Source organism: Streptomyces sp. NPDC047974, from assembly GCF_040653375.1.
In the GTDB taxonomy this organism is placed as follows: domain Bacteria; phylum Actinomycetota; class Actinomycetes; order Streptomycetales; family Streptomycetaceae; genus Streptomyces.
Genome location: NZ_JBEZNU010000003.1, coordinates 56586 through 112407, shown reverse-complemented (window position 1 = coordinate 112407; position 55822 = coordinate 56586). Strand labels below are relative to the sequence as shown.

52 protein-coding genes and 1 pseudogene (2 of these 53 only partly in view) are annotated in these 55822 nt (G+C 73.2%); 29 read left to right on the top strand and 24 right to left on the bottom strand.

All coding sequences use genetic code 11. From position 1 onward, the window contains the following. Both ctaD and coxB read right to left on the bottom strand, forming a co-directional pair. Positions 1 to 523: the 5' portion of a cytochrome c oxidase subunit I gene (gene ctaD, locus AB0E19_RS06240; protein WP_360600269.1), read on the bottom strand. The gene continues 1211 nt to the left of window position 1, outside the view; only the first 523 of its 1734 coding nucleotides appear in the window; it begins with the start codon at positions 521 to 523; its stop codon lies off the left edge, out of view. After that, complete coding sequence (gene coxB, locus AB0E19_RS06235) at positions 520 to 1485, bottom strand: cytochrome c oxidase subunit II (RefSeq protein ID WP_360600267.1); 966 nt, start codon at positions 1483 to 1485, stop codon at positions 520 to 522. Before coxB ends, ctaD begins: the two co-directional genes overlap by 4 nt. Before the next feature lie 333 nt (positions 1486 to 1818). Between coxB and AB0E19_RS06230 the strand changes: the two genes are divergently transcribed. Beyond that, positions 1819 to 3201 (top strand): aminotransferase class V-fold PLP-dependent enzyme, encoded by a 1383-nt coding sequence (locus tag AB0E19_RS06230; protein WP_362174102.1) that lies wholly within the window; start codon positions 1819 to 1821, stop codon positions 3199 to 3201. Between the two features lie 160 nt (positions 3202 to 3361). Here AB0E19_RS06230 and AB0E19_RS06225 read toward each other — a convergent pair whose 3' ends face one another. Further along, a complete protein-coding gene (locus AB0E19_RS06225) occupies positions 3362 to 4336 on the bottom strand; it encodes a carbohydrate kinase family protein (protein WP_362174099.1) in 975 nt (324 codons plus the stop codon). A 133-nt stretch (positions 4337 to 4469) separates the two neighbouring features. On the opposite strand from AB0E19_RS06225, the gene AB0E19_RS06220 reads away from it, so the two are divergent. Both AB0E19_RS06220 and AB0E19_RS06215 read left to right on the top strand, forming a co-directional pair. Beyond that, a complete protein-coding gene (locus AB0E19_RS06220) occupies positions 4470 to 4676 on the top strand; it encodes a hypothetical protein (RefSeq protein WP_360313659.1) in 207 nt (68 codons plus the stop codon). A gap of 67 nt (positions 4677 to 4743) precedes the next feature. Continuing rightward, positions 4744 to 6210, top strand: coding sequence for a hypothetical protein (locus tag AB0E19_RS06215; protein WP_362174095.1), 1467 nt, complete (start codon positions 4744 to 4746; stop codon positions 6208 to 6210). 87 nt (positions 6211 to 6297) lie between these two features. Here the strand turns inward: AB0E19_RS06215 and erpA are convergent, their stop codons facing one another. Further along, complete coding sequence (gene erpA / locus AB0E19_RS06210) at positions 6298 to 6654, bottom strand: iron-sulfur cluster insertion protein ErpA (RefSeq protein WP_169085577.1); 357 nt, start codon at positions 6652 to 6654, stop codon at positions 6298 to 6300. Between the two features lie 237 nt (positions 6655 to 6891). On the opposite strand from erpA, the gene nadA reads away from it, so the two are divergent. Then, the gene (gene nadA, locus AB0E19_RS06205) at positions 6892 to 8085 is read left to right on the top strand and encodes a quinolinate synthase NadA (protein ID WP_362174091.1); all 1194 of its coding nucleotides are present in this window, start codon (positions 6892 to 6894) and stop codon (positions 8083 to 8085) included. Between the two features lie 78 nt (positions 8086 to 8163). On the opposite strand, the gene AB0E19_RS06200 is transcribed toward nadA, so the two are convergent. The 5 genes from AB0E19_RS06200 to AB0E19_RS06180 form a co-directional block, all read right to left on the bottom strand. After that, positions 8164 to 11328, bottom strand: a complete 3165-nt coding sequence (locus AB0E19_RS06200) for an efflux RND transporter permease subunit (RefSeq protein ID WP_362174088.1) — start codon at positions 11326 to 11328, stop codon at positions 8164 to 8166. A gap of 157 nt (positions 11329 to 11485) precedes the next feature. Beyond that, complete coding sequence (locus AB0E19_RS06195; RefSeq protein ID WP_362174085.1) at positions 11486 to 12169, bottom strand: response regulator transcription factor; 684 nt, start codon at positions 12167 to 12169, stop codon at positions 11486 to 11488. Beyond that, entirely contained in the window at positions 12166 to 13407 is a 1242-nt protein-coding gene (locus AB0E19_RS06190) for a histidine kinase (RefSeq protein WP_362174082.1), read from the bottom strand. Before AB0E19_RS06190 ends, AB0E19_RS06195 begins: the two co-directional genes overlap by 4 nt. 133 nt (positions 13408 to 13540) lie before the next feature. Next, complete coding sequence (locus AB0E19_RS06185; protein WP_362174079.1) at positions 13541 to 13819, bottom strand: hypothetical protein; 279 nt, start codon at positions 13817 to 13819, stop codon at positions 13541 to 13543. 30 nt (positions 13820 to 13849) lie between these two features. Then, positions 13850 to 14647 carry a PspA/IM30 family protein gene (locus AB0E19_RS06180; protein WP_362174076.1) on the bottom strand — a complete coding sequence of 266 codons (798 nt, stop codon included), beginning with the start codon at positions 14645 to 14647 and terminating at the stop codon, positions 13850 to 13852. A 282-nt stretch (positions 14648 to 14929) separates the two neighbouring features. On the opposite strand from AB0E19_RS06180, the gene AB0E19_RS06175 reads away from it, so the two are divergent. From AB0E19_RS06175 to AB0E19_RS06160, 4 genes are all read left to right on the top strand, one after another. Beyond that, positions 14930 to 15532: a DUF3043 domain-containing protein gene (locus tag AB0E19_RS06175; protein WP_362174073.1), complete on the top strand. Its 603-nt coding sequence runs from the start codon at positions 14930 to 14932 to the stop codon at positions 15530 to 15532. Between the two features lie 119 nt (positions 15533 to 15651). After that, complete coding sequence (locus AB0E19_RS06170) at positions 15652 to 16374, top strand: methyltransferase domain-containing protein (RefSeq protein ID WP_362174886.1); 723 nt, start codon at positions 15652 to 15654, stop codon at positions 16372 to 16374. A 189-nt stretch (positions 16375 to 16563) separates the two neighbouring features. Beyond that, on the top strand, positions 16564 to 16731 hold the full coding sequence (locus AB0E19_RS06165; RefSeq protein WP_362174070.1) for a hypothetical protein: 168 nt from the start codon (positions 16564 to 16566) through the stop codon (positions 16729 to 16731). After that, complete coding sequence (locus AB0E19_RS06160; protein WP_362174067.1) at positions 16728 to 16877, top strand: hypothetical protein; 150 nt, start codon at positions 16728 to 16730, stop codon at positions 16875 to 16877. Before AB0E19_RS06165 ends, AB0E19_RS06160 begins: the two co-directional genes overlap by 4 nt. Before the next feature lie 36 nt (positions 16878 to 16913). Here the strand turns inward: AB0E19_RS06160 and AB0E19_RS06155 are convergent, their stop codons facing one another. Then, positions 16914 to 17120: a hypothetical protein gene (locus AB0E19_RS06155; RefSeq protein ID WP_362174064.1), complete on the bottom strand. Its 207-nt coding sequence runs from the start codon at positions 17118 to 17120 to the stop codon at positions 16914 to 16916. A gap of 92 nt (positions 17121 to 17212) precedes the next feature. On the opposite strand from AB0E19_RS06155, the gene AB0E19_RS06150 reads away from it, so the two are divergent. From AB0E19_RS06150 to AB0E19_RS06135, 4 genes are all read left to right on the top strand, one after another. Beyond that, the gene (locus AB0E19_RS06150) at positions 17213 to 18415 is read left to right on the top strand and encodes a bifunctional adenosylcobinamide kinase/adenosylcobinamide-phosphate guanylyltransferase (protein WP_362174061.1); all 1203 of its coding nucleotides are present in this window, start codon (positions 17213 to 17215) and stop codon (positions 18413 to 18415) included. Between the two features lie 146 nt (positions 18416 to 18561). Further along, positions 18562 to 19641: a nicotinate-nucleotide--dimethylbenzimidazole phosphoribosyltransferase gene (gene cobT / locus AB0E19_RS06145; RefSeq protein WP_362174883.1), complete on the top strand. Its 1080-nt coding sequence runs from the start codon at positions 18562 to 18564 to the stop codon at positions 19639 to 19641. A gap of 112 nt (positions 19642 to 19753) precedes the next feature. Further along, positions 19754 to 21514: a phosphatidylglycerol lysyltransferase domain-containing protein gene (locus AB0E19_RS06140; protein ID WP_362174058.1), complete on the top strand. Its 1761-nt coding sequence runs from the start codon at positions 19754 to 19756 to the stop codon at positions 21512 to 21514. Next, positions 21511 to 22218, top strand: a complete 708-nt coding sequence (locus AB0E19_RS06135; protein WP_362174055.1) for a hypothetical protein — start codon at positions 21511 to 21513, stop codon at positions 22216 to 22218. The genes AB0E19_RS06140 and AB0E19_RS06135 overlap by 4 nt, the downstream gene beginning before the upstream one ends. Here AB0E19_RS06135 and AB0E19_RS06130 read toward each other — a convergent pair. Next, complete coding sequence (locus AB0E19_RS06130; RefSeq protein ID WP_362174052.1) at positions 22158 to 22922, bottom strand: hypothetical protein; 765 nt, start codon at positions 22920 to 22922, stop codon at positions 22158 to 22160. The two genes, AB0E19_RS06135 and AB0E19_RS06130, sit on opposite strands and share 61 nt — an antisense overlap. Positions 22923 to 22998: 76 nt before the next feature. Here AB0E19_RS06130 and cobS point away from each other — a divergent pair, with 76 nt between their 5' ends. Beyond that, a complete protein-coding gene (cobS, locus tag AB0E19_RS06125) occupies positions 22999 to 23763 on the top strand; it encodes an adenosylcobinamide-GDP ribazoletransferase (protein ID WP_362174049.1) in 765 nt (254 codons plus the stop codon). A 3-nt stretch (positions 23764 to 23766) separates the two neighbouring features. On the opposite strand, the gene AB0E19_RS06120 is transcribed toward cobS, so the two are convergent. The 5 genes from AB0E19_RS06120 to AB0E19_RS06100 are packed head-to-tail and all read right to left on the bottom strand — an operon-like array spanning position 23767 to position 30309. Continuing rightward, positions 23767 to 24558, bottom strand: a complete 792-nt coding sequence (locus AB0E19_RS06120) for an endo alpha-1,4 polygalactosaminidase (protein ID WP_362174046.1) — start codon at positions 24556 to 24558, stop codon at positions 23767 to 23769. Then, complete coding sequence (locus AB0E19_RS06115; protein ID WP_362174043.1) at positions 24555 to 25175, bottom strand: spherulation-specific family 4 protein; 621 nt, start codon at positions 25173 to 25175, stop codon at positions 24555 to 24557. Before AB0E19_RS06115 ends, AB0E19_RS06120 begins: the two co-directional genes overlap by 4 nt. Positions 25176 to 25188: 13 nt before the next feature. Further along, positions 25189 to 26652 carry a hypothetical protein gene (locus AB0E19_RS06110; protein WP_362174040.1) on the bottom strand — a complete coding sequence of 488 codons (1464 nt, stop codon included), beginning with the start codon at positions 26650 to 26652 and terminating at the stop codon, positions 25189 to 25191. Next, on the bottom strand, positions 26649 to 28187 hold the full coding sequence (gene pelF, locus AB0E19_RS06105) for a GT4 family glycosyltransferase PelF (protein ID WP_362174037.1): 1539 nt from the start codon (positions 28185 to 28187) through the stop codon (positions 26649 to 26651). The genes AB0E19_RS06110 and pelF overlap by 4 nt, the downstream gene beginning before the upstream one ends. 28 nt (positions 28188 to 28215) lie before the next feature. After that, on the bottom strand, positions 28216 to 30309 hold the full coding sequence (locus tag AB0E19_RS06100; protein WP_362174034.1) for a hypothetical protein: 2094 nt from the start codon (positions 30307 to 30309) through the stop codon (positions 28216 to 28218). A 294-nt stretch (positions 30310 to 30603) separates the two neighbouring features. Between AB0E19_RS06100 and AB0E19_RS06095 the strand changes: the two genes are divergently transcribed. From AB0E19_RS06095 to AB0E19_RS06070, 6 genes and pseudogenes are all read left to right on the top strand, one after another. Continuing rightward, positions 30604 to 32109, top strand: coding sequence for a leucyl aminopeptidase (locus AB0E19_RS06095; protein ID WP_362174031.1), 1506 nt, complete (start codon positions 30604 to 30606; stop codon positions 32107 to 32109). Positions 32110 to 32396: 287 nt separating this feature from the next. Continuing rightward, positions 32397 to 33785, top strand: a complete 1389-nt coding sequence (gene lpdA / locus AB0E19_RS06090) for a dihydrolipoyl dehydrogenase (RefSeq protein ID WP_360600218.1) — start codon at positions 32397 to 32399, stop codon at positions 33783 to 33785. A 62-nt stretch (positions 33786 to 33847) separates the two neighbouring features. Further along, positions 33848 to 35611, top strand: a complete 1764-nt coding sequence (gene sucB / locus AB0E19_RS06085; protein WP_362174026.1) for a 2-oxoglutarate dehydrogenase, E2 component, dihydrolipoamide succinyltransferase — start codon at positions 33848 to 33850, stop codon at positions 35609 to 35611. A gap of 132 nt (positions 35612 to 35743) precedes the next feature. Beyond that, positions 35744 to 36367: a GntR family transcriptional regulator gene (locus AB0E19_RS06080; protein ID WP_362174023.1), complete on the top strand. Its 624-nt coding sequence runs from the start codon at positions 35744 to 35746 to the stop codon at positions 36365 to 36367. Positions 36368 to 36641: 274 nt separating this feature from the next. Continuing rightward, positions 36642 to 39344 carry a pyruvate dehydrogenase (acetyl-transferring), homodimeric type gene (gene aceE / locus AB0E19_RS06075; protein WP_362174021.1) on the top strand — a complete coding sequence of 901 codons (2703 nt, stop codon included), beginning with the start codon at positions 36642 to 36644 and terminating at the stop codon, positions 39342 to 39344. Between the two features lie 61 nt (positions 39345 to 39405). Then, positions 39406 to 40396: pseudogene (locus tag AB0E19_RS06070) on the top strand (WYL domain-containing protein). Here AB0E19_RS06070 and AB0E19_RS06065 read toward each other — a convergent pair. Then, positions 40387 to 41307 carry an SDR family oxidoreductase gene (locus AB0E19_RS06065; RefSeq protein WP_362174018.1) on the bottom strand — a complete coding sequence of 307 codons (921 nt, stop codon included), beginning with the start codon at positions 41305 to 41307 and terminating at the stop codon, positions 40387 to 40389. The pseudogene AB0E19_RS06070 and the gene AB0E19_RS06065 sit on opposite strands and share 10 nt — an antisense overlap. Before the next feature lie 98 nt (positions 41308 to 41405). Between AB0E19_RS06065 and AB0E19_RS06060 the strand changes: the two genes are divergently transcribed. After that, a complete protein-coding gene (locus AB0E19_RS06060) occupies positions 41406 to 41930 on the top strand; it encodes a DUF4240 domain-containing protein (RefSeq protein ID WP_362174879.1) in 525 nt (174 codons plus the stop codon). Between the two features lie 34 nt (positions 41931 to 41964). On the opposite strand, the gene AB0E19_RS06055 is transcribed toward AB0E19_RS06060, so the two are convergent. Continuing rightward, positions 41965 to 42759, bottom strand: coding sequence for an SDR family oxidoreductase (locus tag AB0E19_RS06055; protein WP_362174015.1), 795 nt, complete (start codon positions 42757 to 42759; stop codon positions 41965 to 41967). A gap of 118 nt (positions 42760 to 42877) precedes the next feature. Here AB0E19_RS06055 and AB0E19_RS06050 point away from each other — a divergent pair, with 118 nt between their 5' ends. Further along, positions 42878 to 43519 carry a TetR family transcriptional regulator gene (locus AB0E19_RS06050; RefSeq protein ID WP_362174012.1) on the top strand — a complete coding sequence of 214 codons (642 nt, stop codon included), beginning with the start codon at positions 42878 to 42880 and terminating at the stop codon, positions 43517 to 43519. Positions 43520 to 43523: 4 nt separating this feature from the next. Here the strand turns inward: AB0E19_RS06050 and AB0E19_RS06045 are convergent, their stop codons facing one another. Continuing rightward, the gene (locus tag AB0E19_RS06045; protein WP_362174008.1) at positions 43524 to 44180 is read right to left on the bottom strand and encodes a hypothetical protein; all 657 of its coding nucleotides are present in this window, start codon (positions 44178 to 44180) and stop codon (positions 43524 to 43526) included. Positions 44181 to 44411: 231 nt separating this feature from the next. Next, on the bottom strand, positions 44412 to 44912 hold the full coding sequence (locus tag AB0E19_RS06040; protein WP_362174005.1) for a GNAT family N-acetyltransferase: 501 nt from the start codon (positions 44910 to 44912) through the stop codon (positions 44412 to 44414). A gap of 47 nt (positions 44913 to 44959) precedes the next feature. On the opposite strand from AB0E19_RS06040, the gene AB0E19_RS06035 reads away from it, so the two are divergent. Together AB0E19_RS06035 and AB0E19_RS06030 are read left to right on the top strand one after the other, a co-directional pair. Next, complete coding sequence (locus tag AB0E19_RS06035; RefSeq protein WP_362174002.1) at positions 44960 to 45874, top strand: TIGR01777 family oxidoreductase; 915 nt, start codon at positions 44960 to 44962, stop codon at positions 45872 to 45874. Positions 45875 to 46114: 240 nt separating this feature from the next. Then, complete coding sequence (locus tag AB0E19_RS06030) at positions 46115 to 47407, top strand: NAD(P)/FAD-dependent oxidoreductase (RefSeq protein ID WP_362174876.1); 1293 nt, start codon at positions 46115 to 46117, stop codon at positions 47405 to 47407. A gap of 16 nt (positions 47408 to 47423) precedes the next feature. Here the strand turns inward: AB0E19_RS06030 and AB0E19_RS06025 are convergent, their stop codons facing one another. Further along, a complete protein-coding gene (locus AB0E19_RS06025; protein WP_362173999.1) occupies positions 47424 to 48923 on the bottom strand; it encodes a regulator in 1500 nt (499 codons plus the stop codon). 319 nt (positions 48924 to 49242) lie between these two features. Between AB0E19_RS06025 and lipB the strand changes: the two genes are divergently transcribed. From lipB to AB0E19_RS06005, 4 genes are all read left to right on the top strand, one after another. Beyond that, complete coding sequence (gene lipB, locus AB0E19_RS06020; RefSeq protein WP_362173996.1) at positions 49243 to 50052, top strand: lipoyl(octanoyl) transferase LipB; 810 nt, start codon at positions 49243 to 49245, stop codon at positions 50050 to 50052. A gap of 102 nt (positions 50053 to 50154) precedes the next feature. After that, entirely contained in the window at positions 50155 to 51120 is a 966-nt protein-coding gene (gene lipA, locus AB0E19_RS06015) for a lipoyl synthase (RefSeq protein WP_362173993.1), read from the top strand. Between the two features lie 240 nt (positions 51121 to 51360). Next, a complete protein-coding gene (locus tag AB0E19_RS06010; RefSeq protein WP_362173990.1) occupies positions 51361 to 51576 on the top strand; it encodes a hypothetical protein in 216 nt (71 codons plus the stop codon). A 10-nt stretch (positions 51577 to 51586) separates the two neighbouring features. Further along, positions 51587 to 52297: a DUF4191 domain-containing protein gene (locus AB0E19_RS06005; RefSeq protein ID WP_362173987.1), complete on the top strand. Its 711-nt coding sequence runs from the start codon at positions 51587 to 51589 to the stop codon at positions 52295 to 52297. A gap of 95 nt (positions 52298 to 52392) precedes the next feature. Here the strand turns inward: AB0E19_RS06005 and AB0E19_RS06000 are convergent, their stop codons facing one another. Continuing rightward, positions 52393 to 52860 carry an RDD family protein gene (locus AB0E19_RS06000; protein ID WP_362173984.1) on the bottom strand — a complete coding sequence of 156 codons (468 nt, stop codon included), beginning with the start codon at positions 52858 to 52860 and terminating at the stop codon, positions 52393 to 52395. Positions 52861 to 53081: 221 nt separating this feature from the next. Between AB0E19_RS06000 and glnA the strand changes: the two genes are divergently transcribed. Further along, positions 53082 to 54503, top strand: coding sequence for a type I glutamate--ammonia ligase (gene glnA, locus AB0E19_RS05995; RefSeq protein ID WP_362173981.1), 1422 nt, complete (start codon positions 53082 to 53084; stop codon positions 54501 to 54503). A gap of 77 nt (positions 54504 to 54580) precedes the next feature. Here the strand turns inward: glnA and AB0E19_RS05990 are convergent, their stop codons facing one another. Next, entirely contained in the window at positions 54581 to 54856 is a 276-nt protein-coding gene (locus tag AB0E19_RS05990) for a hypothetical protein (protein WP_362173978.1), read from the bottom strand. A gap of 123 nt (positions 54857 to 54979) precedes the next feature. Between AB0E19_RS05990 and AB0E19_RS05985 the strand changes: the two genes are divergently transcribed. Further along, a complete protein-coding gene (locus AB0E19_RS05985) occupies positions 54980 to 55342 on the top strand; it encodes an arsenate reductase family protein (RefSeq protein ID WP_362173975.1) in 363 nt (120 codons plus the stop codon). Between the two features lie 13 nt (positions 55343 to 55355). On the opposite strand, the gene AB0E19_RS05980 is transcribed toward AB0E19_RS05985, so the two are convergent. Then, on the bottom strand, positions 55356 to 55822 hold the 3' portion of the coding sequence (locus tag AB0E19_RS05980; protein WP_362173972.1) for a Gfo/Idh/MocA family oxidoreductase. Its footprint extends 472 nt past the window's final position; 467 of the gene's 939 nt are visible here — the last part of the coding sequence; its start codon lies off the right edge, out of view — the gene reads right to left on this strand; its stop codon occupies positions 55356 to 55358.

Genomic DNA, 55822 nt, shown 5'->3' with positions numbered 1-55822 from the left:
TCCACATGTCGGCGCCGACGCCCGGCGAGCGGACGGCGTCCGACAGCGGGGAGTAGGCGAACCAGCCGAAGTCGGCCGCACCCTGGGGGGTGAGGAAGCCGGCCACCGCCATGATCGAGCCGAAGAGGTACAGCCAGTAGGCGAACATGTTCAGCCGCGGGAACGCCACGTCGGGCGCGCCGATCTGCAGCGGCATGATCCAGTTCGCGAAGCCGGCGAACAGCGGCGTCGCGAACATCAGCAGCATGATCGTGCCGTGCATCGTGAACGCCTGGTTGAACTGCTCGTTCGACATGATCTGCGTGCCCGGACGGGCCAGCTCGGCGCGCATGAAGAGCGCCATCAGGCCGCCGATGATGAAGAACACGAACGAGGTGACCAGGTACATCGTACCGATGGTCTTGTGGTCGGTGGTGGTCAGCCACTTCACCACCACATTGCCGGGCTGCTTGCGGCGGACGGGCAGCTCGTTCTCGTACGAGTCCTCAGCCGCGGCACCCTTGGTTTCGTTGGGGATGCTCACAGTTGGTTCTTCTCCGCGTTCCTGGCCGGGTCCGTCTGCTCGATGCCGGACGGGATGTAGCCGGTCTGGCCCTTCTCGGCCAGCTCCTTCAGGTGCGCCTGGTAGCGCTCCGGGGAGACGACCTTGACATTGAAGAGCATCCGGGAGTGGTCGACACCGCACAGCTCGGCGCACTTGCCGAGGAAGGTGCCCTCCTGGGTCGGGGTCACCTCGAAGACGTTGGTGTGGCCCGGGATGACGTCCTGCTTGAAGAGGAACGGCACCACCCAGAAGGAGTGGATGACGTCACGCGAGGTGAGGACGAAGCGGACCTTCTCGCCCTTCGGCAGCCACAGGGTCGGGCCCGGGTTGCCGGTCTGCGGGTTGCGGTCGCCGGGGATGCCGGCGGCGTAGACGCCGCCCGCGTTCTCCGGGAACTGCTTGATGTACTTGTCCGGAATGGACGCGAGGTTCTCGTCCGTCTTCGCGTCACCCTCGACGCCCGGCACGTCCTCGATGTAGTTGAAGCCCCAGCTCCACTGGTAGCCGACCACGTTGATCGTGTGGGCCGGCTTGTCCGAGAGGGCAAGGAGCTTCGACTCGTCGCGCGCGGTGAAGTAGAAGAGCACCGAGACGATGATGAGGGGGGTGACCGTGTACAGCGCCTCGATGGGCATGTTGTAGCGGGTCTGCGGAGGTACCTCGACCTTGGTCCGGCTGCGCCGGTGGAAGATGACCGACCACAGGATGAGGCCCCACACCAGGATGCCGGTGAGGAGCGCGGCGGCCCAGGAACCCTGCCACAGGGAGAGGATCCGAGGCGCCTCTTCCGTGACGGGGGTGGGCATGCCCAGGCGGGGGAAGTCTTCCCAGTTGTACGAGCAGCCGGTGGCTGTCGCCAGGATCAGGCCCGCAGTCAGCACCTGCGGCAGCTTCCGCCGCATCGGGCGCCGCGACGAGCGGTCGGAGCCGTTGGGACTCACGTAGCGCCTTCCCGAGAGTCTCGGCCCGCGTTGGTCGGCCACGGCCGTCCGTCTCGCTGGTCGGTCGCCGCCCCGGCCGCGGGCAGGGGTTTGGATGTTTATGCGGACCAAACCCTACTGGACGCTATTTGGGGTCGCGCGGGGAGGGTGCCCAACGCGCCGTCCGAGTCCCCGAAGGGGTGGACGCGAAGGTTCCGGAGAGGGACCGGAAGCGCCCGTTCGGGGGTCTCAGGGCCCACCGGGGCGCACTCCTGACGGGGCCTCACCCGCGGCGCCCCCGGGGATCCGCGGGGCGCGGGCGGGCGGCGCCGGGGCAGGCCCTACGGTGGGCGGATGCCGTACTTCGACGCCGCGTCCGCCGCTCCCCTGCACCCCGTCGCCCGTCAGGCGCTGCTCGCCTCCCTCGACGAGGGGTGGGCCGACCCCGCCCGGCTCTACCGGGAGGGGCGGCGGGCCCGGCTGCTGCTCGACGCGGCGCGGGAGGCGGCGGCGGAGGCGGTGGGCTGTCGCCCCGACGAACTCGTCTTCACTCCTTCGGGAACGCGCGCGGTCCACTCGGGCGTGTCGGGCGCGCTCGCCGGGCGCCGGCGGGTGGGCCGGCGGCTCGTGGTGTCGGCCGTCGAACACTCCTCCGTCCTGCACGCCGGCGAGGCGCACGCGGCGGCCGGCGGCGAGGTGACGGAGGTGCCGGTCGGGCGGACGGGGGCGGTGGACCCGGCGGCCTTCGCGGCGGCGCTGGGCGAGGGGACCGCACTGGCCTGCCTCCAGTCGGCCAACCACGAGGTCGGCACCGAGCAGCCGGTGGCCGAGGTCGCCGAGGCCTGCCGGGCGGCCGGGGTGCCGCTCCTGGTGGACGCGGCGCAGTCGCTGGGCTGGGGGCCGGTGCCGGAGGGGTGGTCGCTGCTCTCCGCGAGCGCGCACAAGTGGGGCGGGCCGGCGGGCGTGGGGCTGCTCGCGGTCCGCAAGGGCGTCCGCTTCGCCCCCCAAGGGCCCTCCGACGAAAGGGAGTCGGGGCGCGCGCCCGGCTTCGAGAACCTGCCGGCCATCGTCGCGGCGGCGGCCTCCCTGCGGGCGGTGCGGGCCGAGGCGGAGGCGGAGGGCGCGCGGCTGCGGGCCCTGGTGGACCGGATCCGGGCGCGGGTGCCGGAGCTGGTGCCGGACGTGGAGGTCGTCGGCGACCCGGTGCGGTGCCTGCCCCACCTCGTCACCTTCTCCTGTCTGTACGTCGACGGGGAGACGCTCCTCGCGGAGCTGGACCGGGAGGGTTTCTCCGTTTCGTCCGGTTCATCGTGTACGAGCTCGACGCTGACGCCCAGCCATGTGCTGCGCGCGATGGGCGTCCTGAGCGAGGGGAACGTACGGGTCTCCCTGCCGGCCGGCACGGAGGAGGCGGACGTCGACCGCTTCCTGGCGGTGCTGCCGGGGGTCGTGGCGTCCGTACGGGAGCGGCTGGGCGCGGTGCCGGCGGCGGCCGAGCCCGCGCTCGCGCAGGAGCTGGTCGTCGACGCGGTCGGGAAGCGGTGCCCGATCCCGGTGATCGAGCTGGCGAAGGTGATCGGGGCGGTGCGGGTGGGGGGGACGGTGGTGGTGCTCGCCGACGACGAGGCGGCGCGGCTCGACATCCCGGCGTGGTGCGAGATGCGGGGCCAGGAGTACGTGGGCGAGTCCCCCGCCCCCCGGGGCGCCCGCGCCTACACGGTCCGCCGCACCACCTGACACCGCGGACGCCGCCACCGCCTGCCCGGTGCGGCGCCCTCCGCCGGTGACTCCGCAGACGCGCCCGAACCCGCACCGGTACGGAGTCGTACCTCGGGGTGCGGGTTCGGGTGCGGGAGCCCGGGCCCGGAAAGGGGCGCCGCCCTCGCGGGGCGTCGGGTCAGGAGAGGTGGGCCTGGAGTTCGGCGGTGGCCTCCTCGCCGTAGGCCTTGGTGAAGCGCTCGATGAAGTTGGCGCGGCGCAGCGTGTACTCCTGCGTGCCGAGCGTCTCGATGACCAGCGTCGCCAGCATGCAGCCGATCTGCGCCGCCCGCTCCAGGCCGACGCCCCACGAGAGACCCGTGAGGAAGCCCGCGCGGAAGGCGTCGCCGACGCCCGTGGGGTCGACCTTCGCCTCCTCCTCCGGGCAGGCGACCTCGATCACGGGCTCGCCGACCCGCTCGATGCGGACGCCGCGCGAGCCGAGCGTGGTGACGCGGTGGCCGACGCGGGACAGGATCTCCTCGTCGGTCCAGCCGGTCTTCGACTCGATGAGGCCCTTCTCGTACTCGTTGGAGAAGAGGTAGGTCGCCCCTTCGAGGAGCGTGCGGATCTCCTCGCCGTTCATGCGCGCGATCTGCTGCGAGAAGTCCGCGGCGAAGGGGATGTCCCGGGTCCGGCACTCCTCGGTGTGGCGGAGCATCGCCTCGGGGTCGTCCGCGCCGATGAGGACGAGGTCGAGCCCGCCCACCCGGTCCGCGACGGCCTTGAGCTCGATGAGCCGGGCCTCGCTCATCGCGCCGGTGTAGAAGGAGCCGATCTGGTTGTGGTCCTTGTCCGTGGTGCAGACGAAGCGCGCGGTGTGCAGGACCTCGGAGATGCGGACCGAGCCGGTGTCGACGCCGTGGCGGTCGAGCCAGGCGCGGTACTCGTCGAAGTCGTAGCCGGCCGCGCCGACGAGGACCGGGTTGCCGCCGAGCTGGCCCATGCCGAAGCAGATGTTGGGGCCGACGCCGCCCCGGCGGACGTCGAGGTTGTCCACGAGGAAGGACAGGGACACCGTGTGGAGCTGGTCGGCCACGAGCTGGTCGGCGAACCGGCCGGGGAAGGTCATGAGGTGGTCGGTGGCGATGGAGCCGGTGACTGCGATACGCACGGCTGGGACGCTCCTGCGGGTGTAAAGGGCGATGACGATCCACGGTAGCCGCTGCGGGGGCCGCTGCCGAACAGTGGAAACTACCCCAGAGTAGGCCTTTTCTCCGGAGCCGGGTGGTGCATACGGTGCGGCCATGACCACGTACCCCGCTCCGCGCGAGCGACACGAGTCCGATCTGAGCCTCGCCGAGCTGCGCGGGGCCAGTGCCCGGATGGTCCCGCACTGGGTGACGCCGGCCGATCCGGCGCCGGCCCCGGTCTCCCCCGCCTCGATCCACGGGGTGGTCGTCCCGGACGCGTCGGCGCGGCTGATCGCCGCCACCGCCGAGTACGGCGGCTGACGGGACGGAACCGACCGCGCCCCCGCCCCGTCCCAACGGTGTCCGAACGACACGAGGGAGCGTTGCGGTGAGCGGTACGGAGAGCGGACACGGGCGGCGGACCGCGCTCGTCGCCTCGGTGGCGGCGGGTGTGCTGCTGGCCGGTGGCGGTGGGCTGTATCTGACCGCCGCCGGCGACGAGGGCGCAGCCGGGACCGAGACGAAGGGCGCGGCGGCGGCGACCGCGCCGCCGCTCCTGCGGCTCGGGGGCGGGAGCGGCGGTGCGGCCCCGGACGCGGGGATCGCGCCGGGCGAGCCCGACCCGGGCGGCGGCCCGAACGGGACGGTCTACAGAGCCGAGGGCCCACTCCCCCAAGGGCCCTCGTCGGCCGCGGTCCACCGGCCGAAGGGCCTGGTCACCTCCGAGGAGGTGGCCAGGCTGGCCGGGGCCCTCGGCATCGAGGGGCGCCCGGCGCTCGTCGGGGACGTGTGGACGATCCGGCCCGAGAAGGACGGCCAGGGGCCGCGCCTGGACGTGGCACGGCAGGCGCCGGGGAGCTGGACGTACTCCTGGTACGACGGCGGTCCGGCCGGCGACACCTGCCTGAAGGGGAAGGCGTGTCCGCCGCCGGGCGAGGTGAAGCCGCCGGCGGGCGGCTCCCCGGTGAGCGAGGCCGCGGCGAGGGCGGCGGCCGCGCCGGTGCTGAAGGCGCTGGGGCAGGACGACGCCAAGGTGTCGGCGACGCAGGTGATGAACGGCTCGGTGCGGGTGGTGAACGCCGATCCGGTGATCGGCGGGCTGCCCACCTACGGCTGGTCGACGGGGCTGCACATCGGCCCCGACGGGCGGCCGGTCGCGGGCAGCGGGACGCTGAAGGAGCCGGTGGAGGGCGCGACGTACCCGGTGGTGTCGGCGGAGCGGGCGCTGGCGCGGCTGAACGAGGCCTCGAAGGGCACGGGTCCGATCGGCATCGGCGGCTGCGCCACGGATCCGCCGGCCGGGGAGCCGCAGGCACCGGACGGGTCCGGGAAGGACGCGCCCTGCCAGACGATCGTGGACATGGCCCCGCCGCACCAGGTGCCGGTGACGGGTGCGGTGCTCGGCCTGGCGGCGACGGACACGGCGGACGGGCGGCTGCTGGTGCCGACGTGGCTGTTCACCGCGGATCCGGCGGACTCGGCGCCGTACACGGTGACCTCGACGGCGGTGGCGGCGGAGTTCCTGGTGCCGCCGGCGACGCCGTCGCCCGAGCCGGTCGCGCCGGAGCCCTCGGACGGGACGGCGCCGGTGCGGCGGATCGAGTCCTTCACGGTCGGCGGTGACGGGCGGACGCTGGCGGTGACCTTCTGGGGCGGGGTGTGCCACGCGTACACGGCACACGCCTCGGAGGACCCGCGGCAGGTGCGGGTGCGGATCGAGGAGAGGCCGCTGGATCCGGACCGGGCCTGCATCCTGGTCGCCAAGGAGATCACCGTGGAGGTGACCCTGGCGGCGCCGCTCGGCGACCGTCCGGTGGTGGACGCGGCGAGCGACGAGGCGGTGCCGCGCAGGTAGCCGTCGGGCCTTCGGGCATGCGGAGAGGGCGGTGGCCCGGGAGGTCGGTCTCCCGGGCCACCGCCCTCTTCGGCGCTCCGCGACGGTTTAGCTGAACGAGTCGCCGCAGGCGCAGGAGCCGGTGGCGTTCGGGTTGTCGATCGTGAAGCCCTGCTTCTCGATGGTGTCGACGAAGTCGATCGAGGCACCGCCGAGGTACGGGGCGCTCATGCGGTCGGTGACGACCTTGACGCCGTCGAAGTCCTTGACGACGTCGCCGTCGAGCGTGCGCTCGTCGAAGAACAGCTGGTAGCGGAGGCCGGAGCAGCCACCGGGCTGGACGGCGACGCGCAGCGCGAGGTCGTCACGGCCTTCCTGGTCGAGCAGAGCCTTGACCTTGGCCGCGGCGGCGTCGCTCAGAAGGATGCCGTCGGTGACGGTGCTGGTCTCGTCCGATACGGACATCTACATCTCTCCCGGGTTGTACGGAGACTGCTTGCCGACGGTGACAACCGGCGGTGCCCCGGATTCATTCCGGGTCGGGTGGGATTTCCCTCCTTCATGCTCGCACACCCTGTCCAGAGACGCGGAAGGCGAATTCGTCACATCGACACTATGGCCATCGTCAGAATGACGTGAAGGGGTTATGATAGATAGCGTCATTTAGACGAAAAGGCTTTTGAAGCTCCCCCCGAAGAAAGGGTGCGTGACGTGACCACCGCCCAGAACACCGCCCTGGACGTCCAGCCGACGCCGCTCGCCCTGCTGCTGCTCGGCCGCGAGGCCGACCCGAAGAGCGAGCGCGGCGTGGAGTGTCCGGGCGACCTGCCGTCTCCCTCCGACCCGGACCTGGTGGAGCGGGCCCGCGCCGCGAAGGAGAAGCTCGGGGACAAGGTCTTCGTGCTCGGCCACCACTACCAGCGCGACGAGGTCATCCAGTTCGCCGACGTCACCGGCGACTCCTTCAAGCTCGCCCGTGACGCCGCCGCCAAGCCGGAGGCCGAGTACATCGTCTTCTGCGGCGTGCACTTCATGGCCGAGTCGGCCGACATCCTCACCGGCGACGACCAGAAGGTCGTCCTGCCGGACCTCGCGGCCGGCTGCTCGATGGCCGACATGGCCACCGCCGAGCAGGTCGCCGAGTGCTGGGACGTGCTCACCGAGGCCGGGATCGCGGACGTCACCGTCCCCGTCTCGTACATGAACTCCTCGGCGGACATCAAGGCCTTCACCGGCAAGCACGGGGGCACCATCTGCACCTCCTCCAACGCCGAGCGGGCGCTGGACTGGGCCTTCGAGCAGGGCGAGAAGGTGCTCTTCCTGCCGGACCAGCACCTGGGCCGGAACACCGCCGTCCGCGACATGGGCATGTCCCTGGACGACTGCGTGGTCTACAACCCGCACAAGCCGGGCGGCGGGCTCACCGCCGAGGAGCTGCGGGCCGCCAAGATGATCCTGTGGCGGGGTCACTGCTCGGTGCACGGCCGCTTCTCGCTGGACTCGGTCGAGGACGTGCGCGCCCGGATCCCCGGTGTGAACGTGCTGGTCCACCCGGAGTGCAAGCACGAGGTCGTCGCCGCCGCGGACTACGTGGGCTCGACCGAGTACATCATCAACACCCTGGAGGCGGCCCCGGCCGGCTCGAAGTGGGCCATCGGCACGGAGCTGAACCTGGTCCGCCGCCTGGCGAACCGTTACGCCGACCAGGGCAAGGAGATCGTCTTCCTCGACAAGACGGTCTGCTTCTGCTCGACCATGAACCGGATCGACCTCCCGCACCTGGTGTGGACGCTGGAGTCGCTGGCCGCGGGGAACCTGGTCAACCGGATCGAGGTCGACCGGGAGACGGAGTCGTTCGCGAAGCTGGCGCTGGAGCGGATGCTGGCCCTGCCGTAACGGTTCTCCCGTACGTACGCCGGAAGGGGCGGCCCCACGAGTCCGTGGGGCCGCCCCTTCCGTCCGTCACCCGGGACCTCAGTCCAGGGCGTCGAGCAGGCTCGCGTCGAACGGGGTGACGTCCGGCTGCTCCGGGATCGTCGTCTGCTCGCCGTCCTTGCCCTTGACGGTCTTCTTCGCGCCCTTCCTCGCCGCCTTCTTCTTCGCACGGCGCTCCTTGCGGAGCTCGACCATCGCGTAGAGGGTCGGGACGAGGAGGAGGGTCAGCAGGGTCGAGCTGATCAGACCGCCGATGACGACCACGGCGAGCGGCTGGGCGATGAAGCCGCCCTCGCCGGTGATGCCGAGGGCCATCGGCAGCAGGGCGAAGATCGTCGCCAGGGCCGTCATCAGGATCGGGCGGAGCCGGTGCCGGCCGCCCTCGACGACAGCCTCGACGACGCCGTACCCCTGGGCCCGGTACTGGTTGATCAGGTCGATCAGGACGATCGCGTTCGTCACGACGATGCCGATGAGCATCAGCATGCCGATCATCGCCGGGACGCCCATCGCGGTGCCGGTGGCGACCAGGAGGCCGATGGCGCCGGTGGCGGCGAACGGGATGGAGACCAGCAGGATCAGCGGCTGGATCAGCGACCGGAAGGTCGCCACGAGCAGCATGAAGACGATCGCGACGGCCGCGAGCATCGCCAGGAACAGGTTGAGGAAGGCCTCGCTCTGGTCCTCGGAGACACCGCCGACGGAGGCCGAGGCGCCCTCCGGCAGGTCGAGCTCGGCGATCTTCGACTGGAGCGCGGTGCCGACGGCGCCGGTGTTGTCCGTGGTCGGCTTGGCCGTGATCGTCGCCGCGCGGGCGCCGTCGATCCGGGTCATGGAGACCGGGCCGGGGACCAGCTCGACGGTGGCGATGTCACCGAGCTTCACCGGGCCGAGGGGCAGCGCCTTCAGCTGGTCGAGGGTGGTGGCCGGGGCGGCCGAGGTGATGAGGACGTCCCGCTCGGTGTCGTTCAGGGTGGCCTTGGCGGCGGGGGTGCCGCGGACGGCCTGGGCGACGATCATGCCGAGGGTGGCGTCGTCGAAGCCGGCGTCGGCCGCCTTCTCGTTGGCCCGCACCGAGATCCGCGGGACCGACTGGGAGAGGTCGCTCTGGACGTCGGTGACGTCCTTCAGCTCCGCGACGGCCTTCTGGACCTGCTCGGACGCCTTCCGGAGCAGCTCCCGGTCGCCGGCCTTCACGACGACGCTCAGGTCCTGGGCGGCGAAGCCGTCGCCGGCCGAGATCGAGGTGTCGCCGACGCCGTCGAGCTTCCCGAGGGCCGACTCGATGGCGTCGCGGGTCTTCTCGTACGAGGCGGACTCCTCCAGGGTCACCTGGAAGGAGGCCTGGTTGGCGCCGGTGCCGCCGCCGAAGGCCGCCATGAAGCCGGAGGAGCCGACGGTGACCTGGTAGTCCTTGACGCCCTCGGTGTCCGCGAGGACCTTCTCGATCTTCTTCGCGGCCTCGTCGGAGGCGTCCAGGGACGTCCCCGGCTCCAGCTTCTGCTTGACCGTCAGGACCGGCTGGTCGCCCTGGTCGAAGAAGTTGGTCTTCAGCAGCGGCGCCATGCCGAAGGTGACGACCAGGACGACGAGGGCGATGGCGACGCTGGTGAGGCGGCGGCGGGTGGCGAAGCGGAGGACCGGCACGTACGCGCGCTGGAGGCGGCTCTTCGCCTCCTTCTCCTCGGCGAGCCTGCGGGCCTCGTCCGGGTCCTCGGAGGTGCCCTTGGGGGCGCGCAGGAACCAGTACGAGAGCACCGGCACGACCGTCAGGGAGACGAGCAGCGAGGCCAGCAGGGCGGCCGTCACGGTGAGGCTGAAGGAGCCGAACAGTTCGCCGACCAGGCCGCCGACCAGGCCGATCGGCAGGAAGACGGCGACCGTCGTCAGGGTCGAGGAGGTGACCGCGCCGGCCACCTCCTTCACGGCCGTGACGATCGCGGACTGGCGGTCCTCGCCGTAGCCGAGGTGGCGCTTGATGTTCTCCAGGACCACGATCGAGTCGTCGACGACCCGGCCGATGGCGATGGTGAGCGCGCCGAGCGTCAGCACGTTGAGGGAGAGGTCGCGGGTCCACAGCACGATCAGCGCGAGGACGACCGAGAGCGGGATGGAGACCGCGGTGACCAGCGTCGACCGGATCGAGGCGAGGAAGACCAGGATCACCAGGACGGCCATGACGAGGCCGAGGGCGCCCTCGGTGGTGAGGCCGGAGATCGACTTGGCGACGGCCGGGCCCTGGTCGGAGACGACGGTCAGCTCGGCGCCCGCGCCCAGCTGCTCGCGCAGCCCGGGCAGCTTCTCCTCGACGGCCTCGGAGATGGCGACGGCGCTGCCGTCCTTGTCCATGGTGGCCATGACGGCGAGGCTGGGCTTGCCGTTGGTGCGGGTCAGCGAGACCCGGGCGGACTCCTCCTGCTCGACGGTGGCGACGTCGGCGAGCCGGACGGCCTTGCCCTGGGCGGGCTTGATGCGGAGGTCCTGGATCTGCCGGAGCGAGGTGTAGCCGCCGCCGACCTGGACGGTGCGGCTCTTGCCCGCCTCGGAGAAGGAGCCGGCGGGCATGGTGCCGCCGCCGTTGCGCAGGGCCTCGGCGAGGTTCATGGAGGTCAGGCCGGCCGCGGCGAGCTTGCGCTCGTCGGGGGTGACGGAGACCTGGAGGTCCTGCACACCGTCGATGCTGACCTGGCCGACGCCGTCGATGTCCTCCAGGGCGGGCACGACGGTCCGCTCCAGCTGGTCGGCGAGTGCCTGCTGGTCCTTCCCGGAGGTGGCGGCGAGGACGACGGTCGGGATGTCGTCGGTGGAGCCGGCCACGACCTGCGGGTCGACCGTGTCGGGCAGCAGGGCCCGGGCGCGGTTGACGGCCTGCTGGACGTCGGCGACGAGCTGCTTGGTCGACTCGTCCCCGTAGTCGAAGGAGGCCATGATGACGGCGCTGCCCTCGGAGGCGGTGGACGTGATGCCCTTGATGCCGTCGACGGCCTTGAGGTTGTTCTCCAGCGGCTCGACGACCTGCTTCTCGACCACGTCGGGAGAGGCGCCCTGGTAGGGGGCGATGATCGAGACCATCGGGAGCTCGATCGACGGGAACAGCTGCTGCTTCAGCTGGGGTATCGCGATCAGTCCGAAGACGATCGCGACGATGGACATCAGCCCGATCAGGGCCCGTTGCGCGAGGCTGAATCTGGACAGCCAGGACATGGGGTCTCTCTTCCGTGGCGTACTCGTCGGCAGGCGGCGGGCAGCCAGGAGCGCCCCCCAGCGCCCAGGATCGGCCATCCGGGGGACGGATTCCTCGCCCCCCGGGCCCGTTTCCGGGCCGGCGCGTACCGCGTATGGAGTACGCCGCCCGGTGGGGTCAGTCAACCCTCGGGCGTACCAGTCCCGTCTCGTACGCGGTGACCACCAGCTGGGCGCGGTCGCGGGCGCCGAGCTTGGCCATGGCGCGGTTGACGTGCGTCTTCACGGTGAGCGGGCTGACGTCGAGCCGCTCGGCGATCTCGTCGTTGGAGAGACCGCCGCCGACCAGGACGAGGACCTCGCGCTCCCGGGCGGTGAGCGCGGCGAGCCGGCCCGCGTCCACCCGGGCGCCGACCGGGTCGGCGGCGGCGCTCTGGGCGAGGAAGGTGGCGATCAGGCCCTTGGTGGCGGCCGGGGAGAGCAGCGCCTCGCCGGCGTGCGCGATCCGGATGGCGCCGAGCAGCTCCTCCGGTTCGGCGCCCTTGCCGAGGAAGCCGGAGGCGCCGGCGCGCAGCGACTCCACGACGTACTCGTCGATCTCGAAGGTGGTGAGCATGACGATGCGGACGTCGGCGAGTTCGGGGTCGGCGGTGATCGCGCGGGTGGCGGCGAGGCCGTCGGTGCCGGGCATCCGGATGTCCATGAGGACGACGTCGGGCCGTTCGCTGCGGGCGAGGGCGGCGGCCTGGGCACCGTCGGCGGCCTCCCCGACGACCTCCATGTCGGGCTCGGAGTCCACGAGCACCCGGAAGGCGCTGCGCAGCAGGGCCTGGTCGTCGGCGAGCAGTACCCGGATGGTCATCGTGCGTCCTCCCCCGGCTCCCGGGCCGTCCCGGGCGTCAGCGGCAGTATCGCCTGGACGCGGAAGCCGCCGCCGTAGCGGGGTGCCGCGGTGAGGACGCCGCCGAGCGCGGTGACCCGCTCGCGCATGCCGAGCAGTCCGTGGCCGCCGGAGGGCTCCGGGGCGGGTCCGGGCTGCGGGGTGCCGTCGTCGAGGACGGTGATCTCGACCGTACGGCCCACGAGGACGACGCTCACCTCGGCGCGGGCGTCGGGACCGGCGTGCTTGCGGACGTTGGTGAGCGCCTCCTGGACGATCCGGTACGCGGCGAGGTCGACGGCCGAGGGGAGCTGGCGGTCGGCGTCGGTGCGGGCCAGCGAGACCGGCAGCCCGGCCTTGCGGAAGCCGGCGAGGAGCCCGTCGAGGAGGGCGAGGCCGGGGGCGGGCTCGGTGGGGGCCTCGGGATCGCCGGACTGGCGGAGCAGGCCGACGGTGACGCGGAGCTCGTCGAGGGCGGAGCGGCTGGCCTCGCGGACGTGGGCGAGGGCCTCCTTGGCCTGGTCGGGCCGCTTGTCCATGACGTGCGCGGCGACCCCCGCCTGCACGTTGACCAGGGCGATGTGGTGGGCGACGACGTCGTGGAGGTCGCGGGCGATGCGGAGCCGTTCCTCGGCGACGCGGCGGCGGGCCTCCTCCTCGCGGGTCCGCTCGGCGCGCTCGGCGCGCTCCCGTATCGCGTCGACGAAGGCGCGGCGGCTGCGGACGGCGTCGCCGGCGGCCGCGGCCATGCCGGTCCAGGCGAAGACCCCGAGGTTCTCCTGGGCGTACCAGGGGGTCGGGCCGAAGGCCATGGCGGCGGCGGCCAGCGCGGTCATGGTGGCGAGGCCGACGCGCCAGGTGGTGGGGCGGTCGGTGCGGGAGGCGACGGTGTACAGCGCGACGACGACGCCGATGGTGACCGGGGCCGGGCGGGTCTCGCCGAGCAGCTCGACGAGGGCGAGCGCGGAGGTGAAGGCGAGGACCGCGAAGGGTCTGCGGCGGCGGAAGACGAGGGCGACGGCGGTGACGAGCATCATCCCGACGCCGAGGAGGGTGGGGACGCGGTCGCCGAAGGTGGGGCCGGTGGCGCTGCCGTGGGGGTCGGTGAAGGAGGCGGCGATCATCGCGACCAGGACGCCTCCGGCCAGGGCGGCGTCGAAGGCCAGGGGGTGGTCGCGGAGGCGGTCCCTCAGGTGGGTGGCCAGGTGGGTGCGGGTCACTGGGGAACGGTACGGGGTGGGCCGGGCGCGGGGAACGGGTGAGGGTCCGGGGGGGGCGGGTCCGGCGGCTCCGGCGCCGCTCGGTGCGCCGTCCTGTGCGCCCCCCTCGCCCCGGCGGGGCGAGGGCCCCCGCCTAGCCGGGGATCAGGCCGTCGTCGCTGAGCATGTCCCGGACCTCGTCCAGGGTCGCGTCCGGGGACGGGAGGATGAGTTCCGAGGGTTCCAGGGCGTCGTCCGGGAGGGGGGTGCCCACGGTGCGGACCGCGTCGAGGAGGGCCGCCAGGGTGCGGCGGAAGCCCTCCTCGTCGCCCGATTGCATCTCGCGCAGCAACTCGTCGTCGAGCTTGTTCAGCTCGGCGAAGTGGCTGTCGGCCAGCTCGCGCTGGCCCTCCCCCATGATCCGTACGATCATGACGCGTCCTCTGCCGGTCGGCTGCTGCTTCTACTGCTTGTCGAAGCGGGGGTGGTTCTGCTGCTGGTTCTGCTGCGGGGTGCCCGTGGCGCCGCCCTCGATGGCCTGCTGCCGGTCGGAGGGGCCCCCGGCCAGCTCCGCCTTCATGCGCTGGAGCTCCAGCTCGACGTCCGTACCGCCGGAGAGGCGGTCCAGCTCGGCCTGGATGTCGTCCTTGGCGAGCCCCGACTGGTCGTCGAGGGCGCCGGAGGCGAGCAGCTCGTCGATGGCGCCGGCCCGTGCCTGGAGCTGGGCCGTCTTGTCCTCGGCCCGCTGGATGGCGAGGCCGACGTCGCTCATCTCCTCCGAGATGCCGGAGAAGGACTCGGCGATCCTGGTCTGCGCCTGGGCTGCCGTGTAGGTGGCCTTGATGGTCTCCTTCCGGGTGCGGAAGGCGTCGACCTTGGCCTGGAGGCGCTGCGCGGCGAGGGTGAGCTTCTCCTCCTCGCCCTGGAGCGTCTGGTGCTGCACTTCGAGGTCGCTGACCTGCTGCTGGAGCGCGGCCCGGCGGGACAGCGCCTCGCGGGCGAGGTCCTCGCGGCCGAGGGCCAGTGCCTTGCGGCCCTGGTCCTCCAGCTTGGCGGACTGGCCCTGCAGCTGGTTCAGCTGGAGTTCGAGCCGCTTGCGGGAGGTGGCGACGTCGGCGACACCGCGGCGCACCTTCTGCAGCAGCTCCAGCTGCTTCTGGTAGGAGTAGTCGAGCGTCTCGCGCGGGTCCTCGGCCCGGTCAAGGGCCTTGTTCGCCTTCGCGCGGAAGATCATCCCCATACGCTTCATGACACCGCTCATGGGCTTCGCGCGCCCCCTTCTGACGGACTCGGCACCAGCTCTTCGTCAGGATCCACAGTACGGTCCCTGCCTCCATTACCGCACTGTTCGGAGCGGGATGCGCTCCTCCCCAAGGACGACTGCGGCACCTCCCGTCTCCGGCGGGAGGAGTAGAAGGATCTCGGGGAGACCCCTGGCATGCCCTGCGTCCTCGTGTGCGTACCGGTTACGACGCCGGCTGTGAGCGGATCGTTCCCTCCCGGACTGGGGTTCCATGCCCGCCACCCCGTACCCTTGGGTTTTGTGTTCCGTAGCCGTTCGAAGGATGAGAAGGCCCCCACCGAGAAGGTGACGGCGGACCTCTCCAAGCAGCCCCGCGACCCCGAGGCCCCCAAGGGCCGCCCGACCCCGAAGCGGAGTGAGGCCCAGACCCAGCGCCGTCGTGCGCAGAGCGCCCCGCTCGACCGCAAGGAGGCCGCCAAGCGCCAGCGTGAGGCGCGGCGAGCCGACCTCACGCGTCAGCGCGAGGCGCTGAACAGCGGTGACGAGCGTTATCTGCCGGCCCGTGACAAGGGCCCGGTGCGCCGGTTCGTGCGCGATTTCGTCGACTCGCGGTTCGCGATCGCCGAGTTCTTCCTGCCGATGGCCGTGGTCATCCTCGTGCTCTCGCTCTTCGGCAACACCAACCGTTCGCTGCAGAACATCTCGCTGCTGCTGTGGCTCGGTGTGATCGTCCTGATCATCATCGACTCCATCGGCATCTGGATCCGTCTGCGGAAGCAGCTGAGCGAGCGCTTCCCGAACGAGCCGAAGCGCGGCGCGATCGCCTACGGCCTGATGCGCACGCTCCAGATGCGCCGTCTGCGGCTTCCGAAGCCGCAGGTCAAGCGCGGAGAGCGGCCCTGAGCGCGGACGGCTCGGTCTCCGGCGGCCACGCGTTCGGCGTGGCCGCCACCGGGGCGGGCGCTCCCGTGCTGCCCGCGGTCGTCCACTGGCCCGCCGGTCACGGCGGGCTTCGGGACACCATCCGGCAGGAGATCGTCGCCCGGCAGGTCGACGAGCAGATAACCGGCCGCTACCCGGTGGGACAGCGGCTGAGGATCCTCGACGCGGGCATGGGGGCCGGCACGCAGGCGCTGCGGCTGGCCCGGGCCGGGCACACGGTCACGGGCCTGGAGTCCGACCCCGAGCTGCTGAAGGCGGCCCGGGAGTCGCTGGCGACCGAGCCGGCCGGGATCCGCGAGCGGGTCCGGCTCATCGAGGGCGACGGCCGCGAGACCGGCGTCCACTTCCTGCCCGGCAGTTTCGACGTGGTGCTGTGCCACGGCGTGCTCATGTACGCCGACGCGCCGGACGCGCTGCTCGCGGGCCTGGCCCGGATGCTGGCGCCCGGCGGTCTGCTCTCCCTGGTGGTACGGAACGCGGACGCCCTCGCCATGCGGCCGGGGCTCGCCGGGGACTGGGCGGGTGCGCTGGCCGGCTTCGACACGGACGTCTACCAGGACGACGACGGTGTGAAGGTGCGGGCCGACCGCCTCGACGGGCTCACGGCGACGCTCGCGGGGATCGCGGCGCCGCTGCACGCCTGGTACGGGGTGCGGGTCTTCACCGACGGCGTCCCGCCGGAGGCCGGTCTGCCGGCCGCCGAGGAGCTGGACCGGCTGCTCGCCGCCGAGGAGCGGGCGGGCCGGACGGATCCGTACCGGCGGGTGGCGGCGCTGCTGCACCTGTGCGGGGTGCGGGGCTGAGCCCGTCCCCCCGCGGTCCGAGGGCCGGTGCGCCGACGCGGCGCACCGGCCCTTCTCCGTATCGCCTGCTCCCGGTCCGTACCCCTGCCCGGTCTGCCGGGACGTACGCCTGATCGGTCTTCCGGGACGTACGCCTGATCGGCGGCGTCCACCGGGACGGGCGAAGGGGACGGAACGGATACTCCGGACATGGATGCCTCCCGTGCCCGCTCCCGTATCCGCTCCCGACGTCCGGTCCTGCCCGTCGTCGCGGGGGTCTGCGCCGTCGCGCCGGCCGTCGGGTGCTCGTCCGGCTCCGGTTCCGGCGCGGCCGACGCGCCCGAGCGACCCGCAGAGGGCTGCGGGCGGGCGACGTGATCACCCGGCTCGCCGCCGCCGACATCACGACGATCGTCTCGCTCGCGGAGTCCCTGGCGGACCGCAAGCCGGGAGACGAGGTGGACGTCATGTACGTGCGGGGCTCGGCGACCCGCAAGGCGGAGGTCACGCTCGGCGAGATGTGAGCGGACCCCGGCCCGCGGGCCGCGTGCGCGGTGCCGCTACTCCCCCGCGTCCAGGGGCATCGGGCCGTAGATCCTGACGGTGTCCTCGGAGAGGGTCGCCTGGTCGGCGCCGCCGGCGAGCAGGTCGCGCCAGTGCTCGCCCAGCCAGCTCTCGGCGTCGCCCTGCGTGGTGAAGTCCTCCGGGGTCACCACCGGGGTGACCTCCGTGCCGTCGGACTTCTCGAACCGCCACGTCCATGCCATGTCCGCCTCCTGGGGCTCACCGGATGATCGGTTTCCTGCCCGCAGCGTAGCCGGGCGAGCACCGCGCGCGGGGGCGCGGGAGGATTCAGAGCGTGGAACTGACTCTGCTCGGCACCGGCTCCCCGCTCGGCCTGCCCCGCCCCGACTGCCCCTGCGCGGTGTGCGCGTCCTCCCGCGGCGCACGCGCGCGTGCCGCGACCGCGCTCCTCGTGGACGGGGCGCTGCTCCTCGACCTCACCCCGGGGGCGGCGCTCGCCGCGGCCCGTGCGGGGCGTTCGCTGGTGGGGGTGCGGCAGGTGCTCCTGACGTATCCGCACGACGGTCCGCCGGTGGAGCTGCCGGCGGGGCTGCCGACAGCCGGGCGGGTGCCCGACGGGCGGGAGCTGACGCTGATCAGCGGGCACCGGGTGCGGGCGGTGCCGATGGACTCGCCGGGGACCGGCTACGAGGTGGTGTCGGCCGAGGGCGAGCGGCTGCTCTACCTGCCGCGCGGCGCGGCGCCGGCCGGGCTCGCGGAGAACCACCAGGAGCCGTACGACCTGGTGGCGGCGGATGTGACGGGCCGTCCCGACGCGTTGGCCCGGCTGCGGGCGAGCGGTGCGGTGGGGCCCGGCACGGAGGTGATCGCCGTCCACCTGGACCATGACGCGCCGGCCGGCGGCGAGCTGGACCGGCGGCTCGCGGCGGCCGGGGCGCGGGCGGTGCCGGACGGGACGGTGCTGTACCTGGGCGAGTACCACGAGCTGCCGGAGGTGCCGCGCCGGACGCTGGTGACGGGCGGGGCCCGGTCGGGGAAGTCGGTGGAGGCCGAGCGGCGCCTGGAGACCTTCCCCGAGGTCGTGTACGTGGCGACCGGCGGGACCCGCGAGGGCGACCCGGAGTGGGCGGAGCGGGTCAGCCTGCACCGGGAGCGCCGGCCGGGCTCGTGGCGCACCTCCGAGACCACCGATCTCGTACCGCTGCTCGCGGAGGAGGGGCCCGCGCTGCTGATCGACTGTCTGTCGCTGTGGCTGACGGACGCCATGGACCGGGTGGGCGCCTGGGACGACGACGTCTGGGCCGACGGCGGGCAGGCGGCGCTGCGGGAGCGGACGGCGGAGCTGGTGGCGGCGGTGCGGGCGACCCGCAGGACGGTGGTGGCCGTGACGAACGAGGTCGGCTCGGGCGTGGTGCCGGCGACGGCGGCGGGGCGGCGCTTCCGGGACGAGCTGGGGCGGCTCAACGCGGCCTTCGGGGACGAGTGCGAGCAGGTGGTCCTCGTGGTCGCCGGTCAGGCCCTGGTGCTGCGCGGGTAGGGTGCTGATCCTTGGGGCCCCGAAGGCGCCCGAGGCGCCCGAGGGGCCTCGGGAACCCCCGGGGCCCCGAGGCGACCAGCCCGTGCCGAACCTCGCTGATGCCACAAGGCGGAACCCCGATGGAACCCCTGCAGCCCCTGCACCCCCTGAACCTCGACGACTTCTCCGATCTGATCGAGCGCCCCGACGGCGGCATCCGGCGTGACGCCGAGGAGCGCCGGGAGCGGCTCGCCGTCCGCGCGGGCGCGCTCGGCCGCCTCGACGAGCTGGGCGAGTGGCTGTCGGCCGCCCAGTCGGCGGTGCGGGTGCGGGCGATCGCGCAGCCGAAGGTGGTCGTCTTCGCCGGTGACCACGGCATCGCCGCCCAGGAGGTGTCGGGCCGTCCTGCCGGGACCGCGCACGTCCTGGTCAGGGAGCTGCTCGACGGGGAGAGCCCGCTGGCGGTGCTGGCCCGCTCGATGGACGTGCCGGTGCGGGTCGTGGACGCGGGCCTGGACTGCGACCCGGAGCTGCTGCCGGAGTCGGTGACCCGGCACCGGGTGCGGCGCGGCAGCGGCCGGATCGACGTCGAGGACGCGCTGACGCCGGAGGAGACCGAGGCGGCGGTGCGGCTCGGGATGGCCATCGCCGACGAGGAGGCCGACTCGGGCACCGACCTGGTGGTGCTCGGCGATCTGAGCGTGGGCGGTACGACCCCGGCGTCGACGCTGATCGCGGCGCTGTGCGGCACGGACGCCTCGGTGGTGACGGGGCGCGGCGGCGCGGGGATCGACGACCTGGCGTGGATGCGCAAGTGCGCGGCGATCCGGGACTCGCTGCGGCGTGCCCGGCCGGTGCTCGGCGACCAGCTGGCACTGCTCGGCACGGTCGGCGGGGCGGACCTGGCGGCGACGACCGGCTTCCTGCTGCAGGCGGCGGTGCGGCGGATGCCGGTGATCCTGGACGGCGTGGTGGGCGCGGCCTGTGCGCTGGTGGCGCAGCGGGCGGCGTTCCGGGCGCCGGACTGGTGGCTGGCGGGCCAGGTGTCCGGGGAGCCGGCGCAGGCGAAGGCGCTGGACCGGATGGCGCTCAACCCCCTGCTCGACCAGGGCGTCCTGGTGGGTGAGGGAACCGGGGCACTGCTCGCGCTTCCCCTCGTCCGGGCGGCGGCGGCGCTCGCCGCCGAGCTGCCCGAGCGCCCGGAGCCGACCGCCACGGGCGCGACCGCCCCCGCCGGGGCGGTCTGACGGGGAGCGCACCACCGGAATCGGTGAGGCCCGGAGGCGGCCGTCCGCGACGCGCGGACGGCCGCCTCCGGCGTCGCCGCATGACAAGCGGTGCCCCATATGATCGCTTTTCATGGGAGAGGTCCGTTTGTCCGCCGAAGGAACGCCCCGGGGCACCGACCGCTCGCGGCGGAGTGCCGCGTTCGCCGTCTGGTACCTCCGCGCCGTCACGTTCGTCAACCTCCTGAGCGCCGTCTGGGTCTCCTTCGGACAGGACCTGCGCCGGCACAACGAGGACGACTACTTCACGCCGTACATGCTGACGGCGGGCTTCGCCTCCGGCGTCTTCACGCTCTTCCTGGCGATCACCATGCGCCGCCGCAAGCGGGCCGCCTGGATCCTCAACACCGTGCTGTGCGGGCTGTTCCTGCTGCTCTTCGCGCTGGTGATGATCTTCCCCGAGGTCCGGCAGCACGCCCAGAACTGGATCTCGCTGACCCTGACCGCGGCCTTCTTCGTCGCGCTGCTGCTCGGCCGCAAGGAGTTCTACGCGAAGGGCGACCGCTCCAACCCGCTGCTCGCGGCGGCCGTCGCCGTCGGCGGCCTGCTCGTCACCTCGCTGCTCGCCGCCCTCCTGGTGACCGTCACCAACACGGCCACCGGCACCTCCACCTTCCTGGAGCGCTGGCGGTACGGCGTGATGCGGCTGATCACGCTGGCCGCGGACGACTCCCGCTTCCCCGCCATCACCACCCCCGGCTGGGTCGACGTGGCCATCAACGTGATGTCCACGCTGCTGCTCTTCGCGGTGCTCTTCGCCGCCTTCCGCTCCCGCCGGGCGGTCGACCCGCTGACCGAGGAGGACGAGGAGCGGCTGCGGGCGCTCCTCGACAAGCACGGGGAGCGGGACTCGCTCGGCTACTTCGCGCTGCGCCGCGAGAAGAGCGTGGTCTGGTCGCCGAGCGAGAAGGCCGCCGTCGCCTACCGGGTGGTGGGCGGGGTCTCGCTCGCCTCCGGCGACCCGATCGGCGACCCCGAGGCCTGGCCGGGGGCGATCGAGCCGTGGCTCGCCGAGGCGCGGGAGCACGGCTGGATCCCGGCGGTGATGGGCGCGAGCGAGGAGGCCGGGGTGATCTACGCCCGGCACGGTCTCGACGCCCTGGAGCTGGGCGACGAGGCGATCGTGGAGACCGCCGAGTTCACCCTGGACGGTCGGGCGATGCGGACCGTGCGGCAGGCGTACAACCGGGTCAAGAGGGCCGGGTACGAGGTGCGGATCCGGCGCCACGACGCGATTCCCGCCGAGGAGATGGCGGAGCTGCTGCGCAAGGCCGACGACTGGCGGGACGGCGCCACCGAGCGCGGCTTCTCGATGGCGCTGGGCCGGCTCGGGGACCCGCGCGACGGGCAGTGCGTGATGCTGGAGTGCACCGACGGGACGGGCGAGCTGCGGGCGCTGCTCTCCTTCGTGCCGTGGGGACCGAAGGGGCTCTCGCTCGACCTGATGCGACGTGACCGGGACTCCGAGAACGGGCTGATGGAGTTCATGGTGATCGAGCTCCTCCAGCGGGCGAAGGAGATCGGGATCACTCAGGTCTCACTGAACTTCGCGATGTTCCGTTCCGTCTTCGAACGCGGCTCCAAGCTCGGCGCCGGACCGGTGCTGAGGCTGTGGCGCTCGCTGCTCGGCTTCTTCTCCCGCTGGTGGCAGATCGAGTCGCTGTACCGGGCCAACGCCAAGTACCGACCGATCTGGGAGCCGCGTTTCATGCTCTTCGAGAAGAGCGCCGACCTGCCGCGCATCGGCATCTCCGCCGGCCGCGCCGAGGGCTTCCTGGAGGCGCCCGGGCTGCCGAACTGGATGCACCGCAAGCATCTGGCGGGCGGGCGTTGAGCTCCGTGCGGCGGTTCGCCCGGCGCGAGTGGGGGCCGCTGCTCGCCACCGTACGGGGAGAGCTGTCGGCCCGGCGGTGGGGGGCGGTGCCGCTGACGCTGTCGGCGGTCTGCCTCACCGCGGTGTTCCAGTTCACGCAGAACCAGGAGTGGGGGTACGGGCCGGTCCAGGCGATCGGCGCCGTACGGGCCGAGGACCCGCTGTGGCTCGCCCTGCTGCGGACCCCGCTCTCGCTCTTCGTCCCCGCGCTCGACCTGCCGGTCTGGGGCGCGCTCGCGCAGGTCCTGCTGGTCTTCGGGATCGCGGAGCTGTGCCTCGGGCGGTGGCGGACGCTGGGGATCGCGTACCTGGCGACGCTCTGCGGGACGCTGTACGCGCGCGTGGGCATCGCCCTGGGCCCCGACACCCCCTTCGGGCTGCCGGCCTCCGACGCGCGGGTGGTGGACACCGGTCCGTCGGCGGCGGTGGTCGGCCTCGCCGTCTACGTGTGCTGGCGGAAGCGCGCGTACTGGACGGGCGCGGCCGTCGTGGTGGCGATGGTGGTCGAGGTGGTCGTCAAGCCGAACCTCGCGGGCAAGGAGCATCTGGCGGCCATCGCCGGGGTGCTCGCGCTGATGGGCTTCCTGGCCTGGCGGGAGCGGGGTCAGGGGGTGTCGGAGCCGCGGCCCGGGACGCGTTCCTGGAAGCCGCCGATCAGGTCCTGAACCCTCCGCCGCACCCGGGTCCAGCGTTTGTCGTGGCGGTAGGCGCGGACCGTGCCACGCGCGCGTGCCCGGTGGCAGCGGCGGTAGAAGTGCCGCCACCACCAGGAGCCGGGGCGGGCGAGGCGGACGGCGCCGACGATCGCCACGAACGGCACGAAGACCCCGACGAGTGCCATCCGCAGCTTGCCCTTGACCAGGGTGACCAGGATGAACAGGAAGTTCAGGGCCAGGGTGAGGAGGAAGCCCACCCGGTCCTGGCGCTCCTCCTCGGTGACGTCGTCGACGCCGAGCGGCGAGAAGCCGCTGAGCGGCAGCAGCACGAGCGCGGCGGTGAGGACCACGACCTCGACGCTCTGCCGGCCCTCCTCCGACCAGTACACGTCGTCGAGATGGAGGATGAGCGCGAACTCGTCCAGGACGAGCCCGGCGCCGACCCCGAAGACGACGGCGAAGGCCGCGGCGCCGAGGCCGTGCCGGCCGCTGGCGACCGCGCCGAAGCCGCCGAGCACGGTGAGGACCACGCCGGGCACGACGTGATGGATGTGGACCCCGCCCGAGGAAACGTTCCGGAACGGGCCCTTCCCGGCGCGGATCAGCCGGGTGACCGTCCGGGTGACCAGGAAGGTCAGGACGAACGAGGTCAGCGCGAGGAGCATCGGCAGCTTCCCCGGCTCCAGGATGTTGCGGGAGAACCAGTGACCCATGCCACCCCGTTCCGAAACGCACCTCTTGTCCGATAGGCGCAATCTACCGTCCTGATCCGGCGATTACCCTGCCCGGATGGACGGCCTGCGTTTCGCCTTCGGCACCCTCACCGTGTTCCCCGCCCGCATCACCCGCTGGGACCGGGACGCGGCGCGCGCGGGCATGCTCTGCGCGCCGCTCGCCGGACTCGTCGTCGGCCTGGTCGCCGCGGCGGCCGGCGGAGTGCTCCTCCCCCTCGGCTCGGGCCCCCTCGTCGCCGCGGTCGTCACCGTCGCCGTCCCCGCCGTCCTCACCCGGGGCCTCCACCTCGACGGCCTCGCCGACACCGCCGACGGCCTCGGCAGCGCCAAGCCGGCCGAGGACGCGCTGCGCATCATGAAGCAGTCCGACATCGGCCCGTTCGGCGTCATCGCCCTCGTCCTCGTCCTGCTCGCGCAGGTCGCGGCCGTCTACGAGCTGTACGGGCAGGGCTGGGCGCACGGAGCGGTCGCCGCCGTCCTGGCGGCCACGGTCGCCCGGCTCGCCCTCACCCACGCCTCCCGGCAGGGCGTCCCCGCGGCCCGGCCCGAGGGCCTCGGCGCGATCGTCGCCGACACGGTGCCGGTCCGCTCCGCGACCCTCTGCACCGCCGCCGTCCTCCTCCTCGCCGCCGCCTCCGGCCTCCTCCTCTCCTCGTACGACGCCGTCCACGCCGTCCTCGCCGCCGGCGCGGGCCTGGCCGCCGCCGCGCTCCTCCTCCGCCGCTGCGTCCGCCGCTTCGGCGGCGTCACCGGCGACGTCTTCGGCGCCGTGGAGGAGACGGCCGCGACGGCGACCCTGGTGGCGCTGACGCTGGGCTGAGGCTCAGCAGGACTGGCGCCAGGCGTCGAGTGCGTAGCGTTTGCGGAGGGAGCTGAGGCCCAGTTCGCGGGCCTGGGGGCAGAACTGGGACGGGGTCAGCTCGTACTCGGCGTGGAAGACGGGTTTGTCCGCGGCGACGAAGGGGGCCAGGAGCTCGCACTCGGCGTACTGGGCGCACTGCTCGTTGACCGCGAAGTCGAAGTCGGGGAGGAGCTGGGGGATCTGGTCGAGGTCGTTCTTGAGGCCGACGGCCAGGCCGCGGTCGTGGGCGAGGCGGGCGATGAGCCGGTTGTAGGCGAGCTGGTCGGCGGCGGTCAGGGGGAAGCCGGTGCGGTTGCGGTAGCCGTCCATGTTGTCGGGTTCGACGGCGTCGAAGCCCTTGGCCCGGCACATGTCGATGCGTTCGGCCATGAGGGGTTCGAGGACGTCGGTGCGGCGGATGTCGAGCCAGCGTTCGCCGGCCCAGCCGTTGCTCCTGCCGAGGACGGACTTCGGGAAGCGGTCCGCGTCGGGGCGGAAGTCCTCCCACGCGCCGGTGGAGAGGTAGCAGATCACCTTCCGGCCGCGGCGGTGCAGGTCGGCGACGGTGGCGGCCGGGTGGTCGAAGCCGTCGATGTCGTAGACGGGGACGTCGACGGCCGGGTCGAGCCGGCCGCTGAGCTGCCACTGCCAGGCGAGCCCGGCCGTCGGCCGCCAGCGTTCCGCCTCCTCGGGCTTGGGGTCGGGGGCGGAGGTCGTGGTGCAGGCCGTGGCCAGCAGGAGGAGGGCCGCCAGAAGCGGCAGGAGGCGTCTCACCGGGCCGGCTCCGGGATCCCGTGCGGCAGGGTCCCCCAGGGGTGGGCGCCCGTGCCCGGCACCGCGCAGTGGATCTCGGTCGCGGGGCGGAAGCCGGGCGGGGCCGCGTAGACGAGGTGGCAGTGGTGCGGGGCGGCCGGCGGGTCGAGGGTGCGGTAGGTGTCCCAGGGGCCTTCGAAGGTGACCAGCAGGTCGGCGAGTTCGGCGTATCCGTCGTCGGGGTGGGTGCCGTGGTTGAGGACGAGGGTCGCCGCGCCGGCGGCCCGCGCGGCGACGGCGAGGCGGCGGTAGTGCGGGAGGGCCTCGGGCGCGGTGGCGACCTGGTCGAGGAAGGCCCCGTCGGCGCCGTACCAGTCGCGGTGGCGGAGCAGGTCGGCGACGACCTCGGCGTGCGGGCGGCGGCCGTAGGCGGTGTCCGCGTAGCCGAGGATCCGCACCCCGGCGGCGCGCAGCCGCTCGGCGGCCTCGGCGAAGGCCGGGTCGGGGGCCTCGCCGGCGCCGTCCGCCGGGTTGAGGACGACCCCGTGGAGGGCCGGCGCGGCCGCGAGCAGGGCCGCCCAGCCCTCGGGGCGGTCGGCGGGGTGCTCGTAGAACGGCACCAGGAGGGAACGTTTCACGGGCGGTGCCCTTCTAGAGGCGGTGGGCGGTCGGTCGTACCAGCAGAGCACGGGTGAGGACGGCCAGCACGACGGCCGCCGCCCCGGCGGCGAGCGTGCCCGCCGCCGGTTCCAGGGTCTGCGCGGCGGCGGCCAGCAGGCAGACGGCCGCCGCGCCGAGGACGGCGCCGAACGCCTGGAGGAGCAGCCCCAGCCAGAGCACGGTCCCGAGGAGCAGCAGGGTGAGCAGGCGCTCCGGCGTCGGCCAGGGGGTGTCCGGCCAGAGGAGGGTGGCGGCGAGGAGGAGACCGAGGAGCACGGTCAGGTAGCCGCCGAGGCAGAGGGCGAGGGTGCCGGTGACGGCGCGGCGGAACTCGCGGGCGGTGGTGAGGGTGCGCAGCCGCGCGAGGCTGCCGCCGCGGAAGCGGTGCAGCAGCCATTCGGCGGGCCCCATGGAGAGGGTGAGCGCGATGACCGCGCCGCTGCCGGTGGCGAGGGCGTCGCCGAGTCCGGCGTACAGCACGAGGACGCCGCTGCCGAGGCCGAAGAGGCCGTACGGGACGGAGGCCGCGAGCGGCGGTCCGCCCCGCCCGGCGGCGCCGCGCGCGGTGCCGGGGCGCAGCGCGTGGGCGGCGACCAGGCAGGCGGCGGTGAGCGAGAGGACCGGCAGGGCGACGCGCAGCGGGCCGGGCAGGTCCCAGCGGAGGGCGGGGAGGGCGCCGAGGAGCGGCAGCAGGGCGGCGAGCAGGGCCCGTTCGCGGCCGAGGACGAGGAGGACGGTGGCGGCGCCGAGGTAGAGGGACTGGCCCGCGGCGAAGACGGCCGCGGGGAGTTCGCCGTCGCGGGCGGCGGCGAGGGCGACGGCGGTGCCCGCGAGCGCGCCGGCCGGGGCGCCGTTGAGCAGGGCGCGGGCGGCGGCGGCCCGGTCGCCGAGGCCGAGCCAGGTGTGGGCGCGGTGGGAGAGGGCCTGGTTCCAGACCCAGCCGGTGACGGCCCCGGCGAGCAGCGGCACGGTGCCGGCGGGGAGCCCGTACCGCCCCTGCGGTCCGGCGAGCAGCGGTCCCGCGAGGACGTAGGCGAGGCCGGGCAGCGCGAAGACGAGGCCGCGCAGCAGGCAGGCGCCGAGCCCTTCGGCGGGGCCCGGGCCGCTCGGCTCCTTCCCGGGCGGCCCGGGGTGGCGCCGCGCCACGCGCGCGTACAGGTCCTCGGCGAGCGCGAAGGAATCGTTCCGCCCGTAGGTCAGCCGGATGTGGTCGTCGGTCATGCCGTCCGATTCGAGCAGCGCGGCTATCTCGTCCGGATGCACGGCCTCGGCCACGAACGCGTCGAGCCGGCCGGCCAGCACGTCGAGCGGGTCGGGCGCGGTGCCCGGTCCGGCGGCCGGGCCGGCGGGCGGTCCTCCGGCGGGGGGTGCGTGCGGGGGGCGGTGGCCCGGGCGGGGGAGGACCGGCAGGGACGGGGGCGTGGTCGGGGGTTTCAGCCAGAGGGAGCCGCTCATGCCGGGGTGCCTTCGGGGATTCGGGGCGCGCCTCGGCGCGGGGACGGGATGCTGACGCGCAGCGGCGGGGCGGCGGCGGGCGCCGAGGCGGCGCGGGGGGCGGCGAGTTCGCGGTAGATGCGGCGGAAGCCGTCGACCGAGCGGTGCAGGGTGAACTCGTCGATCACCCGCTGCCGGGCCTGCCGGCCCAGCTCGGCGCGGCGGGCGCCGTCGCGCAGCAGGGCGGAGGCCGCGGCGGCCATGACGGCCGGTTCGCGGGGCGGGACGACGACGCCGGCGTCGCCGACCGCCTCCCGGACCCCTCCGACGTCCGTCGACACGGTGGCCCGGCCGCAGGACATGGCCTCGATGAGGGAGAAGGGGAAGCCCTCGCTGATGGAGGAGAGCATCACCACGCTGCCGGCCGCGTAGGCGGAGGGCACGTCGGAGACGCGGCCCTCGAAGGAGACGCCGTCGGCGACGCCGAGTTCGGCGGCGAGCTTCTCCAGGAGGGTGCGGTAGTCCTCGTTCCCGGCGGGGACGGGGCCGAAGAGGCGGAGCCTCAGCTCGGGGAGCTCGGCGCGGCAGATCGCGTACGCCCGGATCAGGGTCTCCAGGTCCTTGATCGGGTCGATCCGGCCGCACCAGCTGAGCGTGGGGGTCTCGGGTTCGGGTCCGGCCTCGGGGAAGAGGGCCGGGTCGACGCCGTTGTAGACCGTGCGGATGCGGTCGGCGGGGGCTCCGCCGCGCTCCTCCCAGCGCCGGTTGTACTGGTTGCAGGGGGTGATGAGGTCGGCCTGGCGGTAGCCGAGGGAGTTGAGCTCGCGGTAGAAGCCGAGCATGAGGGCCTTCACGGGCCAGCGCTGCGCCTCGGTGCGGTAGCCGAGGTAGCGCTCGCGGAGGTAGATGCCGTGTTCGGTGAGCAGGAAGGGCACCCCTTCGAAGTGCTGCGCGGCGAGCGCGGGCAGGGTGGCGAGGCCGCTGGAGACGGCGTGCGCCACGCTGCCGTCGGCTATCCGGGCGCCGAGCGGCCGCAGCGCGTGTTCCAGCAGGTCGGTGGCGGTGAGGGCGTCGTGGACGGTGGGCCCGGCGGCACGCGTCGGCAGGTGCGGCATGGTCCAGATCCACATGAGGGAGCGCAGGGCCGCCTCGGAGCGCAGGGCCGGGGTGAGCCGGCCCTCGCGGGCGAGGGCGGCCAGCTCGTACAGGGGGCCGGCGAGGTCGTGGCCCGCGTCCGGGTCGAGCAGGGCGAGCAGGAAGTGCTCGTAGGAGGCGAGGAAGCGGCGGCGTTCGCGCCCCCGCGGGGGCCGGCGCGCCCGGGTGGGCGCGGCCGGTCCCCGCGGATGGCCCCAGAGGGGGAACGCGGTGTGCCGGGTGATGTTGGGCGGCAGCTCCCAGGTGACGGGTTCGCGGCCGCTGCCGGTGAGGGCGAGGATCTCGAAGGTGACCTCGGGCATGCCCCGGACGAGCTGGTCGCACCAGGTGCTGACGCCGCCGTGGACGTGCGGGTAGGTGCCTTCGGTGAGCATGGTGACGTGACGGCCACTGCTCGGCATGGTGTGTGTTCCCCCCAGAGCGTGCTGGTCAGGCGGTCGGGAGCTGGAGTGTGACGGCGGTCTGGAGCAGCTCGGGAGCGGTCCACGCCGAGCGGCTTCCGGCGTACGCGGTGCCGAAGGCGGCGGTGCCGAGGACGAGTTGCTTGCGGGTGCCCTCGGGTGCGGTGAGGGGGACCTGGACGCCGGAGGGTGCCTTGACGGTGACGGTGGTGCCGATGCGGTAGGCGGTGACCTTGCCGGCGGCGAGCGCGGCGTCCCAGGCGTCGCGGCGGGTCAGCTCGGTGCCGACGTCCTTCTGACGGGGGTTCACGATCGGGGTGTTCGCCGCGAAGAGGGCCCGGTAGTCGGCGAGGACCTTGTCGAGGACCGGGTAGAGGAGGCGCTCCTCGGCCAGGTTCGACTGGTGGACGTAGTGCGGCCGGGGGTCGTTGGCGACGACGTGGCCGAGGGCGGTGCGGGCCTCCTGCGGGACGATGTGGTCCGCGTAGCCGGTGGTGGTGGGGAGCGGGGCGGGCAGGCAGGTGGAGGCCGGGTTGGACTCGCAGACGCCGCTGCCGCCGTCGGCGCGGGAGGTGTAGACCCAGTTGTACTCGTCGGCCATCTCGGCGGCGGTGCCCACGTTGTAGTACACGTTCATGGGGTGCCGGGGCACGGTCTTCGCGGCGCCGACGGCCCGCTGGCGGGGTTCGCGGGAGTTGTCGCTGGCCGTCCACTTCACGCCGTTGTCGGCGAGGGCGCCGGCGAGGTTCGGATTGTCGACGGGCTGCTGGGGCAGGGTCTTCAGGCCGGAGTGCTCGCCGGTGACGAGTTCGGAGCGGTCGACGGAGATGCCCTTGCCCACAGCCCAGTTGACGTTGTTCCGGATCTGCGCGGAGAGCTCGGCGCGGCTGACCCAGAGGGTGCTGCCGGAGGCGTCGGTGGCGCACCGCCAGGGGACGGTGGTGTTGTCCTGGACGCAGCCGAGGTAGGGGTGGGTGTAGGTGTGGTTGATCCAGCGGTACTGGGCGCGGTCGGCGATCAGCCGGGCGGCGAGCGGGTCGCTGCCGCCGTGCTCGGTCCTCCACTGCTCGCCCTGGCCGCCGTTGTAGACCATGTCGAGGGTGAAGCCGGAGGCCTTCTGCCAGGCGGCGGCGTAGGTGGCGTCGGCGGCGGTCATCCGGATGGGGTTCTCGGCCTCGGGGTCTCCGCCGACGCAGTCGAGGTCGCCGGGGGTGCAGTTCCGGACGGTGTCCCAGCGGGCGTCGGGGGCGAAGACGTCGTCGACGTGGACGGAGAGGTAGTTCCGGGCCTGCCCGAGGTGGACGCCCTGGGTGAGCCATTCGACGATGCCGCGGGAGAGGGCGCGGAACTGCCGCTGGTGCTGGTTGTAGGCGAAGGTGACGACGAGTTCGCGGCGCCCGTCGGCGGCGTACTCGCCGACCAGGCTGGCCCGGCCGCCCTCCGTGCCGTCGACCGGGATGTCGACGTAGCTGGTGAAGCCGGTCCGGGGGCGGCCCGCGTAGCCGTAGCTCTCGGAGACCGAGGGGTCGTTGTCCTCGAAGGTCAGGCTGCCGGCGAGGTAGCCGAAGGGGCCGGCCTTCCCGGCCGGGGTGACGCCGGCGGTGACCCCGTCGAGGACGCCGGACCAGCCGCCGTCGGTGGTGTATTCGAGGCCGACGCCGGGGTGGGACCAGGTGTACGCGTCGACCTGCGGGACGCCGAAGGTCCGCTCGTACGTCCGGAGGGCGGTGTGCTCGGCGGAGTCGGGGCCGAAGGCGGTCTCGTGGGGCAGGACGACGCCCTGGTACTTGGCGCGGGGCCGGCCGTCGACCGTGTCGCTGAGGAAGGCGGGGGTGAGGACGGGCCGGTTCGGGTCGTTCAGGTCGACGGTGCGGTACGGGACGCCGGAGCCCTTCAGCTCGGCGGTGATGGCCTCGATGGCGCTGCCGCCGTCGTCGACGACCAGGACGGTGAGGTCGATCCGGGGCGCGGGGGCGGCCGCCGCCTGCGCGGACGGGACCACGGTGGCGAGGAGCGCGGCGGCGGCGAGCGCCCCGGCGGCGCGGCCGGCGCGGTGCGGCACCGCCCGCTTTCCGGACGGGCTCGGCGCGGCCGCGGGCGTGCGGGATCTGTTCGCGTGCATGGTGTGGTGTCCCCCCTCGGCAGGGCCCCCGGTTCGGGGGTACCTGTGGAGATGAAGCGAAGGCGTGAAGGCCGCGCTTGTGTGAATGAGGCGAGTGTGGCGTCGACACGACAGCCGGAAGGACAAACATGAAAGAGACACCTCGGATGAGTGAATCGAAGCCGCGGTGAGCGAACCGGGTGAGCGAGCGTAGGCTCGTTCTCGGCGCTCATCGGGCCGAAATACGATGCGGCGGGCTCGGTCGGCCCATCCCTCGACCGCCACAGAACTCAATGGAAGCGAGAATTCACCACCGTGACTGCTCTCACTCTCAGCACTGCCGGAGCGGCGACGCTGCGTGCCGACGCCCTCGTCGTCGGCGTCGCGAAGGCCGGGAAGACGCTGGTCGTCGCCCCGGGCGCGGAGGCCGTCGACAAGGCGTTCGACGGCAGGCTCGCCGCCGTCCTGGAGACCCTGGGCGCCTCGGGTGGAGAGGGTGAGGCGACCAAGCTGCCCGCGCCCGCCGGCCTGAAGGCCCCCGTCGTGCTCGCCGTCGGCCTCGGCTCCGCCCCCGAGGAAGGCGAGTCGTACGACTCCGAGACCCTGCGCCGCGCCGCCGGCACCGCCGCCCGCGTCCTGTCCGGCACGAAGAAGGCCGCGTTCGCGCTGCCGGTCGCCTCGGCCGAGGCCGTCGGCGCCGTCGCGGAGGGCGCGCTGCTCGGCGCGTACTCCTTCGACGCCCTCAAGGAGCAGAAGGACGGCAAGAAGCCGCTCGCCGAGGTGGCGCTGCTCGGCGCCAAGCCGCGCGACAAGGCCCACAAGGCCGCCGCGGACCGCGCCCTCGCCGTGGCCGAGGAGATCAACCGCGCCCGCGACCTGATCAACATGCCGCCGAACGACCTGTACCCGGCCACCTTCGCCGCCGCCGCCCAGGCCGCCGGCAAGGACCACGGCCTCAAGGTGCAGGTCCTCGACGAGAAGGCGCTCGCCAAGGGCGGCTACGGCGGCATCCTCGGCGTCGGCGCCGGCTCGGTGAACCCGCCGCGCCTGGTCCGCATCGCCTATACCCACCCGAAGGCGGAGCGGACCCTGGCCCTGGTCGGCAAGGGCATCACCTACGACTCGGGCGGCATCTCCCTCAAGCCGGCCGGCCACAACGAGACGATGAAGTGCGACATGAGCGGCGCCGCCGCCGTGTTCGCCACCGTCGTCGCCGCGGCCCGCCTCGGCCTGGAGGTCAACGTCACGGGCTGGCTCGCCCTCGCCGAGAACATGCCGTCGGGCTCCGCCACCCGCCCGGGTGACGTCCTGCGCATGTACGGCGGCAAGACCGTCGAGGTCCTGAACACCGACGCCGAGGGCCGGCTCGTCCTCGCCGACGCGATCACCAAGGCGTCGGAGGAGCACCCGGACGCGATCATCGACGTGGCGACGCTGACCGGCGCCATGGTCCTCGCGCTGGGCGAGCGCACCTTCGGCATCATGGCCAACGACGACGACTACCGGACCGCGATCCACGAGATCGCCGGCGAGGTCGGCGAGCAGTCCTGGCCGATGCCGCTCCCCGCGGACCTGCGCAAGACCATGGACTCCCCCACCGCCGACATGGCGAACATGGGCGTCCGGATGGGCGGCGGCCTGATCGCCGGCCTGTTCCTCCAGGAGTTCGTGGGCGAGGGCATCACCTGGGCGCACCTGGACATCGCGGGTCCCGCCTTCCACGAGGGCGCCCCGTTCGGCTACACCCCCAAGGGCGGCACCGGCTCCTCGGTCCGCACCCTGGTCCGTCTCGCCGAGCTGACGGCGGCCGGCGAGCTCTGAGCCGGCCGATGTGACGGAAGGCCCCGGACGCTGCGGCTCCGGGGCCTTCCGCCGTTGTTCGCCGACGACGAAATCCGTAGCTTCGCACGCCTGCTCGGGCGGCCGGACGGAGGATCGCCCGGTCTCATCCACCGGCCCCGCGTCCCGCCGTCCGCCAACAAGTGCGAAGATGGGTTCTCGGCAGGACAGGGCCCCCACCACAGGGCCGAAATAATGCGGCCGGACACCGGAGCCGCCGCCCGGTCATCGACGACCGGCGACGAGCGCACATGCATGGAGGACGTGACGTGGCGAACGACGCCAGCACCGTTTTCGACCTAGTGATCCTCGGCGGCGGTAGCGGCGGTTACGCCGCGGCGCTGCGCGGAGCGCAGCTGGGCCTGGACGTCGCACTCATCGAGAAGAACAAGCTCGGCGGCACCTGCCTGCACAACGGCTGCATCCCGACGAAGGCCCTGCTGCACGCCGGCGAGGTCGCCGACCAGGCCCGTGAGGCCGAGCAGTTCGGTGTCAAGGCCTCCTTCGAGGGCATCGACATCAAGGCCGTGCACAAGTACAAGGACGACGTGATCGCGGGCCTGTACAAGGGTCTGCAGGGTCTCGTCGCCTCGCGCAAGGTGACCTACATCGAGGGCACCGGCCACCTGTCCTCCCCCACCTCGGTCGACGTCGACGGGCGCCGGGTCGAGGGCCGCCACATCCTCCTCGCGACCGGCTCCGTGCCGAAGTCCCTGCCGGGCCTGGAGATCGACGGCAACCGCATCATCACCTCGGACCACGCCCTCACCCTGGACCGTGTCCCGGAGTCCGCCATCATCCTCGGCGGCGGTGTGATCGGCGTCGAGTTCGCCTCCGCGTGGAAGTCCTTCGGCACCGACGTGACGGTGATCGAGGGCATGAAGCACCTCGTGCCGGTCGAGGACGAGAACAGCTCGAAGCTCCTGGAGCGCGCCTTCCGCAAGCGGGGCATCAAGTTCAACCTCGGCACCTTCTTCCAGAGCGCCGAGTACACCGAGAACGGCGTGAAGGTCACCCTCGCCGACGGCAAGACCTTCGAGGCCGAGGTGCTGCTCGTCGCGATCGGCCGCGGCCCGGTCTCGGCCGGCCTCGGGTACGAGGAGCAGGGCGTCGCGATGGACCGCGGCTACGTCCTGGCCGACGAGTACATGCGTACCAACGTGCCCACGATCTCCGCCGTCGGCGACCTGGTCCCGACCCTCCAGCTGGCGCACGTCGGCTTCGCCGAGGGCATCCTCGTCGCGGAGCGGCTGGCCGGTCTGAAGCCCGTCCCGATCGACTACGACGGCGTGCCGCGGGTGACGTACTGCCACCCCGAGGTCGCCTCCGTCGGCATCACCGAGGCCAAGGCCAAGGAGCTGTACGGCGCGGACAAGGTCGTCGCCCTCAAGTACAACCTCGGCGGCAACGGCAAGAGCAAGATCCTGAAGACCGCCGGCGAGATCAAGCTGGTCCAGGTCAAGGACGGTGCCGTCGTCGGCGTCCACATGGTCGGCGACCGCATGGGCGAGCAGGTCGGCGAAGCGCAGCTGATCTACAACTGGGAGGCGCTGCCGGCCGAGGTGGCGCAGCTCATCCACGCCCACCCGACCCAGAACGAGGCGCTCGGCGAGGCCCACCTGGCCCTGGCCGGCAAGCCGCTGCACGCACACGACTGACGCTCACGTCATCACAGGGCGCGACGACAAACTTCCGCAATTCGTTAGGAGCAACTGAAACCATGTCGGTTTCCGTAACCCTGCCGGCGCTCGGCGAGAGCGTCACCGAGGGCACCGTCACCCGCTGGCTCAAGGCCGAGGGCGAGCGCGTCGAGGCTGACGAGCCGCTGCTCGAGGTCTCGACCGACAAGGTCGACACCGAGATCCCCGCCCCCGCCTCCGGCATCCTCGCCTCCATCAAGGTGGCCGAGGACGAGACCGTCGAGGTGGGCGCCGAGCTCGCCATCATCGACGACGGCACGGGCGCCCCCGCCGCCGCCCCGGCCCCCGCCGCCGAGGCCGCTCCGGCTCCGGCCGCCGCCCCCGCGCCGGTCGCCGAGGCCCCCGCCGCCCCGGCCCCCGCGGCCGAGGCCCCCGCCGCCGCTCCGGCCGGTGGCGCCGTCGGCACGGACGTCGTGCTGCCCGCGCTGGGCGAGTCCGTCACCGAGGGCACCGTCACCCGCTGGCTGAAGTCGGTCGGCGAGACCGTCGAGGCCGACGAGCCGCTGCTCGAGGTCTCCACGGACAAGGTCGACACCGAGATCCCCGCCCCCGCCTCCGGCGTTCTCCTGGAGATCGTCGTCGGTGAGGACGAGACCGCCGAGGTCGGCGCCAAGCTCGCCGTCATCGGTGCCGCGGGTGCCGCTCCGGCCGCCGCCCCGGCTCCGGCTCCGGCCGCCCCCGCCGCGGCTCCGGCCCCGGCCGCCCCCGCCGCCCCGGCTCCGGCCCCCGCGCCGGTCGCCCCGGCCGCTCCGGCCGCCGCCCCGGCTCCGGTCGCCCCGGCCGCGCCGTCGATCGCGCCGGCCGTCGTCACCCCGGTCCCGGCCGCGCCGGCCCCGGCCGCCGCTCCGGCGGAGGACGGCGCCTACGTGACCCCGCTGGTCCGCAAGCTCGCCACCGAGAACGGTGTCGACCTGGCGACCGTCCAGGGCTCCGGCGTCGGCGGCCGCATCCGCAAGCAGGACGTCCTCGCGGCCGCCGAGGCCAGGAAGGCCGCCGCTGCCGCCCCCGTCGCCGCTCCGGCCGCCGCCGCCGCGCCGAAGGCCCCCGCCCTGGAGGCCTCCCCGCTGCGTGGCCAGACGGTCAAGATGACCCGCATGCGCAAGGTCATCGGCGACAACATGATGAAGGCGCTGCACTCGCAGGCCCAGCTGACCTCGGTCGTCGAGGTCGACATCACCAAGTTGATGCAGCTGCGCGCCCGCGCCAAGGACGCCTTCGCCGCCCGTGAGGGCGTCAAGCTCTCCCCGATGCCGTTCTTCGTGAAGGCGGCGGCCCAGGCGCTGAAGGCCCACCCGGTCATCAACGCCCGGATCAACGAGGACGAGGGCACGATCACCTACTTCGACTCCGAGAACATCGGGATCGCGGTGGACTCCGAGAAGGGTCTGATGACCCCGGTCATCAAGGGCGCGGGCGACCTCAACATCGCCGGCATCTCCAAGAAGACCGCGGAGCTCGCGGGCGCCGTGCGCGCCGGCAAGATCACGCCGGACGACCTGGCCGGCGCCACCTTCACCATCTCCAACACCGGTTCGCGCGGTGCGCTGTTCGACACCGTCATCGTTCCGCCGAACCAGGTCGCCATCCTGGGCATCGGCGCCACGGTGAAGCGTCCGGCCGTCATCGAGACCGCCGAGGGCACGGTCATCGGCATCCGCGACATGACCTACCTGTCGCTGTCGTACGACCACCGCCTCGTGGACGGCGCCGACGCGGCCCGCTACCTGACGGCCGTCAAGGCGATCCTGGAGGCCGGCGAGTTCGAGGTGGACCTCGGTCTGTAAGGCGCGATGAGGCTTTCCGCCTCGGAGGCAACGTAACGAGCCTCACCAGCGGTGTCCCCGTCCGGATGTGTGTCCGGGCGGGGACACCGCCGTATTGTCTAAGGGTCACGAAACTCCCGGAGGAGCCGCTCCATGACCGTCCCCGTCGTCCACTCGCTGCGCGAGCAGATCCGCGAGCACATCGTGGAGGGGATCGTCAGCGGCCGCTGGAAGCCGGGCGAGCGGATCGTGGAGCGCCGGATCGCGACCGAGCTGGAGGTCTCCCAGACCCCGGTCCGCGAGGCGCTGCGGGAGCTGGAGTCGCTGCGTCTGATCGAGTCGGCGCCGAACAAGGGCGTCCGGGTCCGCAACCTCACCGCGGCCGACCTGGAGGAGAGTTATCCGGTCCGGGCCGGTCTGGAGCAGATCGCGGCCGAGCTGGCCGCGCCCCGGCTCTCGGCCGACTGCTCGACGCTGGAGCCGCACGTGGCGGCGCTGTACGAGGCGGACGCGACCTCCGACGGCACGGCGCAGGTCCGGCACACGGTGGGCTTCCACCGCGAGCTGGTGAAGGCGGCCGGAAACAGTGTGCTCCTTCACACCTGGGAGGGGCTCGGCATCGAGGTCTTCACGGCGCTGTCGATCCGGTGGCTGGGCACGGTGCAGAAGTCGTACGCGGAGGAGCACCAGGAACTGGTGGAGGCCTTCCGCCGGGGCGATCCGAACATCGGCGCCCTGGTGAAGGCGCACGTGCTGGGCTGCGCTCCTCGCGCCTGAAGCGTTTGCGCTGGTCAGAGACGTATCGGAGCCCCGTTTCGACGGGGCTCCGAGCGTTTCGGGACCGTTCGAAAACAAGGCACCGGGTGCCCCTTTTCGCGGCACCCTGTGCCGACTTTCTCGATCTGAAGAGGTTTCCTCCTTCAACCCTTTGATCGATCATCGATCGGCGGTTTACAGTCGTCGGCGGGCCGTCACCCGGCCCACAGCCCTGTCCTGCCAGACAAGGCCACCGTTTTTATCTCCACCCCCATCTGTCCGGAAGGCGGCGATCATGACCGATCCCGTAGGCAAGATTCCGAGCGAGCTCGACCAGCTCCCGGACCGTGACACCGAGGAGACCGCCGAGTGGGCGGCCTCCCTGGACGCCGTCACCAAGGCCGCCGGCCCTCACCGGGCCGCCTACCTGATGCGCCGCACGCTCCAGCACGCCGAGGGCGCGGGCCTGGCCCTGCCCAAGCTGCTGGAGACGGATTACGTCAACACCATCCCCACCTTCTCCGAGCCCGCCATCGACGGCGACGAGGAGCTGGAGCGGAAGATCACCGCGTGGAACCGCTGGAACGCGGCCGCGATGGTCACCCGCGGCTCGAAGCACGGCGTCGGCGGCCACATCGCCACCTTCGCCTCCGCGGCCTGGCTCTACGAGACCGGCTTCAACCACTTCTTCCAGGGCAAGGAGGGGGACGGCTCCGGCGACCAGCTCTACATCCAGGGCCACGCCTCCCCCGGCATCTACGCCCGCGCCTTCCTCGACGGCCGCCTGGACGAGTCGCACCTCGACAACTTCCGGCAGGAGTCGGGCGGCAACGGCCTGCCCTCCTACCCGCACCCGCGCCGCCTGCCCTGGCTGTGGGAGTTCCCCACCGTCTCCATGGGCCTCGGCCCGCTCTCCGCGATCTACCAGGCGCGCTTCAACCGCTACCTGACCAACCGCGGCATCAAGGACGTCTCCGCCTCGCACGTCTGGGCCTTCCTCGGCGACGGCGAGATGGACGAGCCCGAGTCGACCGCGGCACTCGCGCTCGCGGCCCGCGAGGGTCTGGACAACCTGACCTTCGTCATCAACTGCAACCTGCAGCGCCTCGACGGCCCGGTCCGCGCCAACTTCAAGATCGTGCAGGAGCTGGAGGCCCAGTTCCGCGGCGCCGGCTGGAACGTCGTCAAGAGCCTCTGGGGCAACGCCTGGGACGAGCTCTTCGCGCTCGACACCACCGGCGCCCTGGTCCGCCGCCTCCGCGAGGTGCCGGACGCGCAGGTCCAGACGTACCAGACCCGTGACGCCGCCTACATCCGCCAGGACTTCTTCGGCAAGGACCCGGCGCTCGTCGCGATGGCGCAGCTGCTCTCCGACGACAAGATCCTGGAGTGCTTCCACCTCTCGCGCGGTGGCCACGAGCCGCGCAAGGTGTACGCCGCGTACAAGGCCGCCCTGGAGTTCAAGGGCGCCCCGACCGTGATCCTGGCGCAGACCGTCAAGGGCTTCACCCTGGGTGAGGGCTTCGCGTCGAAGAACGCGAACCACCAGATGAAGAAGCTGACGACGGACGAGTTCAAGAACATGCGTGACCTTCTTGAGCTGCCGATCTCGGACGCCCAGTTCGTCGACGGCGTGGTGCCCTACGGCCACCCGGGCGCCGACTCCCCCGAGGTCCGCTACCTCCAGGAGCGCCGCGCGGCCCTCGGCGGCCCGGCCCCGGCCCGTCGCGTCCACCCGGTCGCGCCGCTCCCGGCCCCGTCCGAGAAGGCCTTCGCCTCCTTCGACAAGGGCTCCGGCTCGCAGTCGGTCGCCACCACGATGGCCTTCGTCCGTCTGGTGAAGGACCTGGTCCGCGACAAGGAGACCGGCAAGCGCTGGGTCCCGATCGTCCCGGACGAGGCCCGTACCTTCGGCATGGAGTCCCTCTTCCCCTCGCTCGGCATCTACTCGCCGAAGGGGCAGACGTACGAGCCGGTCGACCGCGACCAGCTGATGTACTACAAGGAGGCCGTCAACGGCCAGATCCTGAACGAGGGCATCACCGAGGCCGGCTCGATGGCCGACTTCATCGCCGCGTCGACCGCGTACTCCACGCACGGCGAGACGATGATCCCCTTCTACATCTTCTACTCGATGTTCGGCTGGCAGCGGACCGCCGACCAGATGTGGCAGCTCGGCGACCAGCTCGGCCGCGGCTTCCTCGTCGGCGCCACCGCCGGCCGCACGACGCTGACCGGCGAGGGCCTCCAGCACGCCGACGGCCACTCCCCCGTCATCGCGGCCACCAACCCGGCCGCCCTGACCTACGACCCGGCGTTCGCCTACGAGGTCGCGGCCATCGTCAAGGAGGGTCTGCGCCGGATGTACGGCGAGGCCGCGCCGGGCGAGGACCAGGACGTCTTCTACTACCTGACGGTCTACAACGAGCCGATGCCGCAGCCGGCCAAGCCGGGCCACGCGGGCGTCGACGAGGGCATCGTCAAGGGCCTCTACCGCTTCAACACCGCGGAGTCGGCCGGCCTGACGCTGCCCGCCAACGCCCCCCGGATCCAGCTGCTCGGCTCGGGCACCGCGATCCACTGGGCCCTGGAGGCCCAGAAGCTGCTCGCCGAGGAGTGGGGCGTGGGCGCCGACGTGTGGTCCGCCACCTCCTGGACCGAGCTGCGCCGCGACGCCCTGGAGGCGGACGCCGCCCTCCTGCGCGGCGAGGAGCGCGTGCCGTACGTGCGCCAGGCCCTCGCGGGCGTCGAGTCGCCGGTCCTGGCGGTCTCCGACTACATGCGCCAGGTCCCGGACCAGATCGCGCAGTGGGTCGAGCAGGACTACTCGTCGCTGGGCGCCGACGGCTTCGGCCTCTCGGACACCCGCGCCGCGGCCCGCCGCCACTTCGGTGTCGACGCCCAGTCGATCGTGGCCGCGTCCCTGGCGCAGCTCGCCCGCCGCGGCGAGGTCCCGGCCACGGCCGTCAAGGAGGCGCGCGAGCGCTACGGCCTGTAAGGGCCGGTTGTCGGAGGCGGACCGAGCCTCGAAAAAGAGGGGCGGCGCGCATGATGTCCTCATGCGCGCCGCCCGTTTGATCAAGATGGTCCTGCTGCTCCAGAACCGTGCCTCCATGACGGCGGCCGAGCTCGCCGCCGAGCTGGAGGTGTCGGAGCGGACCGTCGCGCGTGATGCCCTCGCCCTCTCGGAGGCGGGGGTTCCCGTGTATGCGGACCGGGGCAGGACCGGTGGGTACCGGCTCGTCGGCGGGTACCGCACACGGCTGACCGGGCTCGCCCGGGACGAGGCGGAGGCGCTCTTCCTCTCCGGGCTGCCGGGCGCGCTGCGGGACATGGGCCTGCAGGACGCGGCCTCGGCGGCCCGGCTGAAGGTGTCGGCGGCGCTGCTGCCCTCGCTGGCGGACGCGCCGGGTTCGGCGGCCCGCCGCTTCCTCCCCCAGCTACCGCTGGGAGGTGCCCCCAGACGCGCCCGGCTGGTACCGGGAGCCGGAGACGCCGGAGTCGCTGCCCGCGGTGGCGGAGGCGGTCTGGGACGACCGCCGGCTTTCGGCGCGCTACCGGCGGGGCGACGGCGAGGAGGTCGAGCGGGAGCTCGATCCGTACGGGCTCGTCCTGAAGGCGGGCGTCTGGTACGTCTGCGCCCGCGCCGGAGGCCCGTACCGCACCTACCGGGTGGACCGGTTCACGGCGGTGGCGGTGGGCGAGGAGCGGTTCGAGCGCGACCCGGACTTCGACCTGGCGGCCTTCTGGGCGGAGCGGGCGGCGGAGTTCGCGCGCTCGCTGCTGCGGGCCGAGGCGGTGGTGCGGCTGACGCCGCGGGGGGCGCGCCGGCTGCCGTTCGTGACGGACCGGGCGGCGGCCGAGGAGGCGCTGGCGGGAGCCGTGCCGGACGGCGACGGCCGGGTGACGGCGACGCTGCGGGTGGAGAGCGAGGAGGTCGCCTTCGGGCAGCTCTTCGGGCTCGGCCCGGAGGCGGAGGTGGTGGCCCCCGCCTCCCTGCGCGCGCGCTTCGCCGAGGCCGCGCGGGCGGCGGCGGAGCGCTACCGGTAGTCGGCCACGTCGGGCTTGCCCGTCTCGCCCGCGACGATGAAGCCCCAGGCGTCGGGCCGGGAGCCGTCCGCGTCGGTGAAGTCGTACTCCTTCGCCAGCTCGCCGCTGGACAGGGACCTTCCGGTCCAGCGGTGCCGGTCGGGGTCGGCGGCGAGGGCGGCGACGGCCCGGCCCACGTACACCGGTGACTCGGAGACGGCGAAGTCGGGGACCTTCGCGGTGGCGTCGCGCCAGTTCTCCTCGGTGACGCCGAAGCCGGCGAGCATCTGTTCCGACCTGAGCCAGCCGGGGGTGACGGCGACGGCCGTGCCGCCGAACTCCTCCAGTTCCTTCGCGAGGCCGAAGGCCATCCGGATCGGCGCGTTCTTGGTGAGGTCGTAGTAGAGGTTCTCGCGGAAGCGGGTGCCGTTGTACGCGGCGGTGCCGTCGGTGACCTCGACGACGAGTCCGCCCGGGTTGCGGATCAGCAGCGGGATCGCGAGGTGCGAGGTGATGGCGTGGGTCCGCACGCCGAGTTCGAGCATCCTGAGTCCGCCGGCGAGGTCGTTCTCCCAGGTCTTCTTCCCGAAGACGAGGAGGTGTTCGCCGCCCCAGACGTCGTTGACGAGGACGTCGAGCCGGCCGTGGTCGCGGTCGATCCGGTCGACGAGGGCGCGGACCTGCTCGGGGTCGAGGTGGTCGGTGGGGACGGCGATGCCGCGGCCGCCGGCGGCGGTCACCAGTTCGGCGGTCTCCTCGATGGTCTCGGTCGCGCGGCCGACCTCGCTGAGCTTCTCGCGGGTGGTGCGGCCGGTGACGTAGACGGTGGCTCCGGCGGTGCCGAGCTGGACGGCGATGGCCCGTCCGGCGCCCCGGGTGGCCCCGGCGACGAGGCAGATCCGTCCGTGCAGCGGCGTGGTCTCGGTGGTCATGGTTCCAGGCTGGCAGGAATACCCGACATCTTCTGTCCGGATGGAATCCGGACTTTCCGGGTGCGTCGGGGTCGGGGAACCAGGATGCTGGTCCCGTGATGGACGAGACCGAGTTCTGGGAGCTCATCGACGCCACCCGCGCGGACGCCGAGGGCGATCCCGAGGAGCAGGCGGATCTGCTGGTGGAGCGGCTGACCCGGCTGGATCCGGACACGGTGCTCGACTACGCGCGCCACTTCGAGGCCCGGTTCAACCGCGCGTACCACTGGGACGTGTGGGGTGCGGCGGCGGTGCTGCTCGACGGGGCGGGGGCGGGCGAGGAGGGCTTCGACGCCTTCCGCTGCTGGCTGATCGGGCAGGGACGGGAGGTGTACGAGGGCGGGGTCGCCGATCCGGACGGGCTCGCGGGGCTCCTGGAGGAGTTCGACCCGGAGCTGGACGGGGACGGCGAGGAGCTGGGTTTCGCGGCGGACGAGGCGTACGAGACGCTGACCGGGACGGAGACGCCGGAGCTGGGGATCGCGATGCCGGACGGCGATCCGGAGGGCGTGCCGCTGGACCTGGCCGACGAGGAGGCGCTCGCGGCCCGGCTGCCCCGGTTGTGGGAGCGGTTCAGGCCCTGACCGGTGGGCCGGGCCTGAACCGGGGGGGCGGCGCTCAGAAGTGGGTGCCGCCGTCGACGCGGACCTCGGTGCCGGTGATGAAGCGGCCGTCCTCGGAGGCGAGCATCGCGACGACGCCGGCGACGGTCTCGGGGCCGGCGAAGCCCTGGCCGAGGGCGGGGGCGAGCTTCATGAAGAGCGACATGTCGGCGTCGGCGGGGAGGCCGGGGCCCACGGACTGCTTGCTGGCGCCGGAGCCGTCGGTCATGCCGGAGGAGATGGAGCCGGGCTGCACGGCGGTGAAGCGGATGCCCTGCTTGGCGTACTCGGCGGCGAGCGCGTGGGTCATGGACTGGATGCCGCCCTTGCTGGCCGCGTAGGCCGCCATGTAGGGGTGGGCGAACATCGCGGACGTGGAGGAGAAGTTGACGACGGCGGCGCCGTCGCCCTCCAGCAGCGCCGGGACGGCCTCGCGGATCATGAGGAAGGTGCCGGTCAGGTTGATCCGGAGCACCTGCTCGAAGGAGGCGAGGCTGGTCTCGTGGGTGTGCGAGGAGCGGAGCACACCGGCCGCGTTGACCAGGACGTCCAGGCCGCCGAGGGCGGTGACGGCGGCGGCGACGCCGGTGCGTACGGACTCCTCGTCGGCGACGTCGACGACGACCGTGGTGAGGCGGTCGGCGGCGTCGCCGGCCTTGGCGACGGTGTCCTTGAGGCCGTCCTCGCTGATGTCCGCGGCGACGACGCGGCCGCCCTCGGCGAGCATGCGCAAAACAGTGGCCTGGCCGATGCCGGAGCCGCCGCCGGTGACGAGTGCGCGGCGTCCTTCGTAACGGGTGAGCTGGTTCATGGCGGCGACCTCTCGATGTCAAGCTTCTCTGCCTGGCGTCCACCGTACGCCGAAGTGGCACGTTTTGCCACCCTTGCAATTCATGCACTCAAGGGGTCCGGGGGCGTACCCTCGTACGGTGAGCCACCGACCCGGGCCGACGACCGCGCCGCCCTCCCTGACCCAGCGCCGCAAGGCCGCCACGCAGCTGGACATCGCCCGCGCGGCGGCCGAGCTGTTCAGCGAGGACGGGCCCGACGCCACCACCGCGGAGTCCATCGCCCAGCGGGCCGGGGTCGCGCTGCGCACCTTCTACCGCTACTTCCGCTCCAAGCAGGACGCCGTCGCCCCGCTCCTCGCGGGCGGCGCCGACCGCTGGCGGGAGTCGCTCGCCGCCACCGCCCCCGGGACGCCCCTGGCGGCCGCCCTGGAGGGCTCGATCGTCGCCTCCCTCACCCCGGTCGACGAGGCCGGGGCCGAGGGCCTGCGCTGGACCCGGGGGCTGCTGCGCGCCTCGGCCGAGGACCCGGCGCTGCGCGCGGTCTGGTACCGGGTCAACCAGGAGTCGGAGGAACGGCTCCGCGAGGTCCTGACCGTCCTCGCCGGCCCCGGCGCGGACCCGCTGGAGGTGCGGCTCGCCGCGGCGGCCGCCACCGACGCGATCCGGATCGCCCTGGAGAGCTGGGCCGAGTCCGACGACGCCCCCGTCGAGGGCCCCGGCTCCCCCGCCGCCCTCGCCCTGCGCTGCCTGCTCGGCCTGACGGGCGGACTGGATCTGTAGCCGGTCAGGCCACGCTCGCGAGGAAACTCGCCAGGAGAAGCAGCAGGACCAGTGCGTGCACGACCGTGGCGGCGAGCACGGAGGCGCTCCGGTATCGGCGCAGCAGCCGGACGCCCCAGACGACGGCGGTGCCGAGACCACCGACCATGAGGACCAGCAGGAGGATCGGCCCGATGCCGTGGAAGACCGCCGACACGACGTAGCCGAACAGCGTCGTCGGCAGGCCGAGCAGCCAGATCCACACCGCGCTCATGGCGAGGTGCGGCGGGAGGGGCGGGAGCGGGGGCCGCACGCCCGGGCCGGGGTAAGCCGCCGGCAGTGGTGGCCCCGGCGGCAGGGGCGGTGGAGGGGGACCGGCGGGGGTCTTCGCTCCCCCGGCACCCGGAGTGGCCGAGGCGGCCGTCACCGCCTCCGCGAGGAACGACGCGAAGGCCGGGTCCCGGGCCGCCTCGTCGGCCAGCACCGAGACCGCGATGGCGAAGGCCCCCTCACCGGGTTCGGAGCGCAGCCGCGCGAGGGCGGCCGCCCCCAGCTCACTCGTCCGCAGCCGGTCCTCCACGAGCAGGCGCAGCCGGGCCGTCCGCCGCGCCGTCTCCGGGTCGGCGTCCCGGCCGTCGGCCATCAGCCGTAACGCGCGCTCCGCCCATTCGGCTCCCCGCATCCCGTCCCCCTCGCGCGTGGCCCGTGAAAGCAGCCGCCGCGCCGATCGTACGGGCGCTCCCCCCTGGGGAACAGAGCGCGGCGCCAGGCCGTCTCTTCCGGATCGGGCCGGATCGGGGAGCGGCGTCCGGTGCGCGCGCTCGCAAGGCGGAGGAGGGAGTCCATGCGGTGGGGGCACCTCCCGGCGGTAGCCGGGGGAGGCGCGGGCCCGGCATGATCCGGAAGAGACGGCCTAGCCCAGCGAGCGGCCCATGTGGACGTCGTCGGCGGGCTCGCCGTCGAGGACGAACTCGCCGGGCAGGACCCCCTCGACGGTGAAGCCCTCGGCCTCGTAGAGGGCGCGGGCCGGGCCGTTGTGGCCGAGGACCCGCAGGGTGATCCGGGTGGCGCCGTCGGCGGCCGCCTTCGCCAGGGCCGCCCGCACCAGCGCCCGGCCCACCCCCTGGCCCCGGGCCGCGTCGGCGACGGCGAGGCCCTGGATCTGGCGGACGTGGGCGTTGGAGGGGAGCGGGGTGGGGCGCCCCACGCGCACGTACCCGAGGAGGGTGCCGTCGAGCTCGGCGACGAGGTGCTCCTCCGGCAGGTGGCGCTCGTCGAAGAAGGGCGGGTACGGCTCCGAGGGCGCGGCCGCCACCGCGTGCAGCGTCGACCAGGTGGCCCGGTCCAGCAGGCCCAGCGGCTCGGCGTCGCCCGGGAGGGCGGCGCGGATCACGAAGCTCTCCGACTCGGTCATGACGGCCACTCTGCCACGCCCGGCCGCCCACCGGGCAGGATGGGGGCATGCAGCCTTCCGCCCACCGCAAGCGTGTCGCCGTCACCGGGGCCTCCGGGCTCATCGGCGCCGCCCTCGTCCGCTCCCTGCGCGCCGACGGCCACGACGTCCTGCGGCTCGTCCGCCGCCCGGCCAGGACCGCCGACGAGGTCGAGTGGGACCCGAAGCGGCTGTACGTGGACGGGGCCGGGCTCGTCGGCGTCGACGCGGTCGTGCACCTGGCGGGCGCCGGCGTCGGCGAGCGCCGGTGGACCGAGGCGTACAAGAAGGAGATCCGGGACAGCCGGGTGCTCGGCACCACCGCGATCGCCCGGACCCTCGCCGGGCTCGCCGAGCCGCCCGAGACCCTGGTCTGCGGCACCGCCCTCGGCTGGTACGGCGACACCGGCAGCCGGGCGGTGGACGAGAGCGCCCCGGCCGGCACCGGCTTCCTGCCCTCGGTGTGCGTGGAGTGGGAGGCCGCCGCGGCGCCCGCCGAGGACGCGGGGATCCGGGTGACGTACGCCCGCACCGGACTGGTGGTGGCCCGTCAGGGCGGCGCCTGGGGGCGGCTCTTCCCCGTCTTCCGGGCCGGGCTCGGCGGACGGATGGGCGACGGCCGGCAGTACTGGTCCTTCATCTCGCTCCACGACGAGGTCGCCGCCCTGCGGCACCTGATGGACACTCCGACGCTCTCCGGGCCGGTGAACCTCACCGCCCCCGATCCGGTCACCAACCGCGAGGTGACCGCCGCCATGGGCCGCGTCCTGCGCCGCCCGACGCCCTTCCCGGTCCCCGCCGCCGCCCTGAAGCTGGTCCTCGGGGACTTCGCCGCCGACGTCCTCGGCAGCCAGCGGGTGCTGCCCGGGCGCCTGCTCTCCTCCGGCTTCACCTTCGCCTTCCCCACCATCGACGCGTCGATCCGGGCCGCCGCGCCCCGCTGAGCCGCGCCCGAGCGCTCCCTGCGCTCCCCCGTGCTCCGGCAAGCCCGCCGCGCGCGGGCCCGGTGCCGTGGGAGCGCTGCCTACCCTCGGTGGCCACCAGTCGACATGGATCGCGAACTCGGGCATTCCGGGGGCCGGTTGGGGGCATAGGCCACCAACAGGCGGCGCAGACCTGGGGAGGGGCACGTGCTCAGTACCGCACGCAGCGCACAGCAGGCACAGGCACAGCACGCCGGCGACATCGAGGACGTCGACGTCGTCGTCGTGGGCTCGGGGATCGCCGGGCTCACGGCGGCCCGGCGGCTCACCGGGGCGGGGCTCTCGGTCGCCGTCCTGGAGGCCGAGCCGCACATCGGCGGCCGGCACGCCACCGGCGAGGCCGACGGCTTCCGGCTCGACCGGGTGGGCCGGCTGCTCACCCTCGCCCCGGAGGAGCTGCGGGCCCTGCCGGGGCTCGGCGGCGTGGTGCCGCGGCCCTTCGCGCCCGGGGTGCTGATCCACACCGACGGGCGGTACGCGCGCTGGGGCGCCCCGCACCCGAGGACCCGCAGGGGCGCGTTCACCGTGGCGCGCGCCCTCGCGAGCGCCCCCCGGCATCCGGCGGCCTCCCTGGACCAGGCGCGGCTCGGCGCCTCGCTGGTGCGGCTCGCGGCGACGCCGACGCAGCGGCTGCTCGCCCGGCCCGAGCGGACCGCGCGGGAGGCGCTGGCGGGCCGGCTGCCGTCCAGGACCGTGCAGACGGTGCTGCGGCCGCTGCTCGCGGCCCTCCTCGCCGACCCGGACCTGGCGGTGTCGAGCCGGCGGGCGGACCTGGCGCTGCGGGCCTTCGCGCGGGGCCGGGTGTCGGTGCCGGAAGGCGGGTCGGCGGCCGTTCCTGAGCGGCTCGCGGCGCTGCTGCCGCCGGGCACGGTGCGGACCGGCGTCCGGGTCACGGCGATGTCGGTGGCCCGGGTCGACACGGCGGAGCACGGGCCGGTCGGCTGCCGGGCGGTGGTCCTGGCGACCGGGGCGCGGAGCGCGGCCGGACTCCTGCCGGGCCTGCGGGTCCCGGCGTACCACCCGGTGACGGTGGTGCACCACACGGCGCCGGTGGCGCCGACCACGGATCCGACGCTGCTCCTGGAGTCCGACCCGGGCGGACCGGTGGCGCACACGGCGGTGATGAGCGCGGTGGACCCGACGCGGGCGCCGGCGGGCCGGCCGCTGATCACCTCGACGGTCCTCGGGACGCCGCCGGACGACGCCGAGCGGCGGGTCCGCAAGCACCTGGCGGCGCTGTACGGCACCTCCACGGACGAGTGGGAGCTGCTGGCCCTGCACCACACCCGGGACGCGGTCCTGGCCACTCCCCCGGCGCACGACCCCCGCCGCTCGGTGCGGCTGCTCGCGGGCCTGTACGTCTGCGGCGACCACCGCGCGGCGGGCACCCTGCGCTCCACGCTGGCCTCCGGCGAGCGCGCCGCGGACGCCGTCCTCGCCGACCTGGGGCTGCGCCCCGCGGTCCTGGAGGAGGCGGAGGAGGAGGCCGCCTGACGCGCCGGGCCCCCGGTCAGCCGAGGGCGGAGACGCGGTCGCGGTAGGTGCGGACGGGCGGGGCGTCGCGGTAGGGCTCCAGGCGGCGCTCGAAGTCGCGGACGTACTCGATCGCGCGGGCCGAGCGCATCTCGGCGGCCTGCTGGGCGGCCTCGGCGCCGAGCGCGCACGCCTGGTCCAGCTCGCCGAGGGCGAGCCGGGCGGTGGCGAGGACGACCCGGCAGAAGAGCCGGCTGCGGGCGTAGCCGGGGGCGCGGAGCTGGAGGGCCCGCTCGGCGTGCTGGGCGGCGGGGCGGTACTGCTGGAGGTCGCGGTGGCAGTGGCCCAGCTCGTCGGCGAGCTGGGCCTCGTCGAAGGCGCGGGCCCAGTAGGGCACCTCGTCGCCGGGCCGGGCGGACTCCAGGGCCCGCTCGGCCCGCACGAGGGCGGCGCTGCACGCCCGGGCCTCGGAGAGGACGGCGTGTCCCCGGGCCTCGACGGCGTGCAGCATCGCCTGGACGACCGGGGGCGCGGCGGAGCCGACGCCCTGCTGGGCGACCCGGGCGAGCTGGACGGCCTCGCGCCCGTGGCCGAGGTAGACGGCCTGGCAGCTCATGGTGAGCAGGACGTACGAGCCGTAGGCCCGGTCCCCGGCGGCCTGGGCCAGCCGCAGCGCCTGGACGAAGTAGCGCTGGGCGAGGCCGTGGGCGGCGATGTCGTACGAGGTCCAGCCGGCGAGCCGGGTGAGGTCGGCGGCGGCGGCGAAGAGGCGCCGGCCGGTGGACTCGCCGTAGGTGCCGCGGAGCATGGGCTCGGCCTCGTGCTCCAGGTAGCGGACGAGGGCCTGGCGGGCGTGGCCGCCGCCGTAGGCGTGGTCGAGGGTGCGGAAGAGGTCGCCGACGGAGCGGAGGGCGGCGATGTCGCCGCCGGTGACGCGCTGGCCGGGGCCGCGTTCCGTGCCGCGCTGGCGGGGGACGGAGTGGCGGCCCTGCGGCGGCACCCGGGGGTCCTGGGTCCCGATCGCACGGACCGGACCGCCGGGGACGGCCGGGCGGACCTGCGGCGGCGGGGGCACCGGCTCGCCGCGGGCGACGCGGTCGTCGGCGCGGCCGATGAGCCAGTCGCGGCTGGGCACGACGAGGCCGGCCGGGGTGAAGGCGATCTTGCGGAGCTCCGCGTGGCTGCCGGAGTCCTTGCGCCACAGGCCGCTGACGATGTCGACGGCCTCCTCGGGGGTGGCGGCGAACTCCAGGCCCGCGTAGACCGGCGCGCAGGCGTCGAGCCCGAGGTCCTGGGCGGTGAGGCGGCGGCCCAGGCGGCGGGTGAAGACCTCGGCGATGAGGGCCGGGGTGGTGCCGCGCGGCTGCTGCCCGCGCAGCCAGCGGGTCACGGAGGTCTTGTCGTACCGCAGGTCGAGCCCGTGCTCCAGACCGAGCTGGTCCACCCTTCTGGCGAGCCCGGCGTTGGAGAACCCGGCCTCGGCGATGAGCGCGGCGAGCTGGCGGTTCGGGACGCGCTGCGGTGGTCGTTCCGTCATCGGCTGTGCGGTCTCCTGCCTTCGGGCGCAGGTGGCAGCCCGTTTTCGACCCTCATGGAACGGCGTGAATGTAGCGGTCCTCCCGGCCCGTACCGCCAGCTTCGCCCCACATTCATCCGATCGTGTGAGGAACCGGAACCATGGTTGCCACTTCGCGCTGACAGCGGGCCCGGCCCGCACCCGTCTCCACCTGCCCGAGGGGTTCGCGGCGCGCCGCCGTACAGTGGCAGGGGCGCGTAAGACGCAGGGTGCCGGGCCGGCTCCCGCCCCGGGACGATCCCCGGAACCCGGCCGCGGGCACCCAGGAGGAGGCATGGCCGTGAGTGAGCTGCAATTCGTCCGCCTGGGCTTCGGCACGGACGCCGTCGAGTACCGGACGGCCTGGGACAAGCAGCGCGAGGTGCACGCAGCGCGATTCGCCGACGAGATCGGCGACACCTGTCTGCTCCTGGAACACCCGCCGGTCTACACGGCGGGCCGGCGCACGCAGGACAGCGAGCGCCCGCTCGACGGGACCCCGGTCGTCGACGTCGACCGCGGCGGCAAGATCACCTGGCACGGCCCGGGCCAGCTGGTCGGCTACCCGATCCTCAAGCTGCCCCGCCCGGTGGACGTCGTCGCGCACGTGCGCCGCCTGGAGGAGGCGCTGATCCGGACCGCCGCCGAGTTCGGCGTGGCGACCACCCGGATCGAGGGGCGCAGCGGGGTCTGGGTCCTCGGCGACCCGGTCGAGCGGCGGCCCTCCCTCGGCGGGCTCTCGCTGGACTTCGACCCGCGGCTGACGGACGAGGAGTTCGACCCTCGACTGCACGGCCCCGAGTACGCCCCCTCCAACGCCGGCCAGCGCCGCGAGGACCGGAAGCTGGCCGCCATCGGCATCCGCGTCGCCAAGGGCGTCACGATGCACGGCTTCTCCTTCAACGTGAACCCGGACAACGCCTGGTTCGACCGGATCATCCCGTGCGGCATCCGCGACGCGGGCGTCGCCTCGCTCGCCAACGAGCTGGGCCGCGACATCACCGTCGAGGAGGTCCTCCCGGTGGTCGAGAGGCACCTGCGGGACGTGCTGGAGAACGCGGAGCTCAAGCCGCGCGAGATCGAGCGGCCCGTGGAGACGGCGTCCGCCTGAGGAATGCCGGGCTCTGGCCACGGGTTGGCCAGACGTAGCAAGGCATGGAAGCAACGGGCGTACCCTGGTGTGCGCCGAAGAATCGAAGCTACAGGAGCCGATGTGTCCGCAGTCGCCCCCGACGGACGCAAGATGCTGCGCCTGGAGGTCCGGAACGCCCAGACCCCCATCGAGCGCAAGCCCGAGTGGATCAAGACCCGCGCGAAGATGGGTCCGGAGTACACGAAGATGCAGAGCCTCGTGAAGAGCGAGGGCCTGCACACGGTCTGCCAGGAGGCGGGCTGCCCCAACATCTTCGAGTGCTGGGAGGACCGCGAGGCGACCTTCCTCATCGGCGGGGACCAGTGCACCCGGCGCTGCGACTTCTGCCAGATCGACACCGGCAAGCCGGAGGCCCTCGACCGCGACGAGCCGCGCCGCGTGGGCGAGTCGGTCGTCACGATGGACCTGAACTACGCCACCATCACCGGCGTCGCCCGCGACGACCTGGAGGACGGCGGCGCCTGGCTGTACGCCGAGACCGTGCGCCAGATCCACCAGCAGACCGCCGAGCGCGCCGCGGGCCGCACCAAGGTCGAGCTGCTCGCCCCCGACTTCAACGCGGTGCCGGAGCTCCTCAAGGAGGTCTTCGACTCCCGCCCCGAGGTCTTCGCGCACAACGTCGAGACCGTCCCGCGGATCTTCAAGCGGATCCGCCCCGGCTTCCGCTACGAGCGCTCGCTGGACGTCATCACCCAGGCCCGCGACTACGGTCTGGTCACGAAGTCCAACCTGATCCTCGGCATGGGCGAGACCCGCGAGGAGGTCAGCGAGGCGCTCAAGCAGCTGCACGACGCGGGCTGCGAGCTCATCACGATCACCCAGTACCTGCGCCCCTCCGTCCGGCACCACCCCGTGGAGCGCTGGGTGAAGCCGCAGGAGTTCGTGGAGCTGAAGGAGGAGGCCGACGCGATCGGCTTCTCCGGTGTGATGTCGGGCCCGCTGGTCCGCTCCTCGTACCGCGCCGGCCGTCTGTACCAGCAGGCGATCGAGAAGCGCGGCGCGATGGAGGCCGTCCAGGCGGTGTGAGTCCCCGCACATGTTGTTACCCGTCGGTAGGACCGGCGGGGGAGCGGCCCGTACGGCCCCGCAGTTCAGCGGGGCGGTACGGGCCGCTCCGCCGTTCGGGGGTCCCGCATCAGCGTTTCATCAGGGTTTGACCGTCGGGTCATGCCCTGGTAACACCGTTCTGTGAGCATGGTTCCACGCACCGCCACCATCCGCTCGCCCCCCACCTCGTCTCACTCGCTCCCGAGAGAGGACCCCTCCATGCCGGCCGCCCAGACGCACGTCCGCGTCAGTGCCCTCCCGTCCGTCACCGGCGCCCTGCGGGCCGTCGAGTCCCTGTTCCTGGGCGCCGGCCAGCGCACCGCCCGCCGCAACGCCTGGACCGCCGTCCTGGAGGACCGCCGCCGCGCCAAGGACCGCGTCGAGGCCCAGCACGTGCTGGAGGCCGCGTCTGGCCGGACGTCCCGGGCCACGTAGACTTCAAGGCATGGCGAGGAAGGCAAACACGGGCGGCGCTGACGCCGCGAACTCAGGGCGACTGAAGCAGATCGCCCTCACGTACAAGATGACCCGGAAGGCCGACCCCAAGGTCGGGCTCGTCGTGGCCGGCGTGGGCATCGTCGTACTCGGTGTCCTCCTCGGTATCGGCTTCCTGATCGGACACCCGGTCTACCTGGGCATCCTGGGCTTCGTCCTGGCGCTCCTGGCGATGGCGATCGTCTTCGGCCGGCGCGCCGAGCGGGCGGCCTTCGGGCAGATGGAGGGCCAGCCGGGCGCGGCCGCGGCGGTGCTGCAGAACATCGGGCGCGGCTGGACGGTCACCCCGGCGGTCGCGATGAACCGCAGCCAGGACGTGGTGCACCGGGCCGTCGGCCGCCAGGGCATCGTCCTGGTCGGCGAGGGCAACCCGAACCGGCTGAAGCCCCTCCTCGTGGCCGAGAAGAAGAAGATGGCCCGCATCCTGGTCGACGTGCCGGTGACGGACATCATCGTCGGCAACGACGAGGAGGAGGGCCAGGTCCCGCTCAAGAAGGTCCGCACCAAGATGCTGAAGCTGCCCCGGCTGCTCAGCGGCCCCCAGGTGACGGCGGCCAACGACCGGCTGCGCGCGATGGGCGACCTCATGAGCAACATGCCGCTGCCGAAGGGCCCGATGCCCAAGGGCATGAAGATGCCGCGCGGCGGAAAGATGCGCTGACGCGCACGAAGAACCGGAAAAGGGCGGTGCCCCGGACCTCCGAGAGGTCCGGGGCACCGCCCTTTCGTCTGTTCTCCCGCGTCCCGGGTCGGACGTCAGACCCGCACCTGGACGGCGCCGGAGAAGCGGTCGTGGAGACCGCGGCCGTCCCGGTCCCAGACCAGGGCGGGGATCGCCAGGCAGGTCAGGGCCGCGCGGAGCACGGCGCGGGGCAGCGAGAGCCGGCCGCCCGCGACCGAGACGACCCGCAGGCGGAAGAGGAGCTTGCCCGGGGTGGCGCCGACGGTACCGACGGTGAGGGCGTTCAGGGCGAAGAGGATGAGCAGGGCCCAGTTGCTGGTCGCCTGGCCGTAGCCGTCGGTGATGAGACCGTATGCGATCAGCAGGCACAGGCCCCAGTCCACGGCGAGCGCGCCGAGCCGCGCGCCCGGGCGGGCGATGGAGCCGGGGCCCTCCTCGGGGAGGCCCAGCTGCTGCCCCCGGTAACCGAAGTCCACGCCTGCTTGCTCCGCCGCGGCACGGGGGCCGGAGAGCCACGATCCGAGTGCTTGCCTGTTGTCCACCCGACCACCGTACTGCGCCCGTTTTCGATCACTTCGGTCCGGGTGCGGCTGAGGCGCGACACGGAGGGACACCACACGTCCCGGTTAACTTCGACGAAACAAATGGGTCATGCTTGAGAAATCCCGACTGCCTAGGGTCGGGTACGAGCGTGCGCCACCGCACTGGTGCATCACCGAGCTGCAACCCCGCCCCTCCCCGGGCCGGGAGTAGGAGGAGTTGGATGTCCAAGCACGGGTTCCAGAACGCCGAAGAAGTCGCGAAGTTCATCAAGGACGAGGACGTCAAGATGGTCGACGTCCGCTTCTGCGACCTTCCCGGCGTGATGCAGCACTTCTCGATCCCGGCGACGGCCTTCGACCCGTCCGAGGAGCTGGCCTTCGACGGCTCGTCGATCCGCGGCTTCCAGGCCATCCACGAGTCCGACATGTCGCTGCGCGCCGACCTCTCGACGGCCCGCCTGGACCCGTTCCGCCGCGACAAGACGCTCAACATCAACTTCTTCATCCACGACCCGATCACGGGCGAGGCCTACAGCCGCGACCCGCGGAACATCGCGAAGAAGGCGGAGACGTACCTCGCCTCCACCGGCATCGCCGACACCGCGTACTTCGGCCCCGAGGCCGAGTTCTACGTCTTCGACTCGGTCCGCTTCGAGACCTCCGCGAACCAGGGCTTCTACCACATCGACTCCGAGGCCGGCGCCTGGAACACCGGCTCCGAGGAGAACAACCGCGGCTACAAGGTCCGCTACAAGGGCGGCTACTTCCCGGCCCCGCCGGTCGACCACTTCGCCGACCTGCGCGCCGAGATGTCCCTGGAGCTGGAGAAGGTCGGCCTGCAGGTCGAGCGCCAGCACCACGAGGTGGGCACCGCCGGCCAGGCCGAGATCAACTACAAGTTCAACACGCTGCTCGCCTCGGCCGACGACCTGATGCTGTTCAAGTACATCATCAAGAACGTCGCCTGGCGGAACGGCAAGTCCGCGACCTTCATGCCGAAGCCGATCTTCGGCGACAACGGCTCGGGCATGCACGTCCACCAGTCGCTGTGGTCCAACGGCGACCCGCTGTTCTACGACGAGGCCGGCTACGCGGGCCTCTCGGACACCGCCCGCTACTACATCGGCGGCATCCTCAAGCACGCCCCGTCGCTGCTCGCCTTCACCAACCCGACGGTGAACTCCTACCACCGCCTGGTCCCGGGCTTCGAGGCGCCGGTCAACCTGGTCTACTCGCAGCGCAACCGCTCGGCCGCCATGCGCATCCCGATCACGGGCTCGAACCCGAAGGCCAAGCGCGTCGAGTTCCGCGCGCCGGACCCGTCCTCGAACCCGTACCTCGCCTTCTCCGCCCTCCTCCTCGCGGGCCTCGACGGCGTGAAGAACAAGATCGAGCCCATGGAGCCGATCGACAAGGACCTCTACGAGCTCGCCCCCGAGGAGCACGCGAGCGTCCCGCAGGTCCCGACCAACCTGGAGGCCGTCCTCAAGGCCCTGGAGGAGGACAACGAGTACCTCCAGGCCGGCGGCGTCTTCACCTCCGACCTGATCGAGACCTGGATCGACTACAAGCGCACCCACGAGATCGCCCCGATCCAGCTCCGCCCGCACCCGCACGAGTTCGAGCTCTACTACGACCTCTAAGCCGCGAGGCACCCCGCACCACCACGAAGGCCGCCGTCCCGGGATCCCGGGGCGGCGGCCTTCGCCGTCGCCGGAAGTCAGCGCTTGTCGCGGATGAAGGTGCGGACCATGCGGCAGGTGAGGTTCGAGGGCGGGTGGATGCCTATGCGCTCGGCCATGGTGCGGATGGTGGCGTTGGTCGCCTTCCTCGGGACGTAGACGCCGGAGTCGAGGAGCGCGATCGCGAGGCGCATGGCCTTCAGGCGGCGGTTGTGCGTGACGTACCACTCGCGGGGGCGGCCGGCCGGAAGGGCCTTCTTCTCGACGGGCGTGAAGGGTTCGATGGACGGCCTGCGGATCACGGCGACTGCCATGGGCTACCTCCTGGCGAACGGTGGCGGGGGCCCTCCCCGGGGCCCTTGCCTTCGACTCCCATTCTAGAGCGGGGCACTGACAATCGGGCCTGGTCGGACGGGGTTTGGGGGTAGCGTGGAGGGATGGAGATCTGGATCAATCCCGCCTGTTCCAAGTGCCGTGGCGCCCTCACTCTGCTCGACGCGGAGGGGGCCGAGTACACCGTCCGGAAGTACCTGGAGGACGTGCCCTCCGCGGACGAGATCCGGGCCGTGCTCGGACGGCTGGGGCTCGAACCGTGGGACATCACGCGGACCGGCGAGGCCGTCGCCAAGGAGCTCGGCGTGAAGGAGTGGGGGCGGGAGCCGGGTGACCGGGAGCGGTGGATCGAGGCGCTCTCCGCCCACCCGAAGCTCATCCAGCGGCCCCTCATCACCGCCGACGACGGTACGGCCGTCGTCGGCCGCACCGAGGAGGCCGTCCGCGACGCCCTCGGCCGGCGTTAGCCGCCGTCCGCGCTCACAGGGGCGTCGCCTCCGCCTCCGCCTCCGTGAGGAGTTCGGTGAGGCGGAGGGCGAAGCGGGCGTCGCAGGGGTGGGGGGTGCCGGTGCGGGCCGCGGCGAGCAGGGCGGTGATCGCCTCGGTGTACGCGGGCCGGGCGCCGTTCCAGGCCGGGAGGGTGGTGCTGCCCGCCGTGCCGTGGAGGGTGAGGGACGCGCCGGCCGCCGCCGGCGGGGCGCTCAGGGTGAGCGTGGCCGTGCTGCTCGCGCCCGTCGTGTGGCCGAGGACCAGGTGGTGGGTGTCGTCCGGGCCCTTCGCCGCCCGCACCCGGGTGACGTCGCCGAGGACCGGGACGAGGACCGAGAGGACGTGCGGGCCCACGTCCCAGAGGCCGCCCTTCTCGCGGCGCCAGGGGCTCGCCGCGTACGGGCCGGCGGCGCCGGGGCCGTAGAGGGAGCCGAGCCAGCGGGCCTCGGCGACGTACC

Coding starts and splice junctions, on each gene's coding strand:
- AB0E19_RS06230 (WP_362174102.1), top strand. CDS start 1,819: ATGCCGTACTTCGACGCCGCGTCCGCCGCTCCCCTGCACCCCGTCGCC.
- AB0E19_RS06220 (WP_360313659.1), top strand. CDS start 4,470: ATGACCACGTACCCCGCTCCGCGCGAGCGACACGAGTCCGATCTGAGC.
- erpA (WP_169085577.1), bottom strand. CDS start 6,654: ATGTCCGTATCGGACGAGACCAGCACCGTCACCGACGGCATCCTTCTG.
- AB0E19_RS06200 (WP_362174088.1), bottom strand. CDS start 11,328: ATGTCCTGGCTGTCCAGATTCAGCCTCGCGCAACGGGCCCTGATCGGG.
- AB0E19_RS06195 (WP_362174085.1), bottom strand. CDS start 12,169: ATGACCATCCGGGTACTGCTCGCCGACGACCAGGCCCTGCTGCGCAGC.
- AB0E19_RS06185 (WP_362174079.1), bottom strand. CDS start 13,819: ATGATCGTACGGATCATGGGGGAGGGCCAGCGCGAGCTGGCCGACAGC.
- AB0E19_RS06180 (WP_362174076.1), bottom strand. CDS start 14,647: ATGAGCGGTGTCATGAAGCGTATGGGGATGATCTTCCGCGCGAAGGCG.
- AB0E19_RS06165 (WP_362174070.1), top strand. CDS start 16,564: ATGGATGCCTCCCGTGCCCGCTCCCGTATCCGCTCCCGACGTCCGGTC.
- AB0E19_RS06155 (WP_362174064.1), bottom strand. CDS start 17,120: ATGGCATGGACGTGGCGGTTCGAGAAGTCCGACGGCACGGAGGTCACC.
- AB0E19_RS06140 (WP_362174058.1), top strand. CDS start 19,754: ATGGGAGAGGTCCGTTTGTCCGCCGAAGGAACGCCCCGGGGCACCGAC.
- AB0E19_RS06130 (WP_362174052.1), bottom strand. CDS start 22,922: ATGGGTCACTGGTTCTCCCGCAACATCCTGGAGCCGGGGAAGCTGCCG.
- cobS (WP_362174049.1), top strand. CDS start 22,999: ATGGACGGCCTGCGTTTCGCCTTCGGCACCCTCACCGTGTTCCCCGCC.
- AB0E19_RS06110 (WP_362174040.1), bottom strand. CDS start 26,652: ATGAGCGGCTCCCTCTGGCTGAAACCCCCGACCACGCCCCCGTCCCTG.
- pelF (WP_362174037.1), bottom strand. CDS start 28,187: ATGCCGAGCAGTGGCCGTCACGTCACCATGCTCACCGAAGGCACCTAC.
- AB0E19_RS06100 (WP_362174034.1), bottom strand. CDS start 30,309: ATGCACGCGAACAGATCCCGCACGCCCGCGGCCGCGCCGAGCCCGTCC.
- sucB (WP_362174026.1), top strand. CDS start 33,848: ATGTCGGTTTCCGTAACCCTGCCGGCGCTCGGCGAGAGCGTCACCGAG.
- AB0E19_RS06080 (WP_362174023.1), top strand. CDS start 35,744: ATGACCGTCCCCGTCGTCCACTCGCTGCGCGAGCAGATCCGCGAGCAC.
- aceE (WP_362174021.1), top strand. CDS start 36,642: ATGACCGATCCCGTAGGCAAGATTCCGAGCGAGCTCGACCAGCTCCCG.
- AB0E19_RS06065 (WP_362174018.1), bottom strand. CDS start 41,307: ATGACCACCGAGACCACGCCGCTGCACGGACGGATCTGCCTCGTCGCC.
- AB0E19_RS06060 (WP_362174879.1), top strand. CDS start 41,406: ATGGACGAGACCGAGTTCTGGGAGCTCATCGACGCCACCCGCGCGGAC.
- AB0E19_RS06055 (WP_362174015.1), bottom strand. CDS start 42,759: ATGAACCAGCTCACCCGTTACGAAGGACGCCGCGCACTCGTCACCGGC.
- AB0E19_RS06045 (WP_362174008.1), bottom strand. CDS start 44,180: ATGCGGGGAGCCGAATGGGCGGAGCGCGCGTTACGGCTGATGGCCGAC.
- AB0E19_RS06040 (WP_362174005.1), bottom strand. CDS start 44,912: ATGACCGAGTCGGAGAGCTTCGTGATCCGCGCCGCCCTCCCGGGCGAC.
- AB0E19_RS06035 (WP_362174002.1), top strand. CDS start 44,960: ATGCAGCCTTCCGCCCACCGCAAGCGTGTCGCCGTCACCGGGGCCTCC.
- AB0E19_RS06025 (WP_362173999.1), bottom strand. CDS start 48,923: ATGACGGAACGACCACCGCAGCGCGTCCCGAACCGCCAGCTCGCCGCG.
- AB0E19_RS06010 (WP_362173990.1), top strand. CDS start 51,361: ATGCCGGCCGCCCAGACGCACGTCCGCGTCAGTGCCCTCCCGTCCGTC.
- AB0E19_RS06005 (WP_362173987.1), top strand. CDS start 51,587: ATGGCGAGGAAGGCAAACACGGGCGGCGCTGACGCCGCGAACTCAGGG.
- glnA (WP_362173981.1), top strand. CDS start 53,082: ATGTCCAAGCACGGGTTCCAGAACGCCGAAGAAGTCGCGAAGTTCATC.
- AB0E19_RS05990 (WP_362173978.1), bottom strand. CDS start 54,856: ATGGCAGTCGCCGTGATCCGCAGGCCGTCCATCGAACCCTTCACGCCC.
- AB0E19_RS05985 (WP_362173975.1), top strand. CDS start 54,980: ATGGAGATCTGGATCAATCCCGCCTGTTCCAAGTGCCGTGGCGCCCTC.